The following is a 57671-nucleotide window of genomic DNA, read 5'->3' as shown; positions in this document are numbered from 1 at the left end:
AATGGGGCCGGAAAAACAACTTTAATTAAGTTGCTTACTGGAATAATCAAACCTCAGCAGGGAACAATTGACAGTTTAGGGTGCAATCCATTTTCTAAAACTCCAAATTATTTATCACAAATTGGAGTTGTTTTAGGACAAAAGACACAGCTGATTTGGGATTTACCAGCGTTTGAAACTCTTAAAATGCTTCAAGCTATTTATAATGTTTCGAATGCTTCTTTTTCGGTTCGGTTAAAGTACTTGACAGAAAAACTTCAGATAGCAGATAAACTTTTCATACCAGTCAGAAAACTATCATTGGGTGAAAGAATAAAATTTGAGTTAGTTTGCTCAGTGATTCATTCTCCTAAAGTATTGTTTTTAGATGAACCGACTATTGGGGTAGACATTGTGAGTCAATATGCTATATATGATTTCTTGCATGAATTGAATAGTAAGGAAAAAACAACTATTATCCTAACAAGTCACTATATGAATGATATAGAAAAAATGGCTAATCGCATAGCAGTCATCATCAAAGGTAAAATAGTTAAAGAATCGACGATTGATGAAATTAGAAAAGAATATAGTACCCAAAATTGCTATATTATAGAGACTAAGGAAAATAAGATACCATTTGATGCAAAAGCATATAGAATTGAGAGAATTGAAAGTTGTAAATATAAATTATATTTGAATGAAGATTCCGAAAACATTCTAAATAATGTAAATATATCCAATATTGTCTCAATCAGGGAGGAAGTACCAAAGCTTGAAGAAATTATATTTAAGATGTTTACACAGGAGAACCAATGAATAAGTATCTAAGAATTTTATATAGTCAAATCAGTTCACAGTTGATATATAAATTTGATACTTGTGTCAAGTTGGCGTTAAAAGTTATGCAAATTTTGACAACTGTGTTTATTTGGAAAGCGATATATATATCAAATGAATATAATTATATCGGTGAGTATTCGTATAACAATATGATTATGTATATTATATTGGCAAATGTAGCTAGTGTTATTTTTTCTTTTGAACCTTGTTTTAGGTTGGGGACTCTAATACATTCTGGAAAACTTACAACTTTATTGTTAAGACCAATACATTTGCTTTATGAAAGTTTTGCCAGATATATGGGAAGTAAAATTTTAGAGGTTACAGTATATTTGATTTTGGCATTTTTTATGATTAATGCTCAAGGAGCAGATATCTTGTATGTGTTTTTTGCATTAATTTTTTTGCTATTAGCCTTTTTAATGTTTTTCATGTGTGTTTCAGTAATCTCAACAATAGGTTTTTGGATTATACAAATGTGGCCGTTAAGATCAATATTAACTGCTATTTATCTACTTATGGGAGGTTTGTATTTTCCACTTGATTTGTTACCAAAACCATATTATATGGTTTTATCAGTTACACCATTTGCTATTGTTGGACATGTTTTGACAAAAGTATTAACTTGCCAGGTGGAAAATACTTTTATTTTATATTACTGTTTAATCACATTAATATGGATAGTATTTTTATATTATATCTATAATATTTTGCTATCTAAAGGACTAAAAAAATATGAAGGAATGGGCAATTGATGAATAAGAGATTATATAAAGTTTTTATTTCGCAAAGTATTCAAGAATGCTTGGTCTATAGAAGTACCTCAATTTTTGTAGCATTGTTTGGAATTATGTTTTTTTCCATAGAAATGATAACTGGAATTATCTACTATGAGTATTCGGATACAATACTTGGCTGGACACGAAATGATTATTTTTCTTTGATATGTACATCAAATATAATTTTAAGTATGTATCAAGTGTTGTTTGTTTCTGCACATGAAAATTTATCGGATGATATTATAGAAGGAAATTTGGATTATGTTTTTGTTCGTCCGGTAAAGTCCTTTTGGTATTATGCATTATATAGGTTAGATATTCCAAGTGCGGTTAATTTAGTCATAGCAATTATTATTCAGATGGTGATTATTTCGAAGTCAAATTACTATCGCATAAATATAATTGAATATGTAATTTTTATTCCATTTGCTATGATGTTTGTATTCTTGGTAAATCAGTTAATGGTTATGTTTTCGTTTTGGAAAGAAAAAACTAATAAATTGATGGGAGTTCCAGAATCTTTAATTGATGCGTCTACGCGACCAAAGGTTATATATCCCAATAGCATAATATTTTTTTTAACATGGGTTCTTCCTTTTTTTACAGCGATTAATGGACCCGTCGAAATACTTAAAGGAAATATTAGCGTAGTGGAATTAGTTTGGTTTATTATTTTTTTGGTTGTATTATCTATTATAGTTGGGATGGTTTGGAAAAGAGGTTTGGCGAAATATGCGTCTGCAAATTAAATATGTGGATGATTTTACAAATCTCAATAATTATTGTCAGGGGTTCCCTAAGGGGTCCCCAGTAATAGTGTGGTGCTAGAGTCCCCTTTCTTTCAGTATTTTTATGGTGACGTTACAATTCAAGTCCCAACTTCTGTATGACATGAAAATGATTTAGGTGACCCCTCAGGTGTTCCCTAAGCAAATAGCGGTGCTAGAATCCCCTTTCTATCAGTATTTTAAGATAAGGAATGCGATTCGAGTCCCGTCTCGCGCTCTTTTAATACAAATTTTTAAAGGCATCCGGTTGGATGTCCTTTTTTATGTAAAAAATTCTTGCAAATTGATAAGGCATTCGTAAATAATAAACCTCAAACAACTTATACTATTACAGAATTTGGCAGGGCTCAGTTTAAAGAGTATGTGGAATTGCTTGAGAAACTTTTACGTAGTTCCGAATAGATGATGAGGGTCTTATTATCGTGAACGATCCAAACACTCCTAAGAACAGCAAGAAGCATTGGGATGTTGATATCCTTGTTTCGCAGATGAAGAGCGTGTGGAAATATTCGTATTAATAGAGGACGGTTTACAGAATGATTATAAACACAGGGCAAAGGACGGACATTCCAGCCTTTTATCCACAGTGGTTTGCCAACAGGCTGAAGGAGGGATATGTCTGCGTTCGAAATCCATATAATCCTACTCAGGTCAGCAGGTATAAGCTTGATCCTGAGGTGGTGGATGTGATTGGATTTTGCAGCAAGAATCCTGCGCCTTTCTTTAAATATCTGGATTTGCTTGAAGGCTATGGGCAGTTTTGGTATGTGACAATCACTGGCTATGACAGGGATGTGGAGCCCAATGTTCCAGACAAATGGAAGGTGATAGAGGATTTCAAATATCTGTCTGAAAAGGTGGGAATTAACTCCATAGGATGGCGCTATGACCCAATCTTTATAGATGATAAATATACGGTAGATTATCACCTGAAGAGTTTTGAAAAGATGGCTTCCGAAATGGAAGGCTACACCAAAATAGTGGTAATCAGTTTCATTGATATATATGAAAAGGTAAAGAGGAATTTTCCTGAGGCGAAGGCAGTATCGGCAGAGGATAAAGTGTTCCTTGGAAAGAAAATGGTAGAAATCGCCAGGGCTCACGACATGACAGTCAAACCTTGTGCAGAAGGGGATTTCCTGGAGAAATATGGTGCGGACTGCAGGGGATGCATGACACTTTCTGATTATGAAAATGCCATCGGCAAGCGTCTTGATCCCCCTAAGTCAAAGATGAAAACAGCCCGTGAGGACTGTGCGTGTTTCCTTGGGGCGGATATCGGTGCCTATGATACCTGCGGCCATTTGTGCAGGTATTGCTATGCAAATAATGACGTTGAGCAGGTGAAGATAAATCTGGGCCAGCACAATCCAGATTCGCCATTCCTAATGGGGAGCTACAGACCTGACGATATAATTCATGACGTCGAACAGAAATCATGGGTTGATGGCCAGATGGATATTTTTCAGTTTATTTGATAAGGTATTTAAAAGATAAAATGGAGGGACATAAAATGCAAACAGACAAGGATTTAGAGTGGGAGTTAACCTCCTGTGAGCACATAGTGGAAGATGAGTACATTGATTTTAGAAAGTGTGCATACAAGCTTCCAGATGGAACAATTTTCGAGCCATTTTATAATTACAGCAGAAGAGATTACGTTGTTATTGTTGCCACAGACGAGGAAGGAAAATACATCTGTGTGAAGCAATTCCGTCATGGTATTAATAAGGTGACTGTGGAGTTTTGTGCAGGTGGTCTCGAGCGACTTGATGGTAAAGAATACGGCAGCTGCAACGATCCAGCACAGGTAGAGGCGGCCCTTGATGCAGCTAAAAGAGAGCTTCTTGAAGAAACAGGCTATGAATCTGACGATTGGAAATACATTTTCAGAGTCCCATCAAATGCAACTATGGCAGATAACTACGCTAATATATACGTGGCAAAGAACTGTCGCAAGGTGGCAGGCCAGAAGCTTGATGATACGGAATTCTTAAATGTGCATCTATACACCAGACAGGAAGTGGATGATTTAATCAAGTCAGGGGAATTTCCACAGATGTCCCATATACTTGCACTTTTACTATCAGAAAAATAAGCATCAAAAAAGCGGGTACCAAATGGTATCCGCTTAAATTCTTTATTCTATTATCTGTTGAACGTATTAGGCGTCATGAAAATGCCCCAGGTAGCAGACTGCTCATGCATCTGATCTTCCTTCTGCTGGATACGTTCAGTTATGCTTTCAATTAAATCTTTACTAATTCCTTCGGCCTTAAGGTCCTGAAATATACCAAAATCAAACATCACAGATACCCCCTTGCAAAAGTTATAGATAAAACATTCTTTTTGCTTTATCTATAGCTATTATAACACCAGGAATAACTAAAGTGTGAAGAAAATGTGATTTAACTGTGAATTTTAAGACAAAAATAAACAACTGTCCGCGATAGGCGAACAGTTGCAAAAATCATACTAGATACTATGAAATTAGTTTAATGTTGAAAGATAGTCCTGAATAGCTGCAGTGTCAATATCATAATATTCATATGTAGCATTTTCAGCTGCAGATGTCTGAACCTTTGAATATATTGAGTAACCAACCCATGCAACAACTGCGATAGCTATGATTGAAACTAATGTAAGGCTTAATACCTCTTCAATCTTTTTCTTTCTAAGTGTTGATTTACGATTTTTCTTATCTAATTTCTTCTGATCTACCTTCTGTTGACTCATTTCTTCTCCTATTTGTCAGGCCCTAAATTTTCCCGTGGAAGACCCAACACAACTATAAAATATACTAACGCAACAGATGCGCATTTTCAAGGAAAAATCATTACTGCATGCTGTATTTTGACGGAAAAATCCCGTAATAATCTCTATTAAAACATAAAACGTTGTGATACACTTTTATTAGTGTAATTAGACTAGGATAACTATAGTTAAAGGAGAGAATTAATGAGCAAAGCTGATGTGATTTTTAAGGCTATGTGCCGTGATATCTTGGAAAATGGTACTGATACAAAGGATGAGATTGTACGACCAATCTGGGAGGATACAGGCGAGAAAGCCTATACTATCAAGCAGTTTGGTGTGGTTAATAAATACGATTTGAGAGAGGAATTTCCAGCTCTCACTCTTAGAAAGACAGCACTTAAGACAGCGATGGATGAAATTCTCTGGATTTACCAGCGCAAGTCTAACAATATCAAGGATTTGAAGGCCCACATCTGGGACGAATGGGCAGATGAAAATGGTTCAATCGGTACAGCATATGGTTATGTTGTAGGAGAAAAGTTCGAGTTTAAGGGCGAAATGATTGACCAGATGGATTATGTTTTAAAGCAGCTTAAGGAGACACCTTATTCACGCCGCATTATGACTAATCTTTACCAGTTCCATGATTTGGCTACTGGTCATCTCGATCCATGCTGCTACTCAGCTACATACAATGTTACAAAGGACAAGAACTCAGATAAGCTTGTTTTAAATATGGTGTTAAATCAGCGTTCACAGGATATCTTAGCTGCAAATAACTGGAATGTATGCCAGTATGCAATCCTTCTTATGATGGTTGCCCAGGTCAATGACATGATTCCAGGTCAGCTTATCCACGTTATTGCAGATGCTCACATTTACGACAGACATGTGGACATTATCAAGGAGCTCATCGAACGTCCAGAGCTTCCAGCACCTACCGTACGCCTCAACCCAGAGGTTAAAAATTTCTACGATTTCACAACAGATGATCTTATCGTCGAGGGTTACGAGGCAGGAGAGCAGATTAAGAACATTCCAATCGCTGTTTAAAAAGGAGAATATATGAATCTTATAGTTGCAGTAGATAGAAACTGGGCCATCGGCAAGGACAATAAGCTTCTTGTGAGCATCCCAGATGATATGAAGTTTTTCCGTGAGACTACCACAGGTAAGGTAGTAGTCATGGGTAGAAAGACACTGGAGAGCTTTCCAAATGGCAAGCCTCTTAAGAATCGAGTGAACATTGTGCTCACTCGCGATCCAGATTATCAGGTGAAGGACGCAGTCATTGTTCATTCTAAGGACGAGCTCGATAAGGAGCTTGCAAAATATGATTCCGATGATGTTTATGTTATCGGCGGCGAGAGCATTTACAGAATGCTTCTTGATGATTGCAACCGTGCATTTGTCACATATGTAGACTATACATATGATGCTGATACATTCTTCCCAAATCTGGAGGAAAAGACAGAGTGGAAGCTTGCAGAGGAATCAGAAGAGCAGACATATTATGATATAGAGTTTTATTTCAGAACATACATTAAATAGCAACCGCAAACCAGCACTTACAGTGAGGACATAATAATGGCATTGAATATTACAGGAAGAAAGTTGTTTGTTAAGGCGTTGAAGGAAGAGGGAGTAGACACTATTTTTGCCTATCCCGGAGGTATGATTACGGATATCGTGGACGAGCTATATAAGACCGAGGGAATCAGGGTCATTTTGGGTCGTCACGAGCAGGCTCTTGTACACGAGGCCGAAGGCTACGCAAGAGCTACGGGCAAGACTGCCGTCGTACTTGTTACCTCAGGTCCAGGTGCCACAAACACTATCACCGGTATCGCAGATGCCTATTATGACAGCATCCCTATGGTGATTTTTACAGGTCAGGTTCCACTTCACCTCATTGGAAACGATGCATTCCAGGAGGTTGATATTGTGGGTATGACCCGTTCTATCACAAAGTTCGGCGTGACAGTTCGCAATCGTGAGGATATGGGACGCCTTATAAAAATGGGATTCCAGGTTGCTTCTACAGGTAAGCCAGGCCCTGTTCTTATTGATATTCCAAAAGATATCCAGGTCACTTCAGGTTCTCCTGATTACCCTGACCATGTTGATATCAGAGGATATCATCCAAATGAAAATGTTCACATCGGTCAGCTTAAGAAGGCCTTCAGACTTTTAAAGACAGCCAAGCGCCCACTTATTTTAGCAGGTGGTGGTGTGCGCATTTCAGGAGCTCAGAAGGAGCTTTTGGACTTTGCCACAAAGATGAATGTTCCTGTTACTACTACTGTAATGGGTAAGGGTGTTATGCCTGAGGACAGTCCTCTGTACATCGGCAATTGCGGCATGCACGGTAGATATGCAGCAAACAAAGCTGTCACAGAGTGTGATGTGCTTTTCTCAATCGGTACCCGTTTTAACGACCGAATCACAGGCGACCTTGAGAAGTTTGCACCAAAGGCTCAGATTGTTCACGTGGATATTGCATCTGCATCTATTTCCAGAAATGTAGTTGTAGATGTTCCAGTTACAGCTGATGCAAAAATAGCATTGGAGCGACTTGTGGAATATGCCGAGGAGATGGACACTGGAAAATGGATGGACATCATCAAAAGATGGGAGAGTGAACATCCTCTTACAATGCCAGTTCCAAAGGTGGGAGTATGTCCACAGACTATTTGTGAAGCCATTAATATGGTCTTTCCAAATGCAAATATAGTTACAGACGTTGGCCAGCATCAGATGTGGGCCAGCCAGTTTATAAAAGTAAATAAAGGTCAGGAATTTATTACTTCAGGTGGTCTTGGAACCATGGGATTTGGTTTTCCAGCAGCTATCGGAGCAGCAGTGGGCAATCCTAAAAAGCCGGTTGTCCTGATTACTGGAGATGGCGGTTTTCAGATGAATATGCAGGAGATGGCTACTGCTATGACTGAGAAAATTCCTGTTGTTATATGTATATTTAATAATTCGAATCTTGGTATGGTTCGTCAGATGCAGCAGCTTTTCTATGGTAAGCGCTATGAGATTACCAATCTTGCAGCTGAGGATGGCAGCTACTATCCAGATTTCTTAAAATGGGCTGAAGGCTATGATTGCCAGGGCATCAGAGTTACCAATCCAGCGGATGTGGTACCTGCTCTCAAGAAAGCCAAGGCCAATAAAGAGGGTCCAACAGTTATCGATTTTATTGTTTCACCAGATGACTTAGTTCTTCCAATGGTAAAGAGTGGTACACCACTTAGCGACATGATACTTAAATAGCACATACAGAGGTAGAAGACATGGAAAAGATGAAAAACAGATGGATAGCTTTATACGTAGAAAATCAGGTTGGTGTACTTGCTAAGGTTTCAGGACTTTTTTCAGCAAAGTCATACAATCTTCAGACCCTTACAGTTGGCACAACAGAGCATGAGGACGTTTCCAGAATGACCATCTCTGTAAAGGCCGATGATGTGACTTTTGAGCAGATTAAAAAGCAGTTGAATGCAATGGTGGAGGTTATCAAGGTCATCGACCTTACCACTATTCCAATTCACATGAAGGAGATTCTTTACGCTACAGTTTCAGACCTTGATGTAACTGGAAAGACAGAGGCTTTTCAGATTGCTGAGGTTTTCGACAGAGGCGGTAGTGTTAAAATATGTGATATAGGCGGGGACATGGTTCTTTTTGAATGTACCCTCACAGAAAACAAAAATAATGAGCTGATTTCTCTTCTTAAATCGAGATTTAAAAAAGTGCAAATTGTTCGAGGTGGAGCAGTTGCCGTGGAGGCTATCAGCCGTTCTAACAGGTAGGACAATATGGGGGAATGTTTTAAAAAGAGATTTATATCTGTGCTGGCATTGGTAGTTGCGGTATGCCTTTGCTTTGGCAGTTCGGCGCAGGCTTCACAGTCTGAGGTGGACAGGCTGAAGGAAGAATCGAAAAATGCCACCCAAAAAGTTGATGATATCAAGAATAAAAAGAAGGAAGCTCAGGATTCCAAGGATCAGCTTCAGGGTCAGGCAGACAGTCTTGCAGGACAGATTACAAATCTAAACAATCAGATTTCCACTGTCACAGGTGAGATTTCTGAGACGGAACAGAATATAGCTGCGGTGGAGGCAGATTTGGAAACATTAAGCGGTGAATTGGACGAAATACAAAATTCACTGGATGTTCAAAAAAATGCCATGAAACTTCGTATAAAATATATGTACGAGAATAAATCTACCAACACCCTTGTAAACTACATGGAGTGTGGCTCTATGGCTGAGTTTTTGCAGCGTGTGGAGTACATGGCGCAGATTACAGCCTACGATCAAAAGGCTATAGAGAAATTCGAAGCTACCCAGAGTGCCCTTGAAGAAAAGAAGGCTGAGGTAGAGGAAAAGAATAAAGAGCTTAGTGCTTATCAGGATACTCTCCAGTCAAAGAGAAGCCAGCTTGGCTCGCTGGTTGGAAGCACCACATCGGCACTTAATACTACAAACGGGCAGATTGCAGATGCCCAAGCTGCTATCGAGGAGCTTGAAAAGCAGCTTCAGGAAGCAAAGGATTATGAGAAACGAATCCAGAAGCAGTACATGGATGCTCAGTTGGCATTGGCTCAAAAACTTGCCGGCGAGCACGGCGGATATTCTGGTGGATACAGCACAGATGATGAAGAGACATTGCTTTTGGCTGCGTTGATTCAGGCTGAGGCTGATAATCAGGGCGAGGCTGGAAGACTTGCAGTTGGATCTGTAGTTATGAACCGAGTAGCCAGCTCCAAATTTCCAAATACAATTGCCGGTGTAATCTATTCACCAGGCCAGTTTGCACCTGTCACTTCAGGTCGTGTGGCTATGATTTTAGCCAACGGTCCTAACAGCGGATGTCAGTACGCTGCATCCCAGGCGATTGCAGGTAACACCAATACAGATGCGCTGTTCTTCTTTACAACAAGCTATGCTCAGAACCTTCACGACAGACAGGTGGCAGAAGGAAAAGAGGGCTTTTTGGACAGAACAGAAGGCGTGACTATAAATGCGCACTATTTCTACAATTACAAATAGTCTGTAAATAAGTAATTGCATTGCTAACACTGTACAAATAAGCTAGAATGAATACCTAGCTTTGAAATTAAAGAAAGTTTTAATAATAATTTATAAGGAGGTCGTGTATATGGCAACACCACATAATGAAGCGCAAAAAGGGGATTTTGCAAAAACAGTTCTCATGCCGGGTGATCCACTTCGTGCTAAGTTCGTAGCAGATAACTTTTTAGAGGATGTTAAGTGCGTGAACACAGTTCGTAACTGCCTTGGTTTCACAGGTAAGTACAAGGGGGTTCCAGTTTCTGTTATGGCCAGCGGAATGGGAATGCCTTCAATCGGCATCTATTCTTATGAGCTTTTCGCGTTCTATGATGTAGAAAATATTATCAGAATCGGTTCTGCAGGTAGCTACACAGACAAGCTTAACGTTCTTGATGTAGTTATTTCTGAGAGCGCATTTTCTGAGAGCACATTTGCTAAGTTTACAAATGGAGTAGAGGAGAAGACACTTTACCCAAGCAAGAAGATTAATGATATCGCTATCGCAAAGGCTAAGGAGCTTGGTATCGATGCTAAGCTTGCTAAGGTTCATTCTTCTGATCAGTTCTACACAGCACCTGAGATGGGCGGCTGGAAGGCTGTTAAGGAACGTTGCGGTTGCGACTGCGTTGAGATGGAGAGCTTCGCACTCTTTAACAACGCAAACATGCTTGGTAAGAACGCTACATGTATGCTCACTATTTCTGATTCATTTGTTACTTCAGAGGAGATTCCAGCTGAGGAGCGCCAGAAGTCATTCACTGAGATGATGAAGCTCGCTCTTGAGACTGCTATTGCTCTTTAAAAGACATTAAAATCACGGGCACCCAGTAAAGTTCATTACTGGGTGCTTTTTTTTGACTCAATTTCATGAATAAATTGTGAAAAATTCATATATGAAAAATTTGTGAAGTATGTTAAAATGTCTAACGTTTAGGAATAGTTAAGAAATTCTTTCAATTCTACTAGACGATTCAATTCACTTGAAGGGGAGTTCATTCCAAAACATACAAGAAATTTAATAGAATTTAGGTTCAATAGATGATACGCATTACTATACTTCCAGTTATATTATTGGTGATACTTTTTGTTACGGGTATATTTTTTCTGACGCGCAAAAAGCGTTGGTTTAAGGCTTTAGGTGTACTTCTTATCATAGTTTCCCTAGCAGGGGCTATAGAGGGAATATATCTATATGTTCATAGCATGAAGGCTTTAAAAGCCATTGCCAATCAGACAACAGAGATTACCACCTACGGAATATATGTATTAGAAGATGCAAAGATAGAAAATGTAGAAGGTCTTGAAAAAAAGACTGTTGGTTTTTCAAAAGATGTAACCACTGACGACCTGTCTGAAGCATTAAAGGAATATACATTTAAACTGAACTCTTACAGTAGTCAGCTGGAATTAATTGAAGGTTTAAAAAACGAGGAATGCGTCGGAGCTGTTCTCAGTACTTCCTATATTAATATGCTCGAGGATAACGAGGTTGATGTAGGCTTGGGAGTGGAGCTTCGATTATTGGAGGAGATTAGCATCGAAAAGGTTGTTGAGAACCCGGTTGTTGTTACTCCTAAGGAACCATTTGTAGTTTATATCAGTGGAAAGGATACCTGGGGCCACATCTCAGTACCTAGTCGTTCTGATGTAAACATTTTGGCTGCAGTTAATCCAGAAACAAAACACATTTTACTTGTTTCTACACCAAGAGATTATTACGTTCCATTATCTATAGCAGGTGGGGCTATGGATAAGCTTACCCATACTGGTATATACGGAATTGATGTATCAGAAGAGACCATGGAGAATCTATACGGAATAGATATAGATCACTATTTCAAGGTTAACTTTAGTGGGTTCGAAGGTCTGATTAACGCCATGGGTGGAATCACGGTTTGGTCAGACTATGAGTTCGATGTTGAGAATATTGGACATTTCAGCAAGGGCGAAAATCACTTAATGGGATTGCCAGCATTAGCGTTTGCCAGAGAACGCTATTCATTCCCACGAGGAGATTTAGTTCGTGGTGAGAACCAGATGAATGTAATTCAGTCTGTTGTCCAAAAGATGACTTCAAAAAGCATTTTAAAGAATTACGGAAATATTCTTAAAGAATGTGATGGCACTTTTGCCACAGATTTTTCGTCAGGAGAGATAGCTGATTTTGTCGCATTTCAATTATCTAATCCTGGTGAATGGAACATTGAAAAGTTGAGCGTTGGGGGAACAGGAGCACATTCAAGTGTTTACTCTCTTGGAAAGAGGGCGTATGTTATGTATCCAAACGAAGAGGATATTAACAACGCAAGAGAGCGAATACAGGAAGTTTTGGACGAGGAATAACGGGAGAAATATTTGTGAAAGCATTAATCGTTTCGTCTGTGTATGGCTTTTTGTCGAAATTTGAACGACAAAATGTTGAGCTTTTGGAAGGGATGAATATCGAGGTTCATTACGCATCTAATTCGAAAAACATTGTGTATGAAGATGATGAGGATGTTTTAAAGCAGTTAGGTGTGATTTATCATGACATTCCAATTACTCAGTCAATAGCAGATATCTTGGCTAATTTGAAAGCCACTGTAGCCTTAAGGAGGCTTATTAAAAGGGAAAATATAAATATTATTCATTGTCACACGCCTATAGGAGGCATGGCTACAAGACTTGCCTGCCTTGGACTTAAGGACGTGTACGTGATTTATACTGCCCACGGGTTCCATTTCTATAATGGAGGCTCTAAATTTCGCAATAGTATTTATTATTTGGCGGAGTATTTACTCAGTAGAAATACAGACGCTATTGTCACAATTAATCATGAAGATGAAAGTGCGGCAAAGACCATGTGTGCGGACACAGTCTATCGCATACCTGGCGAGGGAGTAGATTCAAGTTATTACTGTCTCACTGACGAAGAAGAGAAAATCAGGGAACGTGAAAAATTAGGCATCAAAAAAGAAGACTTCTTCATTATCAGTGTTGGCGAAGTAAGAAAGAACAAAAATCAGAAGAAGATTGTCGAGACTATTCGCTACTTTAAAAACAATAATCCAAAGGATTTAAATATTCTTTACGGTATTATTGGTAGCGGTAATCAGGAACATGCATTAAAGAAATACGTTAAGAAATACGGTTTAGAATCCAATGTCAGATTTTTTGGCTATGAAGTAGACATCAGAAAGTTCTTAAAAGCAGCTGACATTATGGTTTTCCCTTCTATTAGAGAAGGTCTTGGCATGGCAGCTCTCGAGGCAATGTTTACAGGTCTTCCTGTTGTTGCATCAAGCAACAGAGGTTCAAAGGAATACGTAAAGGAAAAGACAAACGGTCTCCTTGTTAGTGAAGACACTGTAGATGCTTATGCAAGAGCAATCCAGCGTATGTATTTATACAAGCAAGAGCATGAGAGATATAACAGAGAAAATATTAGAAACTCTGTTACATCCTTTGAAAAATCAGAATCTGAAAAAGTTATGAGAAAGGTTTACGAAGATGCCTGCAGTAAGTGTATTGTTTCCGGTTTATAATTGTGAAAACACATATTTGAGAAAGGCTATTGAGTCTATGCTGAATCAGTCTTTCGATGACTTTGAACTCATCATTTTTGATGATGGTTCTACTACAGATGTGAAGAGTATCATCGAGGACTATTTAGAGGTGGATCCAAGAATTGTTTATATCAGGGAGGAGCTACATCACGGCCTGGCTTACGGATTGAATGCCATGGTAGCCCTTTCCAAGGGGAAATATCTTGCGAGAATGGATGCTGATGATATCAGTGCTCCATACAGACTTGAAAAGGAATTTACATTCTTAGAGGAGCACCCTGAGTATGGATTTGTCGGTGGCAATCTGGTTCTTATAGATGATGACGACAATGTTTATGGAGCCAGAAAGTACCCAGAGAAGCCAGACGAAAAGGACTTCTTAAAGTTCCAGCCATATGCTCATCCTACAATCATGTTCAGAAAGAGCGTTTTAAATATGGAAAATCCATACGGCTCTCCTGACAGACCACGCAGAGGTGAGGATTACGAGTTGTTTATGAATCTGACAGCAGCGGGAGTCAGAGGATACAATCTCCAGGAGAATTTGCTCTATTACAGAGAGACTATAAACAGCTACAAGCGAAGAACATTAACAGATCAGGTGGCAGAAGTTACCATCAGATGGAATGGATTTAAGAAAATGGGATTGAATCCATGGCGTGAAATTGGATATGTTGTAAAGCCGATTGCTGTTTGGATGGTTCCTGACAAGATCGCATTCAACATAAGAAATGGATCTCGCGCTTAAGGAGTTATTGTTTGTGGATAGAGAAAAAATAGAAGATAAAGACGTTGTTTTCCAGACGGGAAATGATGTTTTGGCACCGGTGCTGAATAGTTTTGTTTTACATGTTCTCACCGAGGCAAAGAACAAGGGAATCAAAACCTTATTCTTTTTGGCAAGAGATGCCTATTTTGATTACCTGGTTGCGGAGAAATATGTTAGAGAATTTAATCTGGATATCAAATGCAAATATCTGTATGTTTCAAGATTGTCACTTAGAATTCCGCTTTATCATTTAGATTTAAATCAGGCATTATCATATATCACTTTGGGTGGAGTAGATGTTACTCCTGCCAAAGTGTTAAATCGTTCTGGGCTTAAACCGGAACAGGGAGAGAAGTTTGCTAAAAAAATAGCTGATTGTCTTCAAATTAAAGAAGAGGATCAAATCCCAAGACACAGATTGGGGGAAGTTAGAAGTATCTTAGAATCTGATGAAGAATTCATAAAGATACTCACAGAGAACTCAAAAAATGAGTTTGGTTATGCACTGGATTACCTTAAGGAGTGTGGATTCGGGGATAAAGAAAAGGTAGCTATTGTGGATAGTGGATGGGTTGGTTCAATCCAGCTCAGTCTTAATCAGTTCCGTAAATGCTTAGGCGTGGAGGAACCACTGGAGGGATATTACTACGGCCTGTATGAAATACCAGCAAAGGCCAAAGAACAGTATTATCATTCGTTTTTGTTCGGACCAAGATCCGGACTTAGAAAGAAGGTAGATTTTAATAATTGCCTGTATGAGTGTATTTTTTCAGCACCACATGGCATGACATTAAGATATAAAAGAGAGTCAGATAGGACTGTTCCAGTTTTATCGGATGTATCTACAAAACAGATTGATTATTTAAATCAATTGGAGAGCATTTTTAGTACTTACCAGTCAGAGCTATTTGCCAAATTAGGTAGCTTTGAAGAAATATGTAAATCGTTCAATAATCCTGCAACTCAGGAAAATATTGAGAAGACGTTATTCAGATTTATGTCGTATCCATCAAATGAGGAGGCAGAGGTTTTTGGAAAGCTTCATTTTTCAGATGATGTGATTGATTACGACAATGCAGTTTTGGCAGCAAAGTTGACAGAGCACGATTTGCATGACAATCACTTCTTGATGAGGGTCTATTACGAACTGAGAGAGAAGATTTTTGGACATAGATATGTTGTCAATATTTCAGGATGGTATGAAGGCTCAGTTATGCTTTATTCGAAGCCATCCAAGATTAGAAGACACTTAACAGAATACAGACATTACAAATATTATTTGCAGTATAGCAAAAGAAAGCGTTGGATAAGAGAGCGTGAGAGAAATGACAAGACTTAAATTTAGAAGACTAGCAGCTACGCTAATATTTATGTGCTTCTTAGTAATTAATTCAATAAATGTCTACGCCATTGGTGGAGAGGTTACTTTCGGTTCGGAGGAGTATACCGAGGAAGAAGATTCAAAATTCTTCATAGGTGTTTATGTAAGCACCACTGACAGAAATCAGGATTATCATATTGAGCTTAAATATGATAACAAGCGCATGAGCTACATCAAGGGCGGCGAATCTGAGGAAGATGGCATTATTACGTTAGAGGGAAGCGGATTATCTTCAACAAGAAAATATATGCTTTCATTTGAAACACTTTCAGGTGGAAACAGCTATATTTCAGTTGTAGATGGTTATACCTGTAATGCAGATGGTACTAACAGACAATCACTTGATGAATTAAAAAGTGTAAATGTATTTATTGAGGGGGAAGATACAGTCGGCGAGACCGAAGAAGAGACAGAAGAGCCTGAGTTGGAGGAGACCCAGGTGGTAGCAGCAGACAGAGTTTCACCGGTAAATGATGTTGTTTCAACACAGACTAGTGTTGAACAGAAAGAAAGTGAAAGTTCAAACGAAATGGTATTAGAAACAAATTTTTTAGAGACTGTTGAATCCACAATTGGTATTGTGCCAATGATAGTAGGCACAGTGTGCATTTTTTTAGCTATCATGGGAATTGTTGCTGCTGTGGTAGTGAAGCATTCGAAGAAGAGAAGAAGAAATAGAGAGCTAGATAAAGAAAAAAGAGCTCTTAGACATAGTAAATACTTTAGTAACAACGTAGATGTGGAAGATTTAGAGGATTCTGAAACAGTAATTTCAGTCCAGAATGTAACCATGAAATTTAAGGTTGCTACCCAGAGCGTTTCAAGCATCAAAGACTATTTCATTCAGTTAGTAAAAGGAAAGCTTTCTTATAGAGAGCTAGTTGCACTGGATAATATTAATTTTGATGTATATAAAGGTGAGGTAATGGGGATTATTGGAACCAATGGTTCTGGTAAGAGTACTCTTTTAAAAATTGTTTCAGGAGCCCTTAGACCAACAGAGGGTAGGGTTGAATTAGATAGAAGAAAAGTTCAGTTATTAACTCTTGGTACTGGATTTGATATGGAGCTTACAGCAAGAGAAAACGTTTATCTTAACGGTGCAATCATCGGATACTCAAGAGATTTTCTTGATGAGCATTATGATGAAATTGTTGAGTTTGCAGAGCTTGAAGGCTTCATGGAAGAAAAGGTTAAAAATTTTTCTTCTGGTATGGTATCAAGACTTGGATTTGCAATTGCAACAGCTGGAGACGCAGCTGAAATTCTTATCCTTGATGAGGTTCTTTCAGTTGGTGATGAATTCTTTAGAAAGAAGAGCTTAAAACGTGTTAAGGAAATGATACATGGTGGTTCGACCGTTCTTTTAGTATCTCATGGTATGGGAACAATCCTTGAAAACTGCGATAGAGTAGTTTGGATTGAAAAAGGCCAGATGAGGATGATAGGTGAGCCCAAAAGTGTATGTGCAGCATATCGTGAAATGGGGGCAGGGGCATAATGCGAGAATACTTAAATGCCCTGTGGGAGCTCACAAAAAGAGAGTTGCGTAGAAAATATGCAAGAAGCTATTTGGGAATATTGTGGAGTAGTTTGTATCCCTTCCTTAGAATGCTTCTTGTAGTTTTCCTGTTCTCAACTATTTTTGATAAGGGAATAGATAGATATCCTGCTTATTATTTCACTGGATATCTTATGTTTGAGTTTTTTAATGTTGGTTCAGTTACTTCGGTTACCACATTAAGAGATAACAAAGATTTGTTAATCAAGTCGAAGCTTTCAAAAAAGACATTCGTAATGTCCAGAGTAAATACCGCATTTATAAATTTACTTCTTGGAAGTATCCCGTACATAGGAGTATTGATTTATTACAAGGCGATATTGACTCCTGCATGTTTATTAATAATTCCTGATTTGTTTTTCCTATATCTTTTCGTAACGGGAATGTCTTATATATTGTCAATCTTATACGTATATTTTAAAGATATCAGGAATATTCATGTTCAGTTGTTGAATCTCTGGAGATTCTTTATTGCTCTATTCTATCACGTAGATTGGGTCTCACCTGGAGTGAGAAAGTTTATAGAGCTGAATCCTATATATTCATTTATAAAAATTAGTAGAGATTGTTTAATCTACGGAAGAGTATCTGAGGGTAGATTTTTTGTTCAGGCAATCCTATATAGTGTTGGTGTTTATTTGCTTGGAAGTATAATTTTTGAAGCAAAGAAAAACTCTGTATTGTTGAGGTTGTAAGTGATGTTAGATATAAACAGAATTAGACAGAATATGTTTATCATTCAGCAGTTGGCAAGAAGAGATAAACGAAGAGAGAATGCATCAACTAGTTTAGGTCAAGTTTGGCAGATATTAAATCCGTTCATAAACATGATGGTACTCGTAGTGTTGTTCTCAACTATTTTTAAGACAGATAGTTTTGTGAATTATCCATTATATATTTGTACAGGAACACTGATATATGAGTTCTTTCTGTTGGGAACTAATGGATGTATGCATTCACTGGTGTCGAATAGACAGTTTTTAATTAAGACTACTATTGATAAGAATATTTATGTGCTCGTAAAAATATATGTAGCACTTATAAACTTATTCTTCTCGCTTATTATTTATGCGGGAATGATGATATGGTTTAAAATACCATTTCGATTTATAAATCTGCTGGTTATTGTAGATGTGGCGTTATTTTCAGTATTTGTCCTAGGGGTAGGCAAAATTCTCGCTGTGATCTACGTTAATTTTGCGGATATAGATTATCTTTACAAGATAATTACTTTATTTATTTTTTATGGAACTGCCATTTTTTATAAACCAGAACGACTAACTCCTGTACTTCAGGTGGTTATGTCATGGAATCCAATTTACATTGGTATTGCTATAGCAAGGCAGTTGTTAATAGATGGTATTTTCCCATCAATTCATTTGTGGATGAAATTGGGATTCTATGCCTTTGTATTTTATTTATTAGGTTCATTAATATTTAATAAAATGACAGAAGATATTGTGGCGAAGCTTTAGTAGTCAAAAGAAAGGGAATTGTAGTGTAATGAAAAAGAGTGGAAAAGGTAACAACATAAAGAAAACATTTAAGATCAACAGCAAGGCAAATATAAAAGAGTTGGTTAACTTTGATAGCAATGCTGATGTTAAGGTATCTATCATTGTTCCTATTTGCAATGTTGAGAAGTTTTTAAAGAAATGTCTCGACAGCATTGAGGTTCAGACATTAAAAGACATTGAAATCATCTGTATCAACGATGGTTCTAAGGACTCATCACTTGATATTATCAAGAGCTATTCTGACCGTGATAGCAGATTTAAGATTGTTGATAAGGAAAACTCTGGATATGGAGATTCTCTTAATATTGGCTTGAGCGTAGCTTCTGGTAAGTATATTGGTATCGTTGAGTCTGATGACTTTATCGATCCAGAAATGTTTGAGACTCTGTTTAATGTGGCAGAGGAAAAGAAGGCAGATATTGTTAAGTCTAACTTCTTCTTATATTGGGAAAATGGAAAAGATGGTCTTGGTGGCGAAATAGATGAGCTTCATGAGATTTCTACCATCGAAGAGGATAGAGCAGTTATAACACCTTTAACATATGAGGGTGGAAAAATCTTTAGTGCTAAGGCATCTATTTGGTCTGCTATCTATAATAGAGAGTATTTAAATAAAAATAAGATTTGCTTCTTACCAACACCTGGTGCTTCATTCCAGGATACATCGTTTACCTTTAAAGCATTTTCGTCAACAGACAAGATGGTATTAATTCACGATGCATTCCTTCATTACAGACAGGATAATGCTGGTTCGTCTGTTAATAATCTTGATAAAAAGAAGCACTGCGTATTAGAAGAGTATTCTGAGATTTTTGATTACATTGATAAGAATGATGATGAAGCAAAAGAAATGCTTAAAGTTGCAACAGCATCATTCTATGATGCATGTACATGGGCTTATGAGAGATTAAGCCAGGAGCTTAGATTTGAATACATTTGTCAGCTTTCAGAAATCTACAAGAAGCTTCTTAAGAAGATTCCTGCAAATGAGATTCCATTTGGCGAGTGCTGGTGGAAAACAAGTGGTATCGAGCGTATTGCTAACAATCCATTTGAGTATCACGTATGGAGAGAAGTTGAGCGTTACGAGCAGAATGCTGGTGTAATTGAATATGTAGAGGAGATGAAGAAGTCTTCTACATTCCTTGCAAACAAGAAGTCATTAGTAGAGAAAAATGCTAACCCACGTTTCTCTATTATCATTCCTGCTTATAACTGTGAGCACTATTTACAGGCATGTTTAGAGAGTGTTAGAGGACAGTCATACAAAAACTTTGAAGTAATTTGTGTAAATGATGGATCTACAGATCAGACTTTAGATATTCTCAAGTATTATGCAGCTATCGATGCAAGAATTTCATACATCGATGTTACAAACCATGGCCCTTCTTATGCAAGAAATCTTGGAATTAAGCAGGCAAATGGTGAGTATATCCTTTTCATGGACAGTGACGACTTCTACAATGCTGACTCATTAGCTGTACTAAATCAGAAGATAACAGAGTCAAATCCAGATGTTGTTACATATAGTGCAAACGTATACCCAATTCATCATTTCAATGATTGGTATGAGAATACATTACACGGACAGAACAATACTTTCGGCAAGCTTACTGTTGAAGATATTTTGGCAAATCCTTACTTGGGAGTATACATCTGGAAGTGTGCCTATAGAAGAGAGATGCTCAGAAGCAAGAAGCTCTACTTTGATAAGTCTATGAAGTATGGTGAGGATGCTTTATTCCTCATGAAGGTTCTTCTTGAATCTAACAAGACTATTTCTCTCTCAGACGAGTTATACAACTACCGTGTAGAAAATACTAATTCATTAATGCAGACAATTTGGAGTAAGCCAAATGAGTATGCGTTAACACAGAATCAGATTCTTGATAAGACATTAAAGCTTATGTATCAGTACGGTACTAAGCCATCAGCAGAGTTATTCGAATACAGCTGCAACTTAGTATTTGGAGGAATCGATGGTTCATTTGGTGAGACACGTATTAAGGCTATTAAGCAGTTTATCTCTATCATTAGAAAGTATAAGCTTTATACATGTGTTGAGCAGTCAAAGGATAGTGCAAAGGGATTCTATAATTACTGCTTAAGTGAAATAAACGCACATAAGGCAGCTACGGCTAAGCCATCATTTATTAAGCTTGGATTACGTCGTATCTTACCTGTATCAAGACAGTCTTACTATGACTATGAGGCTAAGAAGATTGAGTGTTTAGAGAGACAGATTCAGGCTCTTCACAATCTTCAGAATGATATGAACAACATGAGAAATGAGATTGACAGATTAAATAATGTTATCGCAGAAATTAACGCTGGAAATAACGTTAATTGTGTGAATGAGTAAATATAGATTGGAATTGGAATTATAAGAATGGATAAATCAATTATTAATGTAAATAGAACGGATTGTACTGGTTGTGGGGCATGTAAAGTTGCATGTCCTGTAGATGCCATCAAGTTGGAGTATGATGCTGATGGTTTCTTATATCCAGTTGTAACAGAAGCTTGTATTAATTGCGGAAAGTGTTCAAATGCATGTCAGGTTGTACATCCACTAGAAAAGTATCCTACACCTAAGGCGTATGCATTTATGGCTACTCAGCAAATCAGAGAGGTTAGCTCATCAGGCGGATTATTCTCTTTATTAGCTACTTATGTAATTGGTCAGGGCGGTGCTGTTTTTGGAGCAGTATACTCTGAAGGCTATAAAAGCGTATACATGACAAAGGCTGAGACTATTGATGAAATTGCTCCTATGAGAGGTTCTAAGTATGTATTTTGTGAGACAAAAGAAACATACAAAGAAGCTAAGGAATTATTAGATGCTGGTCGTCAGGTTCTTTACACTGGCACTCCATGCGAAATCGCTGGATTAAGAACTTATCTTGGTAAGGAATACGACAACTTATTATTAGTTGATTTTATTTGCCATGCAGCAAATTCAGTTAAGGCATACGAGTCTTGGCTCGATGAATTTACTGAAGGAAAAGAGCTTAAAAAGCTTGATTTCAGAGATAAGAATTTCTACAAGTGGTCTACACCAGCTGTTGCATATTTTAAGGACGGCTCAGTGAAGAAGCAGCCATACAATGAATGTTTCTGGTATAACGGATTCCTTGAGGGTGTTATCAATCGCGATAATTGTGCTCATTGTGCATACGCATGTGCAGAGAGAGTATCAGACATTACAATGGGTGATGCTTGGCAGGTTGCTCGCATTAATAAGGACTATAACGACGGTATTGGAACATCTTTAGTTCTTGTTAATTCTGAAAAGGGAAAAGATGTATTTAACCAAATTCAGACTGAATTAAAGAATATTGTCACTCTTTGTGAAGAAATACCACTTGAGGAGATAAGAAAATATAACGGAAATATCAATTTCCCACAGAAGCAGAGCCCAGCAAGAAAGTTCTTCTTCTCACACTTAGACGAGATGGGATACCACAAGGCTTTATGGTATGGCCGTGGAAGAAGATGGGACTTCGGTATTGTTGGATGGTGGTTTGCATCTAACTATGGTAGTGCATTAACTTACTATGCATTAGCTAAGCAGTTAGAAAGCATGGGCAAGGCATCAATCTTCATTCCTATTCCTAAGTTAGATGGAACACCTTGGGATGATGATACAAAGAAGGTAGAAGAATTTATTGGTAAGCATTTCCGCATTGCTAATAAGAGAGATAAAGAACACATGCACGAGATGAATCATTTCTGTGATGCATTCATGCTTGGTTCTGATCAGATGTGGACAGAAATTACAACAAACCTTGTTGGTTACACATTCTTCTTAGACTTTGTTGCGTCAGGAAAGAAGAAAATAGCTTGTGCCCCTTCATTTGGTGCAGGAAGATATTCTAGCAATCCTGATATGAGATTACAGGCATCAGTTTTACTTGATCGCTTTGATGCAGTCAGCGTTCGAGAAACAAGTGGTGTAGATATTTGTAATGAAGTATTTGGTATTGACGCACAGCAGATTATCGATCCTATTTTCTGGGTTGATCAGCAGGTATATGACGATTTAGCTGACCAGTCTGAAGTAAAAGATTTACCAGAGAAATATCTCTTCTGTTATGTTCTTGATCCAACAGACGAGAAGATTAAGATTGCAGAAAGAATTGCCAAGGAACGTAACTTAGAGATTGTTACAATCTTAGGGATGCGTGAAGCAAAGGATACAAGAGCAAAGTGGCCTCTTGGAAGAATAATAGATGAGGCTTCAGTAGAAGATTTTGTAAATGCAATTCGTAATTGCGAATATATGTTTACAGATTCGCACCACGGTGTTTGCCTTGCAATCAAATACAACAGAAACTACGTTGCAATCGGAAATGTAGCTAGAGGTTTAGATAGATTTACTACTGTAGGTGGATTGTTAGGATTAAATGAAAGAATCATTTCTCTTCCAAAGCAGGGAGTAGAAGATGTAGTTGCACTTGCTGACATTGATTATGCACCTGTTAACGAAAAGCTTTCATACGAGATTAATCGCGGAATCACATGGATGGAAGATGCCATGAAGCGACCAGCTAAGCCAGAGACACCAATGTACACAATGCTTCGACGTATTGAGGCTTTAGAGAAAGAAGTAGCAGAATTAAAAAACAGATAGGAGTGTAAGACAATGTACGATTATTTAATTGTAGGCTCAGGTCTTTTTGGAGCCGTATTCGCAAGACAGGCAACAGACGCAGGTAAGAAGGTTCTTGTTATCGATAAGAGACCTAACATTGCAGGTAACGTTTATACAGAAAAGATTGAGGGAATTCATGTGCATAAATATGGTGCACATATCTTCCATACAAACATGAAGCATGTTTGGGATTATGTTACTAAGTTTGCTACATTCAATCGTTTCACAAACTCACCTGTAGCAAATTATCATGGAGAGCTTTATTCTCTTCCATTCAACATGTATACCTTCAATAAGATGTGGGGAGTAGTTACTCCTGAAGAGGCTGCTGCTAAAATTGAAGAGCAGAGAAAAGAGGCTGGTATCACAGAGCCTAAGAACCTTGAGGAGCAGGCTATCTCACTTGTTGGTACAGATATCTATGAGAAGCTTATCAAGGGTTACACTCAGAAGCAGTGGGGCCGTCCTTGTACAGAGCTTCCAGCATTCATTATCAAGAGACTTCCTGTAAGACTTACTTTTGATAACAACTACTTCAATGCTCTTTATCAGGGTATTCCAGTAGGTGGCTACACAAAGATGGTTGAGAACATGCTTGATGGTATCGAGGTTCGTCTCAACACAGATTACTTTGAGAACAAGGCTGAGCTTGATGCTCTTGCAGAGAAGGTAGTTTACACTGGTCCTATCGATGCATACTTCGATTTCAAGCTTGGAACTTTAGAGTATCGTTCAGTTAGATTTGAGAACGAGACACTTGATAAGCCAAACTTCCAGGGAAATGCTGCTGTAAATTACACAGATGCCGAGACTCCATGGACTAGAATTATCGAGCACAAGTGGTTTGAATTTGGTAAGGATGATGAAGGAAATGACATTCCTAAGACTATCATCAGCCGTGAGTACAGCTCAGAGTGGAAGCCTGGTGATGAGCCATATTATCCAGTTAATGACGAGAAGAATGGCAAGCTATACGAGCAGTATAAGGAGCTTGCTGATAAGGAAGAGAAGGTTCTCTTCGGTGGACGTTTAGGTGAGTATAAGTATTACGATATGGATGCTGTAATTGATTCAGCATTAAAGTTTGCAGAGAAAGAATTATAAGATGAGTTCTATTAAAATTGCTCTCATTATTACTACTTATAAGAGAGAAGAATATTTAAAAAGAAATATTGAAATGATTCTCGGAACTAGCTTTTTTGAGAAGTCATCTAAGTACTACGGATGTTTGGAGGTGTTTATAGTAGATAACGCTTCTGAAATCCGTATAGAAGAGAGCGATTTTATACATGTCTTTTATAACAAAAACTCCGGTGGTTCCGGTGGATTCCAAAGAGGCCTGGTGGAAGTCAGAAAATCAAAATCTGACTTCTCCCATGTTGTCTTTATGGATGATGATGTTACTTTTAAAGACGATCTTTTTGAGAGGCTGTATGAGACTATAGAAAACCTGCCAGAGGATAAAAAGAATCATCCCATTGCAGGTAGAATGTTCAGAATGGATATACCAAATATTCAATGGACTGCGGCTGAATATTGGAATGGTGGCGAAGTAGGTCACATAGGATTTCATCTAGATATGTCTATTCCAGAAAACAGAATAGATATGAATAATAGCGATGGCGCTGAATACGGTGGCTGGTGGTTTTGTTGCTATCCGTATTCTTTTTGTGCGAAGAATAATATACTTCCATTCTTCATCCATTGCGATGACGTAGAATATGGACTTAGATGTGGCAAACAACCAGTTATAGCAGATGGTGTTCAGGTTTGGCATGAGATTTTTGCTACCAGACAGACACCTGTAATCTCTTATTATGACTGGAGAAATAGTCGAATTATAAATGCAATGTATGGATATGAAGCAGGATATGAAGCTGAGTATAAAAGATGGAAGGATGACATTACAGAATTTCACATCAACCATGATTACTACAATGAATACATGCTTATTTGTGCAATGAGAGATTTCATGAAAGGGGCAAGGTGGTTCTGTCATGTAAATTCTGCTTTCTGGCATAAGCATATATCTAAGGAGCATAAGAATGTTGAGATAAAGAATAAATTCTTATGGAGATATGTTGCACTAAAGATGAAATTTAGATATACATCCGTGATAAATAGTTACGAAAAATTAAGGGGTAAAAATGAGGCTACAAATATACGTATTCCTGGTTAATAAACATCCTGGAATTAAAAATAAATATCATGCCATGCATGATGGTGCTACAGGTCTCAAGAAGATTTTGTCATACTTATATCTAATGTGGCTAAATTTTGCATATTACTTTTTATTTATGCATTTCCTTGGTAAAGATGATAAAACTAAGATTTTTGAGTACAAGAATATCGAATATAAATCTTCTGAGATGGCACATTTCAGAAAGGAATTCCCATATATATCAGTTGATAAGTTTGTGGAAAAGCTTTCGGGGTATGACATCATCTCATTTGATATATTCGACACACTCATATTTAGACCATTTTCAGAGCCAGCAGATTTGTTTTATCTGATTGGTTGTAAATTGGATTTCCTTAACTTTAAGGATCTTAGAGCCCGTGCTGAATTTGAGGCAAGATTAATCAGAGCTGATAAGTTAAAAAAGCAAAAGAAATATGTTGATTATGAAATCGATTTAGATGATATCTGGAACCGTATGTACAATATCACAGGTCTTGACGCAGCTAAAGGAAAGTCTATCGAGGAAGAATTAGAGTACGATCTTTGCTATGCTAATCCATTTATGTTAGAGGTTTTCAAAAGACTAAAAAAAATGGGTAAGCGTATCGTTATCACATCAGATATGTATTTGACAAAGGATTTCCTTTTTAAAATGCTTGAGAAAAACGGCTATACAGGTTATGAAAACATTTTTGTTTCTAACGAATATCACAAGAGCAAAAGTGATGGTCGTCTTTACGAAGTAGTAAAGAAAAAGATGGGAGAGGACCTTTCTTATATCCACGTGGGAGATAACACTCACAGTGATATTAAGATGGCTGAGAAGAACGGATTTAAGACTCTCTATTATCCAAATGTAAATAGAAACGCTTTGTTATATCGTACTTACGATATGTCACCAATCATCGGTGGTGCATACAGAGGTGTTGTAAATAATCGTATCTATTCAGCAGCAGATGCAAAGCCTGCATCCATGGAATATGAGTATGGATATATTTACGGTGGACTTTTCGCCATGGGCTATTGCTCTCATATTCATGAATATGCAAAGCTTTACAACATCGACAAGCTTCTTTTCTTATCACGTGATGGAGATACCTTAATGCAGGTATACGAAATGATGTATCCAGAAGAAAAGAAAGCAGGGAAGTTGGAGTATGCTTATTGGTCAAGAAAAGCAGCCACTATCCTTACTTTCGATTTGGATAAAAACGATTATTTCCGTCGATTCCTTTACCACAAGGTAAATCAGGATTATAAGCTTTCTGAAATATTATCTTCCATGGAATTGGATTCTTTGGCTGATAAAATTGAAGGCTATACCATAGGTAATAGAAAAGTAGACCTGATTGGCAAAGAAGGAAGAAAGATTAAACTTCACCTTGATGATGAGCTTACAGTTAAAAATGTGGAAGTTGTAAGAGTATTCCTTGAAGAGAATGCCAACAGAATCATTGCTCTTTATCAGCAAAGAGACAAGGCTGCAAGAAAGTACTATGAGAAGATGCTTGAAGGCTCACAGAAGGCTCTTCTCGTTGATATTGGATGGGCAGGCAGTGGTGCTATAGCTATTCGTCGCCTGTGCCGTGAAAAGTGGAATATTCCATGCGATATCATTGGTATGATTGCAGGTACTAACACTGTTCATAATGCTGAGCCATACCAGACAGAGACATTCTTACAGACAGGTGTAATGAACGCTTATCTCTATTCACAGAGCTTTAACCGTGACCTGCTTAAAAAGCATGACCCAGCTAAAGACTACAATGTTTTTTGGGAGTTAATTCTTGGTTCGCCAACAAAGCAGTTCAAGGGATTTAAATTACTTGAGAACGGCTCAATAGGATATGACTTTGGAAACTATGATGATAATCTTGATGGAATAAAAGAAACTCAGCAGGGTATTTTTGATTTCTGTAAAGATTACATTGCCTCTTTTGGTTCACCAGAGGATGGCTCATACAAGCAGCTTTATGCAATCAGCGGTAGAGATGCATATGCACCTCTGCTTGCAGCATCAGGAAATAAAGAAATATATCTTAAGGCAATTCGTGACAGGTTTAAATTGGAACCAAATGTTGTTTAAGATTTAGCTACACCATGTGTCAAATCAGACACATGGTGTTTTTTATATAAAACAGGACATTTCGGCAAGAATGCAACAAAAAAATAGCAATTCTGAAAGTTCTGTTAAATTTCTATTAATAGAAGGTTAATCTTTGGTATAACTACTGTGAACTTCCGTATTTAAGCCATTTCACGTGATATTCTTTGTAAAAGAACTATTATTTATCCCCCTGCAGTTTAGGAGGAACAGGCTATGTGGAATAAATATTTTACAAAGAAAAATCTAAGACCTTTCTTAAGCGGTACTCTAATTGCAAGTATCATTGTTTTCAGTTTGGTAGGAGGTATCAAAAGCTATTTTGATTCAGCCTATCTTCTCCAAATCAAGGAAGACGCCGTACCTTTGGCAATGCAGGGAATCTATAAGTATTGCCCTACCTGCATAAACGGCCTGGTACTGTATTGCTCTAACCAGGCAACTCCAGGAGAGGTAAAGGATGGCATATGCTTTAATGAAACTAAAGTAATGTCTACTACGGCAGGAGCCTGGGATTCAGTACAGGTATGCGATCCATCTGTTGTGGAAGGTGACTTTGTTTTCCAGGGAAAGAACTATAGATATCTGATGGCATATCTTGGTTGTGCCACATATGACTGTACTGCAAATGAAGTGGGATTTGCAGTATCAAACAACCTGCAGACCTGGCGTAAGACAGGACGTGTAGTGGAAGCTATTCGAGATGGACACTGGGGCGTGGGCCAGCCATCTTTGATTAATTATAATGGCGTGATTTATCTGTTCTATACCAGTGGTACCTCATCTCAGACCACCACATACGTAGAGCAGTTGGATTGCAGCGATTTAGGCAATGTACAGCATCTGGGCAAGAAACACATCACCTGCAGCTATGACTTCATTAGTAACGCGGATTTCGCTTTTACAGATGATGCTATTTATATGACCTGTGATACACATCCATTCCCTGGTGGAGCGTTGAATTTCATTTCAGCGCAACAATCAGTATATATGGCTCCTTGGAACGGTACACTGGATTCCCTTGAAGGCATAGGCTGGGAAAGGATAGCACTTATTGGTGCAGAAACTACAGGTCATGCGAGAAACCACAATGGCTGCTTCTCAAGAGATGGGGCAGGAAGACTTGCATCCAGAATTTTATATGTATCCACAGCTGATGAAATCGGTTCATGGAGCGAAAATCTCTATACTTATAGATTTACAGCAGTAGGGTTCTAAAAAGCTTGTTAAGAATTTAACTAAAATTTTTATACGTATAGACACAATTTGGAAACCGTAGATATATACTGCGGTTTCCATTTTTGCGTAAAATCAAGGTTTTTTGACAATTATTTAACAAGCGGAGTGTGAGAATTGAACGAAAAGAATTGTTATTATCTGAAAACGACTTCTGATGTGATTATTCTGTGAAATATTTTGTTTGAAATTGTGTCTCGTTTATGGTAACATTTTACCAACGGCGGCAGATTGAGGTTTATTTTTTTTGTCCGAGCTCGTTAAAAAATTAACAGTTTGAAACATGCTAAATTGTACAACATGCACAAATTGTGAATAAACGGTGTTCAGATATTTAAAAGTAATTACATCAATCCACCGAAAAACAAACAAAAAAGTATTTCTTAAAAAGGAGAAAGAAAACATGGGAAAAAAAGTAGTTATTGCTAGCGCATGTAGAACAGCCATTGGTACAATGGGCGGATCACTTAGCAACACTCCAGCAGCAGACTTAGGTGCTATCGTTATTAAGGAAGCAGTTAAGAGAGCTGGTATCAAGCCAGAGGACGTAGAGCACGTATACATGGGATGCGTTATCCAGGCTGGTTTAGGACAGAACGTTGCTCGTCAGGCAGCTATCAAGGCTGGTCTTCCAAACGAGACAACAGCAGTTACAACAAACGTTGTTTGTGGTTCTGGTCTTAACTGTGTTAACCAGGCTGCACAGATGATCATTGCAGGTGATGCAGACGTAGTAGTAGCAGGTGGTATGGAGAACATGTCATTAGCTCCATTCGCACTTCCAAATGGTCGTTATGGTTATAGAATGACATGGCCATCAAACAGCCAGGGTGCTTTAGTAGATACAATGGTTAAGGATGCTCTTTGGGATGCATACAATGATTACCATATGATCAAGACAGCTGATAATGTAGCTGAGCAGTGGAAGCTTACAAGAGAAGAGCTTGATGAGTTCGCAGTTAACTCTCAGAACAAGGCTTGTGCAGCTATCGAATCTGGTGCATTCAAGGACGAGATCGTTCCTGTAGAAATCAAGAAGAAGAAAGAAACAATCGTATTCGATACAGATGAAGGCCCAAGACCTGGTACAACAATCGAAGGTCTTGCTAAGCTTAAGGCTCTTTATCCAGACGGAGTTGTTACAGCTGGTAATGCTTCAGGTATCAACGATGGTGCAGCTGCGCTCGTAGTTATGTCTGAGGAGAAGGCTAAGGAGCTTGGTGTTAAGCCACTCGTTACATTCGTAGCTGGTGCTCTTGGCGGATGTGCTCCAGAAATCATGGGTGTTGGTCCTGTACCAGCAACAAAGAAGGCTCTTGCTAAGGCTGGTCTTACAATTGATGATCTTGATGTATATGAGGCTAACGAGGCATTTGCAGCACAGTCTGTAGCAGTTGGTAAGGAGCTTGGCTTTGATCTTAACAAGCTCAATCCAAACGGTGGTGCTATCGCTCTTGGACATCCAGTAGGAGCTTCAGGTGCTCGTATCCTTGTAACTCTTATTTACGATATGATTCACAACCCAGAGTACAAGAAGGGTCTTGCTACTCTTTGCATCGGTGGTGGTATGGGATGTGCTACTATCGTTGAAAAGTACGAAGGCTAATTTTAAGAAATAGTTAATTTATAAATACTACGGAGGAAACAAAAATGAAGGTAGGCGTAATTGGCGCAGGTACAATGGGCCAGGGTATTGCTAAGGCATTTGCTCAGGTTGATGGTTATGAAGTAGCTCTTTGCGATATTAAGCAGGAGTGGGCTGAAGGCGGAAAGGACAAGATTGCTAAGGGTTATGCAAGACTTGTTGAAAAAGGAAAGATGGAGCAGGCAGCAGTAGATGCTATCCTCGCTAAGATCACACCAGGTCTTAAGGAAGACCTTTGCAAGGATTGTGACCTTATCGTTGAGGCTGCTTTCGAGAACATGGAAGTTAAGAAGACAACATTCAAGGAGCTTGACGAGATTGCTAAGCCAGAGTGCATCTTCGCTTCTAACACATCTTCACTTTCAATCACAGAGATTGGTAACGGTCTTAACCGTCCAATGATTGGTATGCACTTCTTCAACCCAGCTGACAGAATGAAGCTTGTTGAGGTTATCGCTGGTGTTAACACACCTGCTGAGACAGTAGATGCTATCAAGAAGATTTCTGAGGAAATCGGAAAGACTCCTGTACAGGTTAACGAGGCTGCTGGTTTCGTAGTAAACCGTATCCTTATCCCAATGATCAACGAAGCTGCTTTCATCAAGATGGAAGGTGTTTCTGATATCGCTGGTATCGATGCTGCTATGAAGCTCGGTGCTAACCACCCAATGGGACCACTTGAGCTCGGCGATTTCATCGGTCTTGATATCTGCCTTGCAATCATGGACGTTCTTTACAACGAGACAGGTGATAGCAAGTATCGTGCTTGCCCACTTCTTAGAAAGATGGTTCGTGGTGGTAACCTTGGATGCAAGTCTGGTAAGGGATTCTACGTATACAACGCAGACCGTACAAAGACAGCAGTAGATGCTCAGTAATTAAAATAAAAGGAGATTCAGATCATGGATTTTACATTAGATAAGAAGCATGAGATGGCTAGACAGTTGTTCAGAGAGTTCGCTCAGAACGAAGTTAAGCCAATGGCTCAGGAAATTGATGAGACAGAGCAGTTCCCACGTGAAAACGTAGAGAAGATGATGAAGTACGGTTTCATGGGTATTCCAATTCCAAAGGAGTACGGCGGACAGGGCTGTGACGTTCTTACATACGTTATGTGTGTAGAGGAGCTTTCAAAGGTTTGTGGTACAACAGGTGTTATCGTATCTGCACATACATCACTTTGCTGCGATCCTATCCTTACATACGGTACAGAGGAGCAGAAGCAGAAGTTCTTAGTTCCACTTGCAAGTGGTAAGAAGCTTGGTGCTTTCGCACTTACAGAGCCAGGTGCTGGTACAGATGCACAGGGCGCTCAGTGTAGAGCTGACGAAGATGGAGATTCTTGGGTACTTAATGGTTCTAAGTGCTTCATCACAAACGGTAAGGAAGCTGATATCTACATCGTATTCGCTGTAACAGATATCGTTGAGGATGCTAAGGGACGTAAGTCTAAGAAGTTCTCAGCTTTCATCGTTGAGAAGGATACACCTGGATTTACATTCGGTACAAAGGAGAAGAAGATGGGTATCCGTGCTTCTTCTACATACGAGCTTATCTTCCAGGATTGCCGTATTCCAAAGGAGAACCTCCTCGGCACAAGAGGTAAGGGATTTGGTATCGCTATGCACACACTTGATGGTGGTCGTATCGGTATCGCTGCTCAGGCTCTTGGTATTGGCGAAGGTTCAATCGATGCAACAATCGAGTTCGTAAAGGAAAGAAAGCAGTTTGGTCGTCCAATCGCTGCATTCCAGAACACAGCATTCCAGCTTGCTGATATGAAGGCTCGTATGGATGCTGCTAAGTATCTTGTTTACAACGCTGCTTGCACAAAGGACGTTTATACACAGGATCACAAGACAAGCTACTCTATCGAGGCAGCTGAGGCTAAGCTTTTCGCAGCTGAGGCAGCTATGGCTGTTACTACAAAGGCTGTACAGCTTCACGGTGGTTACGGTTATACAAGAGAGTACGATGTTGAGCGTATGATGCGTGATGCTAAGATCACAGAAATCTACGAGGGTACATCTGAGGTTCAGAGACTTGTTATCTCTGGCGCTATGCTTAAATAAGATTGTTTATTATCGTGTAAATAAAAGGAGATTAAATACATGAATATCGTAGTATGTATTAAACAGGTTCCTGACACAAAGGGCGGCGTAAAGTTCAACCCAGATGGAACTCTTGATAGAGCTTCAATGCTCGCAATTATGAATCCAGATGATAAGGCAGGTCTTGAGGCTGCTCTTAGAATTAAGGATGAGACAGGCGCAAAGGTTACAGTTCTTACAATGGGACTTCCAAAGGCTGATGATATGCTCCGTGAAGCACTTGCTATGGGTGCTGACGAGGCAGTACTTGTTACAGACAGACGCCTTGGTGGTGCTGATACATGGGCTACATCTTCAACAGTTGCAGCTGCAGTTAAGAAACTTGATTACGATCTTATCATCACAGGCCGTCAGGCTATCGATGGTGATACAGCTCAGGTTGGTCCACAGATCGCTGAGCACCTTGCACTTCCAGTTATCTCTTATGCAGAGGATATCAAGGTTGAAGGCAACAGCGTAATCGTTAAGCGTCAGTATGAAGACAGATATCACGAAGTAAAGGCTCAGATGCCATGTCTTATTACAGCTCTTTCAGAGCTCAACGAGCCACGTTACATGACTCCAGGCGGAATCTTCGATGCTTATGACAAGGAAGTTACTGTATGGGGCCGTGATGACCTCACAGATCTTGATGATGCTAACATCGGTCTTGCTGGTTCTCCAACAAAGATCGCTAAGGCTTCAGACAAGGTTCGTAAGGGAGCTGGCGAGAAGGTAGCTCTTGACCCTAAGGAGTCAGTAGAGTATATCATGAACAAGCTTAAAGAGAAGCATGTAATTTAATAAGAGGAGGCAAACAGAATGTCATTAGAAGAATACAAGGGCGTAGCTATATTCGCTCAGCAGGTTGATAATAAACTTAGCTCAATTGCCTTCGAACTTATCGGCAAGGCACATGAGCTTGCAGCAGATTTAGGAACAGACGTTACAGCAGTTGTACTTGGTAAGGATATCGCAGGTCTTGCAGATAAGCTTGGCGAGTACGGTGCAGATAAGGTTGTTCTTATCGACGATCCAGCACTTGAAACATATCGTACAGAGCCATATGCACAGGCTCTTACAGCTTATATTAATGAGTACAAGCCAGAGATTATGCTCGTTGGCGCTACAGCTATCGGTCGTGATCTTGGTCCTACAGTTTCAGCTAGAGTTCAGACAGGTCTTACAGCTGACTGTACATCACTTGAGATTGGTGATTTCCCACTCGTAGCTAAGGAAGGTCAGGAGCAGAAGCACAATCAGCTTCTTATGACTCGTCCAGCATTCGGTGGTAACACAATCGCTACAATTGCTTGCCCAGACAACCGTCCACAGATGGCTACAGTTCGTCCTGGTGTTATGCAGAAGCTTCCTAAGGAGGCTGGTAGAAAGGCTGAGGTTATCAACTTCAAGCCTGAGATTAAGGAAAACAACAGATTCGTTGAGATCCTTAACATCGTTAAGAACGTTACAAATACAGTAGATATCATGGACGCTAAGATTCTTGTATCTGGTGGTCGTGGTGTTGGTTCTCCAGAGAACTTCAAGCTCCTTGAGGATCTTGCAGAGGTTCTTGGCGGAACAGTATCTTGCTCACGTGCCGTTGTAGATTCAGGCTGGAAGCCAAAGGATCTTCAGGTAGGTCAGACAGGTAAGACTGTACGTCCTAACGTTTACTTTGCAATCGGTATCTCTGGTGCTATCCAGCATACAGCAGGTATGGAAGAGTCTGATATCATCATCGCTATCAACAAGGATGAGACAGCTCCTATCTTTGATGTAGCTGATTACGGTATCGTTGGTGATCTTAACAAGATCGTTCCAGCTCTTACAGAGGCTCTTAAGGCTGAGCTTGCAGCTCAGAACTAATTTTTGAGCAGAGTACCTAATTTAATTTCGGGGCAATATCTATTCATTCAATTGATTAGATTTTTCCTATAATTTCTTTCTTTAATTTTTTTAGAGGCGAGTCCGTAGGGCTCGCCTTTAGTAATTATAAGTGGTAGAATCAACGTATGAACAGTTCAAAAATCGATATGACTCATGGCCCTCTCTTGGGCAAATTAATTATCTTTACTATCCCTATTATATTGTCAGGTGTGTTACAGCTCCTTTTTAATGCAGCTGATGTAATTGTAGTGGGCCGTTTTGCAGGCGAAGCCAGCCTTGCAGCTGTAGGTTCCACTAATTCTTTGATAAATCTCATGACAAACCTGTTTATAGGTATGTCTGTTGGAGCTAATGTTTGTGCTGCCCAGTTTTTTGGCGCAGGACAGTTTAAAGATGTAAGAAAGACAGTACATACAAGCACGGCATTTTCATTGATATGCGGTGTTATTCTTATATTTATAGGTGCTTTTGGTGCCAAACCTATGCTTGAGCTAATGGGCTCTCCAGCAGATGTTATTTCACTGGCAGCTCTCTATGTGCGTATCTATTTCATAGCCATGCCTGCTATCATGCTTTACAACTTCCTGGCAGCCATACTTCGCTCGGCCGGAGACACTAAGCACCCACTTATTTTTCTTACAGTGGCAGGTGTGATTAATGTACTTTTCAACCTGGTGCTTGTCATTGTTTTCAAATTGGGAGTGGCAGGCGTTGCAATTGCCACTGTCACATCCAACTACATTTCCTGCGGAATGCTTGTAGCGTTCTTTATGAAGCAGGATGATGCCTTAAAGCTTGAAATTCCAAAGATTTCAATAGATGGAAGAATCCTTAAGAAGATTATCAGAATAGGACTTCCAGCTGGTATCCAGGGTACAGTATTTTCACTTTCAAATGTAGTAATCCAATCAGCTATCAATTCCTTTGGTACCGCGGTAATCGCAGGTTCTTCTGCGGCTGGAAGTATCGAGGGATTCGTATATATTTCAATGAACTCTGTATCTCAGACCTGTGTCACCTTCGTAGGACAAAACTATGGTGCAGGTGACGAGAAGCGAGTAAAGAGAGTAATCTTTGAATGCCTTGGAATCGTTACTGTTGTGGGTCTTGTTATGGGAAATCTGGCTCACGGATTTGCAGGTACACTTCTTGGCATTTACACAGACAGCCCAGAGGCCATCGCTGCAGGCACATTGCGTCTCTTCTGGGTATGCTGCCCATATTTCCTATGCGGAATTATGGATTCGCTTACAGGTGGTCTGAGAGGACTTGGAAATTCTACACTACCAATGATTGTCTCATTGCTTGGGGCTTGTGCAACGAGACTGATTTGGATAGCCACATATTTCCAGATTCACCATACGCAGAATGTATTATTCTTCTCTTACCCAGGCAGCTGGTTCCTGACTCTCACGGTACACAGCATCTGCCTGACTATTATTTATAAGAAGTGGGTACAGAAGAAGAGTAGTGAGATAAGAATATAGGAGGTTTTTACATGTACTGGAAGGAAATGCTATCAGCTATAGCTAAACCTGATAAAAACGCTACAAGATACGAGCTTTCCACAGACTTTAAATATACAGGTCTGCAGGAATATCCGCGCCCTCAAATGCAGCGTAAATCATACATAAACCTGAATGGCCAGTGGGATTACAGGGTAATAGATGGCAAAGGCCAGGTGGCATGTTCAGGCCCTATAGAGGTCCCATTTTCTCCAGAGACTAAGCTTTCTGGCACAGAAAGACATATCCTCCTTCCAGAAGAGACTCTGGAATATACTAAGGTTTTTGAAATCGATAAGATTAAAAATAATAAGCATCTGTTGCTGCATTTTGGTGCAGTAGATCAGGTGGCTCAGGTATTTTTAAACGGTATTAATCTCGGCATTCATGAAGGCGGTTATACATCATTTTCTTTTGATATCACAGATTATGTTGTGGAGGGCAATAACGAGCTGAAGGTAAAGGTTCGAGATTATACAGATAAGGTGGGCTATGCCCGCGGAAAGCAGAGTATGGAGCCTTGCGGAATGTGGTACAGCGCCCAGAGCGGTATCTGGCAGACCGTATGGATGGAGTGGGTAAGTGATGCCTATGTCACCAATATGGTTATCACTCCGGATATTGATAATGACAGAGTCTACATAGATTTGAAGGTTTCTGAGATGAAGGGACAGGTCAGAATCATTTCCTCTAATCCAGATTTAATTAAAGACTTCAATGTAGAAAATATGCGGGATGACAAACTGCATGTAGTGGTAAATCTTAATGAATATAAGCTATGGACTCCAGATGAACCACAGCTATATTTCATCACTGTTGAGTATGGCAAGGACAGCTTTTCTACCTACTTTGCCATGAGACATTTCGGTGTGGAAAAGGATGAAAAAGCCATTCCGAGACTTACCTTAAATCATAAGCCACTTTTCATGCATGGTGTGTTGGATCAGGGCTATTACCCAGAGAGCCTTATGACACCACCTAGCGATGACGCCATGATTTATGATATAGAGATGATTAAAAATCTCGGCTTTAACATGATTCGTAAGCACTGTAAGGTGGAGCCAATGCGCTGGTATTTCCACTGCGACAGGCTGGGAATGATAGTGTGGCAGGATATTGTAAATGGTGGTACAAAGTACGATATGAACATGATTTGCAATATTCCTACAGTAGTACGACCATTTGGAAATACAAAGGATAAAAACCGTCTTTTCCTGAGATTTACAGGTCGAAACACAGAGAAATCCAAGGAAGTATGGCATAAAGAATGCAAGGAAATGATGGAGCAGCTCAGAAGTGTTCCATCGCTGGGCCAGTGGTGTCTTTTTAATGAAGGCTGGGGACAGTTTGACGCCAATGACTGCCTGAAATACGCACTAAAATTCGATGATACCAGACCTATAGATGCAGCTTCCGGCTGGTTCCACGAAGACTGCGGAGATATATTCTCTGAGCATAAATATTTCGAGGAGCTGAAGGTGAAGCTGGGAGAGCGCCCTTATGTAATTTCTGAGTATGGAGGATTCTCCCTGAAAGTGGGCAATCATGTGATAAGAGATGCTGTCTATGGTTATAAGAAATACAGTCAGCAGAAGGATTTGCAGGATGCCTATAATGAATTAATTAAAAAAATAAAGTCCCTCGAAATTGAGGGACTTGCAGGTGCTGTGTTTACTCAGGCCACCGATATAGAAGATGAGGTCAACGGACTCATTACTTACGATCGGAAGGTGCAAAAACTGTATTAAACCAGCTCTGAGGGAATGCCATTCCAAGGATGATTCCCATAACGATTGCACCGGCTGTCTTTAGTGTAGACAAGCCTGACTGGCTGAAGTTGTTCATGTCATTCATAATTAAATAGAACGAGGTATAGTAGATTCCTGCGCCGGGTACCAATGGGAAAATTCCTGAAATAAGGTAAACGGTGACAGGATTCTTTCTTTTTGAAGCAAGTGCTCTTGAGAAGAATGTGAGGGCAAATGAACCAACAACATTTCCAAGAGTAGGAGCATCCAGCATATTGAAGAAAATCGAATAGAAAATCCAGCCGATAGCTCCTGAAATACCACAGTATAAAAGCTCTGATTTTGGTGCTGAGAATACGATGGCAAATGCGATTGTTGCCACCATGCTGACAACAAATTCAATAATAAAATTAACGTACATTATAAGTAGGCACCTCCTCCGCAAAGCTGAACAATGGTAATTACAATACCTACGCCAACTGCGATACAGAAGGCTGTGAGGAGGGCATCAATTAATCTGATTGAGCCTGAAAGGTAATCGCTGTTAATGAAATCCCTGATACTGTTTGTAAGTGGAATACCAGGAACAAGTGGCATGATGCCACCGATGATTATCTTATCGTAGTGGATAGGAAGTCCTGTAAATGCAAAAAGAATTGCAAGTATGGAAATAAAGATACTACCCAGTACATTTGTAACAGTTTTTGAATTGTTCATTTTGGATTCGAAATGAAGGAAAACTCGAAGCAGGCAACCTACGATAGTGGCCATAACTCCGTCTAATGCTGTTCCTCCAAACAGGTAAGCAAATCCGCCGCAGCCGATTCCTGTGGCAATTATCATTGCTGGAAGTCTGTACCCTGGAAGCTTTTTATATTCTGCCAGCTTTACCCAGGCATCTTCTATTGAAATGTTCTTTGCGCATACCTCTCTGCAAAGACTGTTAAGTGCTGCAATTCTGGCCAGGTGCATTGGGTACATAGGGACATGGCGAATCATTGAGCTGGCGTGCTCAGTCACCTCATCTGCACTGGCAAAGATACCATTACTGAGAACGTATACGTCACAGTCAGTGATATCATATGAATTTAGGATGGCAAGGACACTGTCCTCAACCCTGTAAACCTCTGCTCCATTTCTCAGAAGAATATCTCCCAATTCAACGGCAAAGGATAAGACCTTTTTTGTATCTGTCATAGTGTCTCCCATTAAAATAATATCTCAAGATGATTATGTATTAATTTTTCTTTTTTTTCAACACCGGTGGATAAAATTAACGATTGTGGATAACTTTGTGGGAAAAATATGTTCGTTGAAATATGACTCACTTGGGTTACAAATAGGCTTTAAGCCTTGAAAAATCATACTTTACCAGACTAAACTTTCAGACTATTAATCATGTTATAAACACATGATTGAACTTATCCTCAATTCAGAAAACATAATTGTGGAAAATGTGGATAACTGAATATTCAAGTTGATACATATATCAACACTATAAAAATCCGACTTTTTGATGAGTAGTGTTGAGATGTATTAAGAAATGTGCGTCAAAATGAAATTTATTATGTTATACTATTTGGCGGATATTTAGCATATTTATATGTAAATATATTAAAGTAATAAAAAGTAGGAGGTCTAATAATGGCAGAGAATAGTTCATGTTCTTCAGCAAGCAGCTGTTCACGTAGCTCATGTGAAGGTTGTCCTTCAGCAGAGGCAGCTAAGGCTGGAGTTAGAAATACAGCTTTTCTTGAGGCACCTAATGCTAACTCAAAGATTAAGCATGTAATCGGTGTAGTTTCAGGTAAGGGTGGCGTTGGTAAATCCCTTATCACATCATCACTTGCAGGTGTTATGGCACGTGCAGGATATAAGGTAGGTATCCTTGATGCTGATATCACAGGCCCATCTATTCCAAAGATGTTTGGTGTCCATGGTCCTGCAGCAGCAAGCGCAGAGGGCGAGATGCTTCCTGAGATTGCTGAGGACGGCACAAAGATTATGTCAGTTAATCTTATCCTTGATGATGAGGAGTCTCCAGTAGTTTGGAGAGGTCCTGTTATCGCAGGCGTTGTAAAGCAGTTCTGGACAGATGTTGCATGGGGCGAGCTTGATTATCTTTTCGTAGATATGCCTCCAGGAACAGGTGATGTTCCTCTTACATGCTTCCAGTCACTTCCAGTAGACGGCATTGTTATCGTTACAAGCCCACAGGAGCTTGTACAGATGATTGTTAAGAAGGCTTACAACATGGCTGATATGATGCACATCCCAGTTCTTGGTCTTGTGGAGAATTATTCTTACATCAAGTGTCCAGATTGCGGAAAGAAGATCGAAATCTTCGGTGAGAGCCATATCGATGATGTAGCTGCTGGTCTTAACATTCCAGTTATTGGAAAGCTTCCAATGGACAGAGCTTTCGCTACAGCTGCTGACGCAGGTCGTATCTTTGACGTAGAAAATGAGTACCTTACAGGTGCTAAGGAAATATTAGAGAATTTAAAGGAGATTTAATATGGCACAGAATCCTATCGTTACAATCGAAATGGAAAATGGCGATATCATGAAGGCTGAGCTTTACCCAGAGATTGCCCCAAACACAGTTAACAATTTCATCAGCCTTATCAATCACAACTACTATGATGGAGTTATCTTCCACAGAGTAATCAAGGGCTTCATGATTCAGGGTGGAGATCCAGACGGTACAGGAATGGGTGGCCCAGGCTACTCTATCAAGGGTGAATTCTCAAACAACGGTTTCAAGAACGACCTTAAGCACGAGCCAGGTGTTCTTTCAATGGCACGTACAATGATTCCTGATTCAGCAGGAAGCCAGTTCTTCATCATGCACAAGAACAGCCCACACCTTGACGGCGAGTACGCTGCATTCGGTAAGGTTATCGAGGGTATGGATGTTGTAAATAAGATTGCTGAGGTTCCTACAGATTGGTCAGATCGTCCAACAGAGGAGCAGAAGATGAAGAAGGTTACAGTTGAGACTTTCGGAGAGACATATCCAGAGCCAGAGACAGTTTAATCACTCTTGCAAAAGAAAAAATATTATGATATTCTAACGGCACGCGTTTCGCGTGTCGTTTTTTCGTTTTATTCTATAAGTCATTCGACTGTGTTTCACAGGAGAACTATGAAATTTAATACTATTATTTTATGTTTTATTGTTTGGGCGATAGCTGGATTATTGTCTATCCCAGTAGCTTTTGTTCGTCACATGCAGGAAAAAAGAGAGCATGATCAAAAAGCAATTTATTTAAGGCAGTTTTTATTACTTGCAGAAAAGGGCAAAACATCAGGAGGAATAGTAAAGGAACTGTACTACTTCTTTATAAATGACCGGTACATGAGAAAGCTTATGCTAAAAGCCATGAAGCTGCCTGATGTAAAAGCTCTGGATTATATTTACAGCAAGATGGGCTGTGAGCCAATGAAGATTTTACATGGATTTCTCATAAAGAGAGAAGGACAGAACAGGAAAAAGCCATTGCCGGAGATTCCCTCCGACATTATTCATTATTTCAATGATTTGATTGAGCAGTGGGAGGATGAATATCTGGAACTCCAGCGTCACAGAAGAAATAAAAAAGTAAAGACTACCTGCGAAGTCCTGATTTTCATGGCTTTGAACTATTATCTTTACACCTGGTTAAAAACGGAGATAAGTCTGTGGATATTTGCAATTGTAAACACCATAGGTGTGATTATCTTTATTCTCCCGGCAAACAAAAAGACCCATTCAATTTCCGGCGGAATACATGGACTGTATCAGCTGGTCAGTGGAATGGGTCTGATAATCAATATATTTACTGTTGTTGCTGGGTGGCTTGGGCAGGTAGCTTGATGCGAAGCTTGGTGATTCGTTTCTTTTCTACTGCAAGCACTCGGATGATGGTGCCATCCTCGGAAACATAGGTCTCGCCCACATTTGGGAAGTGGTCAAAAGCACCTACTATGTAGCCTCCGATGGTATCGTAGTCATCACTGGTGAAACCAAGTGGAATCAATTGGCAAAGATCTTCAAGATTCATGGAACCAAGAACCTGATATTCCCTGTCGCTTAAGCGAACAAGTGGGTCTTCCTCATCCTCATCATATTCATCACGAATCTCGCCTACGATTTCCTCCAAGAGATCCTCAAGAGTAATCATACCGGAAAGCTCGCCATACTCATCTAAAACAATAGAGAGGGAAGCTGATTCCTCACGCATCTCATCAAAAAGATCAGAGACATTTTTCATTTCATAGGTGAAGTAGGTATCTCTCAGATAATCTCTCACGGAGAAATTCTCGGAAGGTCCCACACCCAGGAAATCTTTCATGTTTACGATACCTAAGACTTTATCTGTATCTGGCTCGCACACTGGGATTCGGGTATACATATCCTCCTTGAATACGGCCATCAACTCATCATATGTCACATCTGCATCTACCATGGTCATGTCGATTCGAGGAATCATGACCTCCTTGGCACATGCATCAGAGAAATCGAACACCTTGTGAATCATGGTGCGCTCATCCTGTTCGATGGCGCCACTTTCATGGCTTACATCTACCATGGTACGGATTTCTTCCTCAGTGATTGTCTCATCCTTGAAATCTGGGTCGATGCCAAACATTCTGATGAAGATTCCAGCAAGGAAATTGACGATGGCAATCACAGGAGTGAGAACCCACATGAGCCCGCCTACAGCAGGTGCATATCTAAGGCTAAGCTTGGTGGAATTAAGAGTAGCCAGAGACTTTGGAGTAATCTCACCAAAAATCAATATCAGTAAAGTAAGAATACCAGTGGCGATGCCGGCACCATAGCTCCCAAAAAGCTGAATAGCAAGTGTGGTGGCCAGTGATGATGCTGACAGGTTAACAATGTTATTTCCAATAAGAATGGCTGAAAGCATCTTCTTTGGACGGCCTATAACCTTAAGAACCTTTGCAGCCTTCTTGTCCCCATCATCTGCCATGGTCTTAATTTTAATCTTATTAACTGTAGTCAAAGCTGTTTCTGCTGAAGAGAAAAATCCAGACAATCCCAACAATAATAAAAGAATAATAAGCTTGATTAACAAGTGAACATCCAAAAGTAAAAAACCTCCTTCTTCATAAAACCTGTAAATATGGATATTTTGCAAATATTATATCACATATTAGATATTGTGAGGTTAAAAAATAGAAATTGAAAATAGTACTATAAGGTGGTACCATATGAATAGTAAAGATAGAAAAATATTAAAAGATATTTTCACTAACCCAGTGAAATCAGATATAAAGTGGACTGAAATAGAGCATTTATTTATTTCTTTAGGAGCAAAAGTTTCAGAAGGAAATGGCTCAAGAGTAAGAGTAGAGTTAAAATGATGAACTATAAAGGTTATATTGGAAAAGTTGAATTTGATGATGAACAGCATATTTTTACGGGAGAAGTAATAAATACTAGAGCTGTGATTACTTTTCAGGGTTCTTCAGTAGAGGAACTTGAAAGGGAATTTAGAAACTCTGTAGATGACTATATTGAATGGTGCAAGGAAGATGGTGTAGAGCCAGAAAAACCATATTCTGGAAGATTTAATGTAAGGATATATCCTCAGTTACATCAGAGGGCTGCTGTGGGAGCAAAGTTATTAGGATTATCCTTGAATTCTTTCTTAATAAAATGTTTGGAAGATGAATTGAATTTAATGCATATTTAGTATAGATATTTTTCTTCAATTACTTTAATCTATTTAAAGAAATATTATTGAGGAAGACTAGTTATGAAAAAGAGACTATTAATCATAGAGTGTACTTTGATTGCTGCGCTTTGCTTCACAGGCTGCAGCAAATATAACCAAAAAGAGATTGAGCTCCGTGACCAGGGCATTGCAGCCATGGATGAAGGCAGATATGAAGATGCCATAGCACTTTTTGATGAGGCACTTGGGTGCTCCATTGGAAAGGTCACAGACCTGGAGCTTGATGTGGATTACTACAAGGCTGCAGCCCAGTTTAAGAATGGTCAGTTTGAGGATGCGGCAAATACATATACTTATCTTATTAAATATGATGAGAAAAACTACAAGCCATATTTCCTGAGAGGCAGCATTTATGCCAGCGAGGGAGAGATTGGCCAGGCTATTAAGGATTATGATTCAGCCATAGCTATTGATGAAAAGAACTATCTGCTTTATATAGAGATTTACAAGAATCTTAATGCACTTGGGTATACAGACCAGGGATTGGTATATTTGAACAATGCTTTAGATGTGGCAGACAAATCGCCTGAAGGAAAATACTTCAAGGGTCGAATCTATTACATGCTTGGTCAGACCTCAGACGCAGAGAAGTTTTTGAAGGAAGCCATAGAAAAAGATGTGATAGATGCAAAGCTTTATCTGGCCAAGATTTACCAGGATGGTGGAGATTATGTTTCCGCCCAGGACTTGCTTAAAGAGTATGCAGAATCTGATCAGGTTACCAGTGATGCCCTTGGTACACTGGGAGATATAGAGCTTTCCAGTGGCAATTTTGAGAACGCTCTGGACTACTATGAGGCAGGGTTGAGTCTTGATTCCATCGGCAATATGCCACAGCTTATGAAAGGCAAGGCAGCAGCACTTGAAAAGCTATATCGTTTTGAAGAAGCAAGAGAGGTGCTGACACAATATCTTGATGCTTACCCTAATGATGAGGAGGCATCAAAGGAGTTAGTATTCTTACAAACAAGATAATTTTCAGAAAAGACGCACTACAATATGTGGTGTGTCTTTTTTGTGTTCAAATACAAAATATTGTGTGTGTTGAATCTTGATTCTACTTAGAAAATTATCAAAACTCAAAATCGATTTTAGGTAATAATGACGAAAAGCACTATATATAGTGATTAGACATTGACCCCATACTATATATTTTGATAACATATAATCAGTCAAAATACCTTGGAAGAACACTTTGGTTAGGACATCAGACAGGTTAATTGGGGAGTCCTTTTGGGGGAGATTTTATTGAGAAAGGAATATTGGTGAGAAGAATTGTTTGAAGTTGTAAAAAGAGATGGGGAAATTGCAGAATTTAATTTAGGCAAGATCAACGATGCCATCGCAAAGGCATTCGAGGCTACTGGAAAGGAATACAACGACGATATCATTGGCTTATTATCACTTCGTGTTTCGGCTGATTTCCAGAATAAAATCAAATCTGGCAAGATTTCTGTTGAAGATATCCAGGACTCTGTTGAGAACGTATTAGAGCAGACTGGATATACTGACGTTGCAAAAGCATACATATTATATAGAAAGCAGCGCGAAAAGATGCGTAACATGAAGTCTACAGTTCTCGATTACAAGAACGTTGTAGACAGCTATGTTAAGGTAGAGGATTGGCGTGTTAAGGAGAATTCTACAGTTACATATTCTGTAGGTGGTCTTATCCTGTCCAACTCTGGTGCTATCACTGCTAACTATTGGCTCTCTGAGATTTATGACGAGGAGATTGCTAACGCTCACCGTAGCGCTGATATTCACATTCACGATCTTTCTATGCTTACAGGCTACTGTGCAGGCTGGTCTTTAAAGCAGCTTATCCAGGAAGGTCTTGGCGGTATCACAGGAAAGATTACATCAGCTCCAGCAAAGCACCTTTCAGTACTTTGCAACCAGATGGTAAACTTCCTTGGTATCATGCAGAATGAATGGGCAGGCGCTCAGGCTTTCTCTTCATTCGACACATACCTTGCACCATTTGTTAAGACTGACAATCTTTCATACGAAGAAGTTAAGAAGTGCCTTGAGGCATTTATATATGGTGTGAATACACCTTCACGTTGGGGTACACAGGCTCCATTCTCTAACATTACATTAGATTGGACAGTACCAAACGACCTTGCAGAGCTTCCAGCTATCGTTGGCGGCAAGGAGCAGGACTTCAAATACAAGGACTGCAAGAAGGAAATGGATATGGTTAACAAGGCATTCCTTGAGATTATGATTGAGGGTGATGCTAATGGACGTGGCTTCCAGTATCCTATTCCTACATATTCTATTACACGTGATTTTGATTGGTCAGATACAGAGAACAATCGTCTCTTATTTGAAATGACTGCTAAGTACGGTACACCATACTTCAGCAACTATATCAACTCAGACATGGAGCCAAGCGATGTTCGTTCAATGTGCTGCCGTCTCCGTCTTGATCTTCGTGAGCTTCGTAAGAAGTCAGGTGGTTTCTTCGGTTCAGGCGAGAGCACAGGTTCTGTAGGCGTTGTTACTATCAACCTTCCTCGTATTGCATACCAGGCAAAGGATGAGGCTGATTTCTATGCACGCCTTGATAAGCTTATGGATATTTCTGCTCGCTCACTTAAGATTAAGCGTGGCGTTATCACAAAGCTTCTCGATGAGGGATTATATCCTTATACAAAGAGATACCTTGGCACATTCAACAATCACTTCTCTACAATCGGTCTTATCGGTATGAACGAAGTAGGTCTTAATGCTAACTGGCTTCGTGCAGATATGACTAGCGAGAAGACACAGCAGTTTGCTAAGGATGTTTTGAATCACATGCGCGAGCGTCTCTCTGATTACCAGGAGATGTACGGTGATTTATATAACCTTGAGGCTACTCCAGCAGAGTCTACTACATACCGTTTTGCTAAGCACGATAGAGAGCAGTTCCCAGATATCATAACAGCTGGTAAAGAAGGGGATACACCATTCTATACAAACAGCTCACATATGCCAGTAGAGTATACATCAGATATCTTTGATGCTCTTGAGGTTCAGGACGAGCTTCAGACACTTTACACATCAGGTACTGTATTCCATGCCTTCATTGGCGAGAAGCTTCCTACATGGGAGTCGGCAGCAAACCTTGTTAGAAAGATTGCTGAAAACTACAGATTACCTTATTATACATTGTCACCTACATACTCAGTATGTAAGGAGCACGGCTACATCGCTGGTGAGCACTATACATGCCCACACTGCGGAAAGACAGCAGAGGTTTACAGCCGTATCACTGGTTACTATCGCCCAGTACAGAACTGGAACGAAGGTAAGACACAGGAGTTCAAGAATCGTAAGCTTTACGATATCGCAGGTTCTGTATGCCGTCGCGCTGGCGAGCAGAACAAGGAGCGCGTAGCTAAGGAGATGCCACAGGTTAATCTCGAGATTGTTTCAGAGGAGCCAGCTACAGGTGTTAAGTACCTCTTCACTACAAAGACATGTCCTAACTGTGCACGTGCAAAAGAGATTCTCGAGGACGAGGAGTACATCCTTGTAGATGCAGAAGAGCAGCAGGATCTCACAAAGAAATATGGCGTTATGCAGGCACCTACACTTGTAGTTGTTAACGGAGATGACGTAAAGAGATACGCAAATGCAAGCAACATCCAGAAGTATGTTGATGAAAATTAATAAATAATACACAAAAAATGATATGGGGATATAGCAAATGTGCTATATCCCCTTTTTTCAATGTTTCCATTTGTATAAAATGCATGGCATTAAAACCCGATTTTTGGCAAGAAAGGCTGATTGACCATCCCTAATAATCATGATAAATTATCATTTGTGATAAATTTGTGAAAAAAGTATGAAAGCTATATGAACTAGCCAGTCAACGTACTTAATCAAATTGTCATAAGTATTGAGAAAGGGAAAAGGTAATTTGAAAAGGCAACACAAAATCGCCACGTTAAGACGGCTAGTGGCGTTGACTATGCTTTCAGCATTGTTATTTAGTAACACCGCCGTATACGCCGATTCGGTGGTTGAAGGTGAACAGCCTTCAAACGAAGTAGTAAGCGAAACAGGTAATACAGATAGTTTAAGTAGTACAACATCAAGTAATTCTAGCAATAATCTTAACGATACCGTTTCTGGTACAGACATCACAGAAGATAGCAACAGTAATACTACAATAGAAAATACAGATGATTCATCTGAAAGAACAGTTTCTTTAGACTTATCTAACGATTCATCAGAGACTCTTGATATGGCAGCTATGCTCTCAGAGAGCAAGGTTGAGAAGAAGCAGGAGAAATCTGAGGAAGAGAAGAAAAAGGAAGAAGAAGAGAAGAAGAAAAAAGAAGAGGAAGAGCGTCAGGCTCATGCATGGGATTGCTACTGGGGCAATCACACCTGGGAAAAACAGGATGAGTTACATACATTCACATGGAGAGATGGAGTTCACTATCATGAGGATGTTTACAAATGTAAGTATTGTTCTGAGGTGAAATATGAGAACCGTCAGAGATGCACATTTGAAGGCGACTTCGAGTATGATCCATGTTTCTCTAATGAATTGAGAGATGGAAAGTTTTATCACATCGAGTCAAGAGCATGTACAGTATGTAACGAGCAGAAGGAAACACAGTACGTTGAATGTACAGGCACAACTTTCACTTATGAAAGTAATGGAAGCCACACTCACAAGGCAACTGGTACATGTTCAGTTTGTGGAAATGAATTCCACTTCACTGAAGAATGTAACTTCGTTCCAGTATCAGGAAATGAGAACCTTAAGCGTTGTGATAAAGCAGGATGTTTAAACTTTGAAGACTGCAGAAATACAACACCTGAGATTACAGTTGCTCCATCACTTGTCGCTGGTGGTGAAGGTACATATGACGAGGACATCCAGTGCATTATTTTTGATGAGCAGATGCAGATCGAAATTACAGCCAAAATCGAAGCTCTTAACGATGAGACACTTGCGGATGTAAAGGATGCACTTTATGCAGAACTTTGTGTTACATCAAATAATCATTCTGAGTCAATTAAGATAGCTCCAACTTCATTTAAGAATGGTGTTGCTGTTTTCAATTGGACTTCAGCAGAGACATATAGCAATACAGCATATATTTCTGGTGTAAGGGTTGAATATTCTCTTGGTGAGAAGCTTAAGGACGGAAGCAGAAGTGGAATAAACAGATCTGGCAATAATAGCCAGGCACTTAATTACATTCTTAGAAATGTAAGCGAGGAATGTGCTGTATCTGGTTTCTCAAGCAAGGTAACAGGTGGAAAAGGCTTTGTACTTAACGAAAATAATATCAATAACAAATGGTATTCAAAGAGCGTTAAGGGTGAAGATTTAACAATCACATATACAGGTAAGACTACATCTCCTGTTAATGCAAACACAGCAACAATTACAGAGGTAGATGCTAGTGGAAAAGCTATTTCTTCAGCTATTAAGGCTACAGTATCTACTGAGGCTAAGAGGGAAATCGTTGGATATTGGTTCATATTCCCAATTGTTGACGTTGTATATAAGAATACAATCCAGGCTGTAGTTCCAGCTAATGTTGATGGTGAGCACATCTACAGAGTTACTTTTGATGTTCATGGTTACAAGTATCATTCAGAAGATATTCGTACATATATTGATAACACAGCTCCTTCATTTAAGACACCAGCATACAAGTCAGATGCTGACAGATTAAATGGTAAGTACTATAAGAAGGATGTTGAGACATCAGTTAAGGTAAGTGATGCAAACCTTAGCACATGCTCATACATCGAAGTTTCAGGCCAGAAGTCTTACTTACAGGCAGGCGAGGATAAGATTAGCCTCAATGTAACAGGTGAAGGCGTACACAAATTAACTGGTACAATCTATGACTTGGCAGGTAACGGCACAGCTATCACTGGTGAGAGCGAGTTCATCATTGATAAGACTGCACCAACATTCGAGGAGCCAGTTTATACATCAGGTGCCGAGAAATTAAACGGCAAGTACTATAACAAGGATGTAGTAGTTTCAGTTAAGGTTGCAGATTTATACCTTGATCAGAAGTCATACATCGAAGTATCTGGAAATAAGGCTTCATTAAAGGCTGACACAGATACAATCAAGCTTAACGTAGCTGGCGAAGGCGAGCACAAATTAACTGGTATGATTTACGATTTAGCAGGTAACTGCACAGAAATCAAGAACCAGGATGAGTTCATCATCGATAAGACAGCTCCAAAGCTTAAGATTACATTTGATAATCACAACTTTAAGAACGAGAAATATTACAACGCAGCAAGAACAGCTACATTTGTTCTTACTGATAAGTATATTGACGACAAAGAAGCTAACATGAACCTTGTAACTGTTAACGCTAAGGAAGGCGCAGCCACAGTTAACAAGATGACAGGTTCAAACGGCAAGTACACAGGTACTATCGAGTTCAAGCAGGATGGATTCTATTCAATCGGCGAAATCAAGTTTGTTGATAAGGCTGGTAACCCATTCGAATTTGCAGATGACAGCGATAGCGCTTATAACAAAGAGTTCGTAATTGATAAGACAGCTCCTACAGTGAAGGTGTCTTTCGACAATCACGATGTAAAGCATGAGAAGTACTACAAGGCTGACAGAACAGCCACATTTGTTTTCGAAGACAGAAATATCGACAGCAGAGAAGCTACTATGAGCAAGGTACAGATCATTGCTAAGGAAGGTTCAGCTACAGTTCATGAGATGACTGGTTCAAATGGTAAGTATACAGGTTCTATCGTATTTGATAAGGACGGTATCTACTCTATCGGAGAGCTTACATTTGAAGATAAGGCTGGTAACAAGTACGTATTCGCTGAGGGCAATGAGGATGGTTACAACGCTGAGTTCGTAATCGATAAGACTGTTCCAGTTATCGATGTAGATTTCGATAACAACAGCTCATTAAACGGAAATTACTTCAAGGCAGCACGTAAGGCTGAGCTTACATTTACAGAGAAGAACTTCACAGCTGATCAGGTTACTATTACAAAGAACTCAGCAGAGCAGAATGCAGTTCCTGCAGTTAAGGGATATTCTTCATCAGATCTTAAGAATGTTACACACATTCTCTTCGATACTGATGGACGCTACGGTTTCAACATCGTAGTTGAGGATAAGGCTGGTAACTTATCAGAGAAGTACGTTTCAGAAGATTTCGTTATTGATATGACTCTTCCAGAGCTTGAGATTTCTGGTGTAGAGGACATGTCAGCTAACAACGGTAAGGTTGCTCCTGTTGTAGTATCAAAGGACACAAACCTTACAGATGCTTGTACAGAGATTTCTCTTGTTGGTTCTAACAGAGGAAAGGTTTCACCAAGCATTACAAAGACAAGTGGTACAGAGCAGTTTACTTACGCATTTGCTGATATGGCACATGATAAGGAAAACGATGATCTTTATACATTGTCAGTAAAACTTACTGACCTTGCTGGTAACACAGTAGAGAAGACAGTTAAGTACTCACTTAACAGACACGGTTCTATCTTCGTTCTCAGCGATGCAACAAAGGCTATGGTTGATGGTTATTATGTAACAAAGCCACAGGATGTTGTTATCACAGAGATCAACGTTGATGCCGTAACAAAGAAGGAAGTTTCAGTAGCTTTCGATGGTAGCGTTAAGGAGCTCAGAGAGGGTGCTTCATTTACAACAGATGATAAGACAAACTCTAACGGATGGCATTCAATCAGCTACAACGTTGGCAAGGCAAACTTCAACAAGGATGGTATTTATTCAGTAACAGTATTCTCTGAGGACAGAGCTACTAATAAGCAGAGTAATCAGTCTAAGGACGCTCAGGTTGAGTTCCTTCTTGATAAGACCGCACCAAGTGTTATCGTTTCAGGTCTTGAGGATGGTGGTATCTACGAAGAGGAGAGCCACGACTTCTCAGTTAACGTAACAGATACAATCGGTGTTACTGACATGAAGGTTTACTTAAACGACGAGAAGCTTGCTAGCTTCACAGCAGCTGAGCTTAACGAGAATGGTGGTACAGAAGTACTTACAATTCCTACAAAGGATGATTACCAGAAGGTAACAATCCAGAGTACAGACGTTGCTGGTAACGTTACAAAGGTTGAATATAACAACCTTCTTGTATCAGTTAAGGCTGAGGAGTTATTACTTGAGGACAACCTCACACCTACAGCTAAGCTTGATGCAGGTATGCCAGCAGTAGCGGCAGCACTTCGCTCAACAAAGACTCTTGCAGTAGTAGGAGTTATTGCTGTAGCAGCACTTGTTCTTGCAGGTGCATTTGCTTTCAAGAAGAGAAAGCACTAATTAGTTTTATATGTTACTATTCACAGTCCCTGTGACTGTGAATGGTGACTATAATTTAATGATTTGAACCAATAGCTGAGCATTCAGTTATTAGCTGAGATTATTAATTAAGCATATAAAGAAAGAAGAATAGGAGAAAAAAATGAAAGCATTAAAGAGACTTTGCACACTTATCGTTGCAATGGGTATCGCCCTTGCACCAGTTACACCAGTAGCTGCTGCAGACAACGTAGTAGATGCTGAGACAGCTAAGCAGGGTGTTGTGCAGGTAAACACAGTAATAGTAGACGATACTTCAGAGAAGCGTCTTGTTGTTGGTGGTACTGGATTTATCATCGGTAATCCAGAGGGTACTGAGTACGTTATTACAAGCAAAGATGTTGTTAATCCAGACCAGGAAACATTAGCTGCTGCTTGCCAGTACTACGGATTAATTAACGGTGAAGAAGCAACTTCTATCAACCTCAGACTTGCTACAGAAGTAGTAATCGAGGGTGACGTAGTATTAAATGCTGCAATTCTTACATCCAGCAGTGAGCTTGATATGGTAGTTCTTCAGCTTCCACAGCCTATCTACACAAGAACACCACTTAAGCTTCTTACAAACAAAAAATACGATGTAAATAATCTTCCATATGAAGTAAACGATGCTGTTTATGCATTAGGTCTCCCAGAGATGGTTTCATTTGAGTCAGATACAAAGTATTACTCTGATCAGCAGATACAGATGTCATTTGGTGAAATCACAAACCTTGGCATGTACGAAGGTGTTCAGGTAATCGAGAACAACACTGAGACAGATTTCAACAATTATGGTGGTCCACTTGTAGACGAGAACGGATACGTTATCGGAATGAACTTACCAAAGCACAATGGTGAGGACAGCTGCGCTTTGGATTCTACAAAGATTGCTAAGATTTTAGATGGACTTGGAGTTACATATTCACAGGTAAACAGCGCACCAAAGGCAGAGGCAGAAGAGGAAGTAGAAGAAACAGAGACTACAACTCAGAACACTAAGCCAGTAGTTGCTCCAAAGGCAAATGCTAAGAAGGGTATTTCTGAGACTATGATTATTGTAATCAGCCTCGTAGCTATCTTCGTTGTAGTTTGTGGTGTTGCAGGTCTTATCCTTTACATTATCAACAGAGACAAGAAGGATACTCCAAAGGCTGCTAAGGCTAAGAAGGAGAAGAAGGTTTACAACGGTCCTGTATTCGATATGGACACTACACCTAAGAACTCTGTAAAGATGACAGCACCAACTGCCAAGACTCCACAGAAGAGCATCATGGCTATGGCTCAGCCAAAGGCAACAGTTAGTGATGAGACTACAGTTTTAAGTGCAGTTCCTGTAAATGATGGAGAGACATCATTACTTAGTGAGGATCTTAATGCACCTCAGAATCTTGGAACTCTCGTTAGAAGAAGAACTTCTGAGAAGATTTCTCTCAGCAAGTCAAACTTTGTAATTGGTAAGGATGCTTTACATTCTGATTATTGCATTGAGAAGAACAGCTCAATCAGTAGAAAGCACGCTATGATTACAAGCGGAAGAAACGGAGCATATATCCAGGACTGCAACTCTACAAACGGTACATTTATCAATGGTACAAAGATCGAGAGCGAGCGTGCAGTACTTTTGAACAGCGGTGATATCATCAAGCTTTCAAATGAAGAGTTTGAGTATCTTGCATAGGAATATATTTATGGGTTTTAAAGTAGATGCCTATTCAGATATGGGCACCAGAAAAAATGTAAATCAGGATGCTTTGTTGATAAAGCAGGCAAAAGCCGCAGGCTATGGGAATATCTGCTTAGGTGTTCTCTGTGATGGCATGGGTGGATTGTCCTGTGGAGAAGTAGCCAGTTCAGCCTTTGTTAACAGGATGGATACATGGTTTAAGACAGAGCTTCCACAGATACTTTTGGATAAAAATATAACCGAGGCATTAGACAAATCGGCTGATGTCAGTTCTGTTGGCCAGCTACTTTCAAGAGTAGAATGCCAGTGGAAAAGAGTTGTCACAGAAATGAATGATAAGCTCAAGGCATATGGAAACAACAATGGTATCCGTTTAGGCACAACTGTAGTGGCAATCATCATAGTTGGTGACGAATACATGACTATGAATGTTGGTGATTCCAGAGCATACAGATTCAATAAGAAGCAGCTTACTCAGGTATCCCATGACCACAGCTATGTGCAGCAGCAGATAGAGCTAGGCAGAATGACAGAGGAAGAGGCCCAGCACAGTGATAAGAAAAGTATGCTTTTACAGTGCATAGGTGCTTCGGAAAGTGTTTCACCGGATTTCTTTACAGGCAAAATCGAGCGCAATATGAATTTCCTGTTATGCTCGGATGGTCTTTGGAGAAAGCTGGAAGATAAAGAAATTATGGGGATTGCCCCACAGCGTAACGGTATTAAGAAGTTGGCCGAAATGGTTATGAACAGAGGAGAGTCAGACAATGTTTCAGGTCTGATTATCTCGATTTAAGAGTTATATGTTAGAAATTGGATCAGTAATTGATAAGAAATACAAAATATTAAATAAGATTGGCCAGGGTGGAATGAGCGTTGTTTATTTGGCAATGAACGAAAGAGCCAATAAGCAGTGGGCTATCAAAGAGATTCGTAAAGATGCAGCAGCTGCATCAGAAATCAATATGGCCAGCATCAAGACAGAGACAGAGATGCTTAAAAATCTTTCTCACCCAAACCTCCCAAGTATTGTAGATATCATCGATCATGAGGATTCAATCCTTATCGTTATGGACTATGTGGAAGGTAACACTCTCAGCAAGGCGGTTAATGAGTTAGGACCTCAGCCACAGGAGTATGTTATCGAGTGGGCAAAGCAGCTTTGTGATGTGCTTGGATATCTTCATTCACAGAATCCACCTATCATCTACAGAGATTTGAAGCCTGGTAATATCATGCTTAAGCCGGACGGCACCATCGTTCTTATCGACTTTGGCACTGCCCGTGAATATAAGGTGGATAACATCGAGGATACCACATGTCTTGGTACAAGAGGTTATGCGGCGCCAGAGCAGTTCGGTGGACGTGGACAGACAGATGCCAGAACAGATATCTACTGTCTTGGTACTACTATCTATCATCTTGTTACAGGAAAGAATCCTAGTGAGCCACCTTATGAGATTAGAAACATCCGCTATTGGGATGAATCTCTTTCTAAGGGCTTGGAGCAGATTGTTGCTAAATGTACTCAGCTGGATCCAGAAAAGCGTTATCAGAGCTGTAACGAAGTGCTCTATGCACTTGAGCATTATGATGAGCTGGACGAGACATACCGTTGCAAGGAAAAGGTAAAGCTTGGTATTTTCCTTACTACAGCATTCCTTACTCTTGCAGCAGGTATTGGTTCATTCTCATGCTACAGCTATTCCAAGTATGTACAGCAGGTAAATCACGACAAGCTTCTTGAGGATGCCAGCCGTGGCGCTACAGCAGCGGATTCGAAGGAAGCCCTTATTAATTCCATTGCTGTATATCCATCACAGGTGGATTCCTATATCAACCTTATAGATAACGTATATCTGTCAGATGAAAATTTCTCGGCAGATGAAGCGGCAGAGCTTCGTGAGATTCTTATCCGCACCAGTGGAAGAAACACATACGAGCAGATATTGGCACAGGATGCCGACAGCTACAGTCTTTTTGCTTACAGACTTGGTCTTGCTTATTACTACAGCTACGAGGGCGAGGGTAACAAGCAGCAGTCAGCCTACTGGTTTAAGAAGGCTGCAGAGGGAAATCTTAACCCTAACCAGATGGAAAGAGCAAAACGCCTTGGAGCCATTGCTGAATATTATGTTAACCTTGGCGCCGTTGATAAAACAGGCGACAGCGAGGTTACATATAAGAACTACTGGGACGACTTAGTAGCTCTTTGTAAAGGAAATATCACTGAGTCTGATAATGCCAATACAGCCCTTGCAATCTACAAGGAGATGGCATCTCAGATTTGTGTTAGTGCTAATCAGTTCAAGAAGGCTGGTGTATCTACATCAGATATGCAGCTTCAGCTTATGAACATAGAAAAGCACGTTAAGGAAGATATTGATAGCGCTTCTGATAAGTCAGAGCGTGTTGTTGAATTGGAGCAGGAGCTTGCCACAAACGTAGAAAAGGCAAAGCAGACTATTTCAATGTTAGAGTAGGTAGATTTATGGATTTACAAACAAACGTAGAAACAATTACAGAACAGACACAGCTATTCCAAAGCATAGCAGTTATTTTGCTTGCATTAGCAATAGTGTTTCTAATAGCATCGATTGTTATCTTTATAGTTTTCAATATTCCACATTCTTTCAGAGTGCTGACTGGAATGGGTATGAATAAAGAGATGAGCCGTGCAGCAGCTGGAGATAGAAAGAGACAGAAGGCTACACTTAACTGGAACACATCAGGCTCATTAAATAAAAATGTGGAAAATGAAACCACCATCCTTGAGGATGAAGAGACTGTAATCCTAAGTAGCGTGGACGCCACTGCTGTTTTAGAGACAGAAGAGACTACAGTTTTAGGTTGTGAAGAAACCACTCTGTTGGGTACAGAAGAAACAACTCTGTTATCAGATTATGAAGCTAATAATTCTCTCTTTGAGATGGAAGATGATATCAAGATAACAGGAAGTAATAAGCATATCAGCTTATAAATAATTAGCCACAAGAATGCAAATAATAAGCATTATGTGATATAGATACCGCGGGACAAAGGAGGAATTGAAAAAATGTCATTAACAGGTATGAACATTGAAGAAGTTGAGCAGTTACTTGCACAGCTTAGCAAGGGTGCAGACAATCTTGATGCACTTACATTACAGGTAAGCAATTTACAGGGACCACTTACAGATGCCTGGGAAGGTGTTGAAGCTACAGCATGTGTAGATTATCTCAACAGACTTTCTACAAAGATGAAGGATATGTCACAGGAGTTGATGAAGATTCATCAGTGGTTAGATCAGACAAAGACAAATTATGAGGATGTTGCTGCTCAGGGAGCAAGCGCATACAACGCATAGAAAGTTGAGGTAATAGGAAATGGGAGCAATTAAAGGAACCGTTGCAGAGATAGCAAAGAGCGGACAGCAGCTCGTTACATTTAGCGAAGATTTATCACAGGAGCTTGCATCTATTAAGAGCACAGTTGATGAGATCTCAGAGATGACTTTTGGTTCAGCAAGCGACAAGCTTTTAGAAGTTTACTACAGCTTAAATGAGGATTTACAGAAGTATGTTGTAGAGCTTGATACACTTGGTACAAACGTACAGACATCAGCTAGCAACTTAGAGACTATCGACTCAGAAGCTTCAGCAAACTTAAGCTACGAAGGCTAATTTATAGTTCAGGTTTATATGTGGCAGCTCAGGCTGCCACAATAATTTTAAAGGAGTAAAAACATGTCAGATATTGAAGCAGCTCGTGCTGAGGCGGCAGAAAGAGCTCGTCGCGAAGCCGAGGAAGCAGAAAGAAGACGTCAGGCAAGAATCAGAGAACTTAGAAATCAGTTATCTGGTGTTGAAAGCAGA

The 57671-nt window shown here is 39.6% G+C and carries 51 protein-coding genes (1 of these 51 running past the window's edge); 46 read left to right on the top strand and 5 right to left on the bottom strand.

Features of this window, described 5'->3' with window-relative positions; genetic code table 11:
* The 6 genes from G592_RS0101675 to G592_RS0101655 all read left to right on the top strand — a co-directional run.
* On the top strand, positions 1 to 798 hold the 3' portion of the coding sequence (locus tag G592_RS0101675; RefSeq protein ID WP_026653608.1) for an ABC transporter ATP-binding protein. The gene continues 168 nt to the left of window position 1, outside the view; only the last 798 of its 966 coding nucleotides appear in the window; its start codon lies off the left edge, out of view; it ends in the stop codon at positions 796 to 798.
* Positions 795 to 1577, top strand: coding sequence for an ABC-2 family transporter protein (locus G592_RS0101670; RefSeq protein ID WP_028246285.1), 783 nt, complete (start codon positions 795 to 797; stop codon positions 1575 to 1577). The genes G592_RS0101675 and G592_RS0101670 overlap by 4 nt, the downstream gene beginning before the upstream one ends.
* Positions 1577 to 2350 carry an ABC-2 family transporter protein gene (locus G592_RS0101665; RefSeq protein WP_026653665.1) on the top strand — a complete coding sequence of 258 codons (774 nt, stop codon included), beginning with the start codon at positions 1577 to 1579 and terminating at the stop codon, positions 2348 to 2350. Before G592_RS0101670 ends, G592_RS0101665 begins: the two co-directional genes overlap by 1 nt.
* Positions 2351 to 2665: 315 nt before the next feature.
* A complete protein-coding gene (locus G592_RS18115) occupies positions 2666 to 2791 on the top strand; it encodes a transcriptional regulator (protein ID WP_081660281.1) in 126 nt (41 codons plus the stop codon).
* Positions 2792 to 2925: 134 nt separating this feature from the next.
* On the top strand, positions 2926 to 3867 hold the full coding sequence (locus tag G592_RS0101660; RefSeq protein WP_028246284.1) for a DUF1848 domain-containing protein: 942 nt from the start codon (positions 2926 to 2928) through the stop codon (positions 3865 to 3867).
* A gap of 35 nt (positions 3868 to 3902) precedes the next feature.
* Positions 3903 to 4487, top strand: a complete 585-nt coding sequence (locus G592_RS0101655; protein WP_051194704.1) for an NUDIX hydrolase — start codon at positions 3903 to 3905, stop codon at positions 4485 to 4487.
* A gap of 50 nt (positions 4488 to 4537) precedes the next feature.
* On the opposite strand, the gene G592_RS17460 is transcribed toward G592_RS0101655, so the two are convergent.
* Together G592_RS17460 and G592_RS0101645 are read right to left on the bottom strand one after the other, a co-directional pair.
* Positions 4538 to 4696, bottom strand: coding sequence for a hypothetical protein (locus G592_RS17460; protein ID WP_155942134.1), 159 nt, complete (start codon positions 4694 to 4696; stop codon positions 4538 to 4540).
* A gap of 183 nt (positions 4697 to 4879) precedes the next feature.
* The gene (locus G592_RS0101645) at positions 4880 to 5125 is read right to left on the bottom strand and encodes a hypothetical protein (protein WP_028246282.1); all 246 of its coding nucleotides are present in this window, start codon (positions 5123 to 5125) and stop codon (positions 4880 to 4882) included.
* A gap of 222 nt (positions 5126 to 5347) precedes the next feature.
* Between G592_RS0101645 and thyA the strand changes: the two genes are divergently transcribed.
* The 26 genes from thyA (at position 5348) to G592_RS0101515 (ending at position 38057) form a co-directional block, all read left to right on the top strand.
* Entirely contained in the window at positions 5348 to 6199 is an 852-nt protein-coding gene (gene thyA / locus G592_RS0101640) for a thymidylate synthase (protein ID WP_028246281.1), read from the top strand.
* Between the two features lie 12 nt (positions 6200 to 6211).
* Entirely contained in the window at positions 6212 to 6697 is a 486-nt protein-coding gene (locus G592_RS0101635) for a dihydrofolate reductase (RefSeq protein ID WP_028246280.1), read from the top strand.
* A gap of 36 nt (positions 6698 to 6733) precedes the next feature.
* Entirely contained in the window at positions 6734 to 8425 is a 1692-nt protein-coding gene (ilvB, locus tag G592_RS0101630) for a biosynthetic-type acetolactate synthase large subunit (RefSeq protein WP_242830133.1), read from the top strand.
* A gap of 29 nt (positions 8426 to 8454) precedes the next feature.
* Positions 8455 to 8964 carry an acetolactate synthase small subunit gene (gene ilvN / locus G592_RS0101625; RefSeq protein ID WP_028246278.1) on the top strand — a complete coding sequence of 170 codons (510 nt, stop codon included), beginning with the start codon at positions 8455 to 8457 and terminating at the stop codon, positions 8962 to 8964.
* A gap of 6 nt (positions 8965 to 8970) precedes the next feature.
* On the top strand, positions 8971 to 10206 hold the full coding sequence (locus G592_RS0101620) for a cell wall hydrolase (protein WP_028246277.1): 1236 nt from the start codon (positions 8971 to 8973) through the stop codon (positions 10204 to 10206).
* A 109-nt stretch (positions 10207 to 10315) separates the two neighbouring features.
* A complete protein-coding gene (deoD, locus tag G592_RS0101615; RefSeq protein WP_028246276.1) occupies positions 10316 to 11032 on the top strand; it encodes a purine-nucleoside phosphorylase in 717 nt (238 codons plus the stop codon).
* A gap of 401 nt (positions 11033 to 11433) precedes the next feature.
* A complete protein-coding gene (locus G592_RS15300; RefSeq protein WP_051194703.1) occupies positions 11434 to 12573 on the top strand; it encodes an LCP family protein in 1140 nt (379 codons plus the stop codon).
* 14 nt (positions 12574 to 12587) lie between these two features.
* Entirely contained in the window at positions 12588 to 13754 is a 1167-nt protein-coding gene (locus G592_RS0101605) for a glycosyltransferase (RefSeq protein ID WP_028246275.1), read from the top strand.
* A complete protein-coding gene (locus G592_RS0101600) occupies positions 13720 to 14523 on the top strand; it encodes a glycosyltransferase (RefSeq protein ID WP_028246274.1) in 804 nt (267 codons plus the stop codon). Before G592_RS0101605 ends, G592_RS0101600 begins: the two co-directional genes overlap by 35 nt.
* A 13-nt stretch (positions 14524 to 14536) precedes the next feature.
* A complete protein-coding gene (locus G592_RS0101595; protein ID WP_028246273.1) occupies positions 14537 to 15883 on the top strand; it encodes a hypothetical protein in 1347 nt (448 codons plus the stop codon).
* Positions 15870 to 17426: an ABC transporter ATP-binding protein gene (locus G592_RS17995; RefSeq protein ID WP_330365367.1), complete on the top strand. Its 1557-nt coding sequence runs from the start codon at positions 15870 to 15872 to the stop codon at positions 17424 to 17426. Before G592_RS0101595 ends, G592_RS17995 begins: the two co-directional genes overlap by 14 nt.
* Positions 17426 to 18181 carry an ABC transporter permease gene (locus G592_RS0101585; RefSeq protein WP_036951494.1) on the top strand — a complete coding sequence of 252 codons (756 nt, stop codon included), beginning with the start codon at positions 17426 to 17428 and terminating at the stop codon, positions 18179 to 18181. The genes G592_RS17995 and G592_RS0101585 overlap by 1 nt, the downstream gene beginning before the upstream one ends.
* 3 nt (positions 18182 to 18184) lie before the next feature.
* The gene (locus tag G592_RS0101580; RefSeq protein ID WP_028246270.1) at positions 18185 to 18961 is read left to right on the top strand and encodes an ABC transporter permease; all 777 of its coding nucleotides are present in this window, start codon (positions 18185 to 18187) and stop codon (positions 18959 to 18961) included.
* Between the two features lie 28 nt (positions 18962 to 18989).
* Entirely contained in the window at positions 18990 to 21365 is a 2376-nt protein-coding gene (locus G592_RS16825) for a glycosyltransferase (protein WP_051194702.1), read from the top strand.
* Positions 21366 to 21392: 27 nt separating this feature from the next.
* A complete protein-coding gene (locus G592_RS0101570; protein ID WP_028246269.1) occupies positions 21393 to 23636 on the top strand; it encodes a polysaccharide pyruvyl transferase family protein in 2244 nt (747 codons plus the stop codon).
* 12 nt (positions 23637 to 23648) lie between these two features.
* Entirely contained in the window at positions 23649 to 24761 is a 1113-nt protein-coding gene (glf, locus tag G592_RS0101565) for a UDP-galactopyranose mutase (RefSeq protein ID WP_028246268.1), read from the top strand.
* Between the two features lies 1 nt (position 24762).
* A complete protein-coding gene (locus G592_RS0101560; protein WP_028246267.1) occupies positions 24763 to 25836 on the top strand; it encodes a glycosyltransferase family 2 protein in 1074 nt (357 codons plus the stop codon).
* Positions 25805 to 27925, top strand: a complete 2121-nt coding sequence (locus G592_RS16820; RefSeq protein WP_051194701.1) for an HAD family hydrolase — start codon at positions 25805 to 25807, stop codon at positions 27923 to 27925. The genes G592_RS0101560 and G592_RS16820 overlap by 32 nt, the downstream gene beginning before the upstream one ends.
* Positions 27926 to 28159: 234 nt before the next feature.
* Complete coding sequence (locus G592_RS0101550) at positions 28160 to 29161, top strand: hypothetical protein (protein WP_028246266.1); 1002 nt, start codon at positions 28160 to 28162, stop codon at positions 29159 to 29161.
* A 421-nt stretch (positions 29162 to 29582) separates the two neighbouring features.
* Entirely contained in the window at positions 29583 to 30785 is a 1203-nt protein-coding gene (locus G592_RS0101545) for an acetyl-CoA C-acetyltransferase (protein WP_028246265.1), read from the top strand.
* Between the two features lie 44 nt (positions 30786 to 30829).
* The gene (locus tag G592_RS0101540) at positions 30830 to 31702 is read left to right on the top strand and encodes a 3-hydroxyacyl-CoA dehydrogenase NAD-binding domain-containing protein (protein ID WP_028246264.1); all 873 of its coding nucleotides are present in this window, start codon (positions 30830 to 30832) and stop codon (positions 31700 to 31702) included.
* Positions 31703 to 31726: 24 nt separating this feature from the next.
* Entirely contained in the window at positions 31727 to 32896 is a 1170-nt protein-coding gene (locus G592_RS0101535) for an acyl-CoA dehydrogenase (protein ID WP_028246263.1), read from the top strand.
* 39 nt (positions 32897 to 32935) lie between these two features.
* Positions 32936 to 33718 (top strand): electron transfer flavoprotein subunit beta/FixA family protein, encoded by a 783-nt coding sequence (locus G592_RS0101530; protein ID WP_028246262.1) that lies wholly within the window; start codon positions 32936 to 32938, stop codon positions 33716 to 33718.
* Between the two features lie 18 nt (positions 33719 to 33736).
* The gene (locus G592_RS0101525; protein ID WP_028246261.1) at positions 33737 to 34783 is read left to right on the top strand and encodes an electron transfer flavoprotein subunit alpha/FixB family protein; all 1047 of its coding nucleotides are present in this window, start codon (positions 33737 to 33739) and stop codon (positions 34781 to 34783) included.
* Positions 34784 to 34929: 146 nt separating this feature from the next.
* Entirely contained in the window at positions 34930 to 36291 is a 1362-nt protein-coding gene (locus G592_RS0101520; RefSeq protein ID WP_036951490.1) for an MATE family efflux transporter, read from the top strand.
* Positions 36292 to 36302: 11 nt separating this feature from the next.
* Positions 36303 to 38057, top strand: coding sequence for a glycoside hydrolase family 2 protein (locus tag G592_RS0101515; protein ID WP_081660279.1), 1755 nt, complete (start codon positions 36303 to 36305; stop codon positions 38055 to 38057).
* Here G592_RS0101515 and G592_RS0101510 read toward each other — a convergent pair.
* Both G592_RS0101510 and G592_RS0101505 read right to left on the bottom strand, forming a co-directional pair.
* The gene (locus G592_RS0101510; protein WP_028246258.1) at positions 38023 to 38478 is read right to left on the bottom strand and encodes a threonine/serine exporter family protein; all 456 of its coding nucleotides are present in this window, start codon (positions 38476 to 38478) and stop codon (positions 38023 to 38025) included. The genes G592_RS0101515 and G592_RS0101510 overlap by 35 nt on opposite strands.
* Positions 38478 to 39254: a threonine/serine exporter family protein gene (locus G592_RS0101505; protein ID WP_028246257.1), complete on the bottom strand. Its 777-nt coding sequence runs from the start codon at positions 39252 to 39254 to the stop codon at positions 38478 to 38480. Before G592_RS0101505 ends, G592_RS0101510 begins: the two co-directional genes overlap by 1 nt.
* Positions 39255 to 39701: 447 nt before the next feature.
* Between G592_RS0101505 and G592_RS0101500 the strand changes: the two genes are divergently transcribed.
* The 3 genes from G592_RS0101500 to G592_RS0101490 all read left to right on the top strand — a co-directional run bounded on the left by G592_RS0101500 (position 39702) and on the right by G592_RS0101490 (position 41916).
* Positions 39702 to 40574 carry an Mrp/NBP35 family ATP-binding protein gene (locus G592_RS0101500; RefSeq protein WP_028246256.1) on the top strand — a complete coding sequence of 291 codons (873 nt, stop codon included), beginning with the start codon at positions 39702 to 39704 and terminating at the stop codon, positions 40572 to 40574.
* Between the two features lies 1 nt (position 40575).
* On the top strand, positions 40576 to 41097 hold the full coding sequence (locus G592_RS0101495) for a peptidylprolyl isomerase (RefSeq protein ID WP_028246255.1): 522 nt from the start codon (positions 40576 to 40578) through the stop codon (positions 41095 to 41097).
* A 108-nt stretch (positions 41098 to 41205) separates the two neighbouring features.
* On the top strand, positions 41206 to 41916 hold the full coding sequence (locus G592_RS0101490; protein WP_028246254.1) for a hypothetical protein: 711 nt from the start codon (positions 41206 to 41208) through the stop codon (positions 41914 to 41916).
* On the opposite strand, the gene G592_RS0101485 is transcribed toward G592_RS0101490, so the two are convergent.
* Positions 41879 to 43153, bottom strand: coding sequence for an HlyC/CorC family transporter (locus G592_RS0101485; protein WP_028246253.1), 1275 nt, complete (start codon positions 43151 to 43153; stop codon positions 41879 to 41881). The two genes, G592_RS0101490 and G592_RS0101485, sit on opposite strands and share 38 nt — an antisense overlap.
* 124 nt (positions 43154 to 43277) lie before the next feature.
* Here G592_RS0101485 and G592_RS17455 point away from each other — a divergent pair, with 124 nt between their 5' ends.
* The 11 genes from G592_RS17455 (at position 43278) to G592_RS0101430 (ending at position 57479) form a co-directional block, all read left to right on the top strand.
* Positions 43278 to 43430, top strand: coding sequence for a hypothetical protein (locus tag G592_RS17455; protein WP_155942133.1), 153 nt, complete (start codon positions 43278 to 43280; stop codon positions 43428 to 43430).
* On the top strand, positions 43427 to 43762 hold the full coding sequence (locus G592_RS0101475; RefSeq protein ID WP_028246252.1) for a type II toxin-antitoxin system HicB family antitoxin: 336 nt from the start codon (positions 43427 to 43429) through the stop codon (positions 43760 to 43762). The genes G592_RS17455 and G592_RS0101475 overlap by 4 nt, the downstream gene beginning before the upstream one ends.
* 63 nt (positions 43763 to 43825) lie before the next feature.
* Entirely contained in the window at positions 43826 to 44779 is a 954-nt protein-coding gene (locus G592_RS0101470; RefSeq protein WP_028246251.1) for a tetratricopeptide repeat protein, read from the top strand.
* Positions 44780 to 45079: 300 nt separating this feature from the next.
* The gene (locus G592_RS0101465; protein WP_028246250.1) at positions 45080 to 47467 is read left to right on the top strand and encodes a ribonucleoside triphosphate reductase; all 2388 of its coding nucleotides are present in this window, start codon (positions 45080 to 45082) and stop codon (positions 47465 to 47467) included.
* Between the two features lie 304 nt (positions 47468 to 47771).
* Positions 47772 to 52112, top strand: coding sequence for an Ig-like domain-containing protein (locus G592_RS0101460; RefSeq protein ID WP_028246249.1), 4341 nt, complete (start codon positions 47772 to 47774; stop codon positions 52110 to 52112).
* 142 nt (positions 52113 to 52254) lie between these two features.
* Entirely contained in the window at positions 52255 to 53811 is a 1557-nt protein-coding gene (locus tag G592_RS0101455) for an FHA domain-containing protein (RefSeq protein WP_028246248.1), read from the top strand.
* Positions 53812 to 53821: 10 nt separating this feature from the next.
* Complete coding sequence (locus G592_RS0101450) at positions 53822 to 54613, top strand: PP2C family protein-serine/threonine phosphatase (protein ID WP_028246247.1); 792 nt, start codon at positions 53822 to 53824, stop codon at positions 54611 to 54613.
* Positions 54614 to 54620: 7 nt separating this feature from the next.
* A complete protein-coding gene (locus G592_RS0101445; protein WP_028246246.1) occupies positions 54621 to 56300 on the top strand; it encodes a serine/threonine protein kinase in 1680 nt (559 codons plus the stop codon).
* Between the two features lie 8 nt (positions 56301 to 56308).
* Positions 56309 to 56797, top strand: coding sequence for a hypothetical protein (locus G592_RS0101440; RefSeq protein ID WP_028246245.1), 489 nt, complete (start codon positions 56309 to 56311; stop codon positions 56795 to 56797).
* A gap of 75 nt (positions 56798 to 56872) precedes the next feature.
* Positions 56873 to 57163 carry a WXG100 family type VII secretion target gene (locus G592_RS0101435; RefSeq protein ID WP_028246244.1) on the top strand — a complete coding sequence of 97 codons (291 nt, stop codon included), beginning with the start codon at positions 56873 to 56875 and terminating at the stop codon, positions 57161 to 57163.
* A 19-nt stretch (positions 57164 to 57182) separates the two neighbouring features.
* Positions 57183 to 57479 carry a WXG100 family type VII secretion target gene (locus G592_RS0101430; RefSeq protein ID WP_028246243.1) on the top strand — a complete coding sequence of 99 codons (297 nt, stop codon included), beginning with the start codon at positions 57183 to 57185 and terminating at the stop codon, positions 57477 to 57479.
* Positions 57480 to 57671 lie beyond the last annotated feature (192 nt).

Source organism: Pseudobutyrivibrio ruminis CF1b, assembly GCF_000424005.1.
GTDB classification, from domain to species: domain Bacteria; phylum Bacillota; class Clostridia; order Lachnospirales; family Lachnospiraceae; genus Pseudobutyrivibrio; species Pseudobutyrivibrio ruminis_C.
The sequence above is the reverse complement of the archived record's forward strand: the minus strand, read 5'-3'. Positions and strand labels throughout refer to the sequence as shown.

Bases quoted from the DNA above. Each gene is read 5' to 3' on its own strand.
- G592_RS17455 (WP_155942133.1), top strand. From the start codon at position 43,278: ATGAATAGTAAAGATAGAAAAATATTAAAAGATATTTTCACTAACCCA.
- thyA (WP_028246281.1), top strand. From the start codon at position 5,348: ATGAGCAAAGCTGATGTGATTTTTAAGGCTATGTGCCGTGATATCTTG.
- G592_RS0101505 (WP_028246257.1), bottom strand. From the start codon at position 39,254: ATGACAGATACAAAAAAGGTCTTATCCTTTGCCGTTGAATTGGGAGAT.
- G592_RS0101530 (WP_028246262.1), top strand. From the start codon at position 32,936: ATGAATATCGTAGTATGTATTAAACAGGTTCCTGACACAAAGGGCGGC.
- G592_RS0101515 (WP_081660279.1), top strand. From the start codon at position 36,303: ATGTACTGGAAGGAAATGCTATCAGCTATAGCTAAACCTGATAAAAAC.
- G592_RS0101545 (WP_028246265.1), top strand. From the start codon at position 29,583: ATGGGAAAAAAAGTAGTTATTGCTAGCGCATGTAGAACAGCCATTGGT.
- G592_RS0101440 (WP_028246245.1), top strand. From the start codon at position 56,309: ATGGATTTACAAACAAACGTAGAAACAATTACAGAACAGACACAGCTA.
- ilvN (WP_028246278.1), top strand. From the start codon at position 8,455: ATGAAAAACAGATGGATAGCTTTATACGTAGAAAATCAGGTTGGTGTA.
- ilvB (WP_242830133.1), top strand. From the start codon at position 6,734: ATGGCATTGAATATTACAGGAAGAAAGTTGTTTGTTAAGGCGTTGAAG.
- G592_RS0101435 (WP_028246244.1), top strand. From the start codon at position 56,873: ATGTCATTAACAGGTATGAACATTGAAGAAGTTGAGCAGTTACTTGCA.
- G592_RS0101600 (WP_028246274.1), top strand. From the start codon at position 13,720: ATGCCTGCAGTAAGTGTATTGTTTCCGGTTTATAATTGTGAAAACACA.
- G592_RS0101455 (WP_028246248.1), top strand. From the start codon at position 52,255: ATGAAAGCATTAAAGAGACTTTGCACACTTATCGTTGCAATGGGTATC.
- G592_RS17995 (WP_330365367.1), top strand. From the start codon at position 15,870: ATGACAAGACTTAAATTTAGAAGACTAGCAGCTACGCTAATATTTATG.
- glf (WP_028246268.1), top strand. From the start codon at position 23,649: ATGTACGATTATTTAATTGTAGGCTCAGGTCTTTTTGGAGCCGTATTC.
- G592_RS0101430 (WP_028246243.1), top strand. From the start codon at position 57,183: ATGGGAGCAATTAAAGGAACCGTTGCAGAGATAGCAAAGAGCGGACAG.
- G592_RS0101645 (WP_028246282.1), bottom strand. From the start codon at position 5,125: ATGAGTCAACAGAAGGTAGATCAGAAGAAATTAGATAAGAAAAATCGT.
- G592_RS0101665 (WP_026653665.1), top strand. From the start codon at position 1,577: ATGAATAAGAGATTATATAAAGTTTTTATTTCGCAAAGTATTCAAGAA.
- G592_RS0101510 (WP_028246258.1), bottom strand. From the start codon at position 38,478: ATGTACGTTAATTTTATTATTGAATTTGTTGTCAGCATGGTGGCAACA.
- G592_RS17460 (WP_155942134.1), bottom strand. From the start codon at position 4,696: ATGTTTGATTTTGGTATATTTCAGGACCTTAAGGCCGAAGGAATTAGT.
- G592_RS0101580 (WP_028246270.1), top strand. From the start codon at position 18,185: ATGTTAGATATAAACAGAATTAGACAGAATATGTTTATCATTCAGCAG.
- G592_RS0101570 (WP_028246269.1), top strand. From the start codon at position 21,393: ATGGATAAATCAATTATTAATGTAAATAGAACGGATTGTACTGGTTGT.
- G592_RS0101655 (WP_051194704.1), top strand. From the start codon at position 3,903: ATGCAAACAGACAAGGATTTAGAGTGGGAGTTAACCTCCTGTGAGCAC.
- G592_RS0101635 (WP_028246280.1), top strand. From the start codon at position 6,212: ATGAATCTTATAGTTGCAGTAGATAGAAACTGGGCCATCGGCAAGGAC.
- G592_RS0101535 (WP_028246263.1), top strand. From the start codon at position 31,727: ATGGATTTTACATTAGATAAGAAGCATGAGATGGCTAGACAGTTGTTC.
- G592_RS0101520 (WP_036951490.1), top strand. From the start codon at position 34,930: ATGAACAGTTCAAAAATCGATATGACTCATGGCCCTCTCTTGGGCAAA.
- G592_RS16820 (WP_051194701.1), top strand. From the start codon at position 25,805: ATGAGGCTACAAATATACGTATTCCTGGTTAATAAACATCCTGGAATT.
- deoD (WP_028246276.1), top strand. From the start codon at position 10,316: ATGGCAACACCACATAATGAAGCGCAAAAAGGGGATTTTGCAAAAACA.
- G592_RS0101560 (WP_028246267.1), top strand. From the start codon at position 24,763: ATGAGTTCTATTAAAATTGCTCTCATTATTACTACTTATAAGAGAGAA.
- G592_RS0101470 (WP_028246251.1), top strand. From the start codon at position 43,826: ATGAAAAAGAGACTATTAATCATAGAGTGTACTTTGATTGCTGCGCTT.
- G592_RS0101525 (WP_028246261.1), top strand. From the start codon at position 33,737: ATGTCATTAGAAGAATACAAGGGCGTAGCTATATTCGCTCAGCAGGTT.
- G592_RS0101450 (WP_028246247.1), top strand. From the start codon at position 53,822: ATGGGTTTTAAAGTAGATGCCTATTCAGATATGGGCACCAGAAAAAAT.
- G592_RS0101585 (WP_036951494.1), top strand. From the start codon at position 17,426: ATGCGAGAATACTTAAATGCCCTGTGGGAGCTCACAAAAAGAGAGTTG.
- G592_RS15300 (WP_051194703.1), top strand. From the start codon at position 11,434: ATGAAGGCTTTAAAAGCCATTGCCAATCAGACAACAGAGATTACCACC.
- G592_RS0101445 (WP_028246246.1), top strand. From the start codon at position 54,621: ATGTTAGAAATTGGATCAGTAATTGATAAGAAATACAAAATATTAAAT.
- G592_RS0101670 (WP_028246285.1), top strand. From the start codon at position 795: ATGAATAAGTATCTAAGAATTTTATATAGTCAAATCAGTTCACAGTTG.
- G592_RS0101495 (WP_028246255.1), top strand. From the start codon at position 40,576: ATGGCACAGAATCCTATCGTTACAATCGAAATGGAAAATGGCGATATC.
- G592_RS0101460 (WP_028246249.1), top strand. From the start codon at position 47,772: ATGCTTTCAGCATTGTTATTTAGTAACACCGCCGTATACGCCGATTCG.
- G592_RS16825 (WP_051194702.1), top strand. From the start codon at position 18,990: ATGAAAAAGAGTGGAAAAGGTAACAACATAAAGAAAACATTTAAGATC.
- G592_RS0101620 (WP_028246277.1), top strand. From the start codon at position 8,971: ATGGGGGAATGTTTTAAAAAGAGATTTATATCTGTGCTGGCATTGGTA.
- G592_RS0101660 (WP_028246284.1), top strand. From the start codon at position 2,926: ATGATTATAAACACAGGGCAAAGGACGGACATTCCAGCCTTTTATCCA.
- G592_RS0101490 (WP_028246254.1), top strand. From the start codon at position 41,206: ATGAAATTTAATACTATTATTTTATGTTTTATTGTTTGGGCGATAGCT.
- G592_RS0101500 (WP_028246256.1), top strand. From the start codon at position 39,702: ATGGCAGAGAATAGTTCATGTTCTTCAGCAAGCAGCTGTTCACGTAGC.
- G592_RS0101540 (WP_028246264.1), top strand. From the start codon at position 30,830: ATGAAGGTAGGCGTAATTGGCGCAGGTACAATGGGCCAGGGTATTGCT.
- G592_RS0101475 (WP_028246252.1), top strand. From the start codon at position 43,427: ATGATGAACTATAAAGGTTATATTGGAAAAGTTGAATTTGATGATGAA.
- G592_RS0101550 (WP_028246266.1), top strand. From the start codon at position 28,160: ATGTGGAATAAATATTTTACAAAGAAAAATCTAAGACCTTTCTTAAGC.